This is a genomic window from Halomicrococcus gelatinilyticus, from assembly GCA_024227995.1.
GTDB lineage: Archaea > Halobacteriota > Halobacteria > Halobacteriales > Haladaptataceae > Halomicrococcus > Halomicrococcus gelatinilyticus.
Map to the genome: position 1 here is coordinate 604,025 of CP100465.1, position 53,661 is coordinate 657,685.

Below are 53,661 nucleotides of genomic sequence, written 5' to 3' on the forward strand. Positions count from 1 at the left end.
CTCCCCGGCATCAACCTCCTGCACGGGCTGAAGGGCGAACGCGAGGAGACGTTCGCACACAACAAGCGGTTCCTCGAACGCGTCTACGACGAGGGGCTGATGCTGCGCCGGGTGAACATCCGGCAGGTGATGGCGTTCGACGGGACCGAGATGAGCGACGTCGGCGCGGACATCGCGAAGGACCACAAGAAGCTGTTCAAGCAGTACAAGAGCGAGGTCCGCGAGGAGATAGACAACCCGATGCTCCAGCGGGTCGCCCCCGCCGGGACCGTCCTCCCGGACGTCCACCTGGAGTACCACAGGGACGGCCGGACCTTCGGCCGGCAACTCGGCACCTACCCGCTGCTGGTCGCCGTGCCTGGCGAACGCGAACTCAGGCGCACCATCGACGTCGCCGTCGTCGACCACGGCTACCGGTCGGTGACCGGCGTCCCCTATCCGCTGGACGTGAACACGGCCTCGATGGACGAACTGATGGCGCTCCCGGGGATGGGGAGACAGCGCGCCGGCAACGTCGTGGTCGACCGGCCGTACGAGTCGCCGGCCGAACTCGCGGACGCCGTCGACGTCGACCTGTCCGCGTTCGCACGGGCAGACGTCAGTGCGAGCGGCGAGGAGAAATCCGAGAGCGCTGACTGACCGGTCGACCGGCGAGAAAGTGATGAAGTCTCGCGAACGGCGCTAGAACTCTTCTTCGATGATCTCGCCGACGGCGAAGTTGGACTTGACTTCGGTAATCTCGACTTTCACGCGCTCCCCGATCTCGGCACCGGGGACGATGATGACGTAGCCGCGCTCGACGCGGGCGATGCCGTCGCCCTGCTTGCCGATGTCCTCGATCTCGACGTACCGGACCTCGCCGGATTCGACCGGAGGCTGTGGCTCGGACGAGACGGTCTCCTCGTTGCTGCTGGTTTCGGTCTCGGTCGACTCGGTCTCCGCCTCGCGGGAGATGAGTGCAACACGGTAGGTTTCGCCCGGTTCGACCGACCCGGTGTCGATCTCGCGACGAGGGATCGAGACGACGTACTCGTCGCCTTTCAGAGTAACGTCAGCGCTGAACAGACACAGGAGTTTGTCAGAGATTTCCAATGGTCGTAGACCTCCACTGAAAACCAAGTAGTCAACCATTAAAGAAGTATCGACACTTCAACCGCGAGCAAGGGCTGGAGCGGTGGATCGGCGGTTCGTGACCTTCGTCCCGACCACGCTCCGGAGACGAACCGAAGGCGTGCCCGGTCGCCGTGGCGGGCCACCGTCGAGTGGCGAGCGTGCCCGGGCACCTCCAGTAGCCCTAAATCGTTCGACCGTCAATCCGTGTTCGATGGAGGAAACGACGACTGCGGACGGAGAGACGCTGTATCTCAGTCGACGGAACGGCGAGCGCGGGTCGAAAGGTCCGTTCTTCGTCGTCTACCGGTCGCCGGAGCGCGAGCGGCGGTACGGCTACTACTGCGGACACTGCGAGTCGCTCGACACGGCGATGGACACGATGGGACGCATCAAGTGCAACCGATGCGATAACCTCCGGAAACCGACAGAGTGGGACGCGGCCCACGAGTGAGGACGTCGTGGCGGGGGTTCTTTCGGAACGAGTTCCGCCCCGCAAGAACATTTATTACGTGGCGTGTGGTATCGACAGTCGAATGGCCCCTGTTAACACGCCCCTGATTGACGAGGCCAGGTCGATATTCAGCGACCTCGGGTACGAGGTGCTCGAGGACGGCGACGAATTCCGGGCCAAGCGGAAGTGGCGAGAAGTGCACGTGACTGCGCTCACCGAGACGACGGACGCCCCCGACCGTGGGGACCTTCGATGCTTCGTAACGTGGAAGGAGGACGTGACGAAGCTCCGCGAGGGCTTGCGAGAGATGAACCTCGAGTACGAGTGGGCGATAATCGGCGTCCGCGAGAGCGGCGATTACGAGGTCGCACGGGCACCACCGTCCTCCGTCGCGGTCTGACTCCGTTCGACCGGACGGACCTCGTTTTCGACGGACACCGACGACGGCTACCAGACCGGTCCAGGGCGTGGGCTGGCGGTCGGGGACAAGCCCCAGGTGACCGGGGAGCCAAGGTGACTGCATGGACGACCACACCAGCGACCCGACCGTGGCACCGCCGCCGGACGGCCGCCAACCGACCGGCTGGCGGGCCGCCGACGGACTGTGGGAGCACGCGACGCTGCGGCGGGCCACGCGCCACGGCGTCCGCCTGTTCAACGCCAGCGAGTTCCACGAGAGCCACGACTGCTTCGAGGACGAGTGGTACAACTACGGACAGGGGAGCGTCGAGAGCCAGTTCCTCCACGGGATGGTCCAGGTCGCCGCCGGTGCGTACAAGCACTTCGACTTCGAGGACGACGGCGGCATGCGGTCGCTGTTCCGGACGGCGCTGCAGTACCTCCACGGCGTCCCGAACGACTTCTACGGCGTCGACGTGCTCGGCGTCCGGACGACCATCACGGACGCCCGGGAGGACCCGACCGTCCTCCACGGCTGGCGGATCGAACTCGACGGCACGTATCCGGTGGCGACGGAGACGGACTTCGCGTACGCCGACGGACTGGAGTGACCGCGCGCCAGGGAACAGGCACGACCGAAGCGCTGCCCGCTCTCGGGCAGTGGCGGTCGCAACGCACCTCCGGCCCGGTCAGGGTCGCCCTGCCCCGTATCGCCACGAGCGCGCCGCCGCGGACGGTCAGTCCCCAGCCTGGTCGTCTACGAGTTCGAGCAGTGGTCGGATTTCCTCGAACTGCGGCCCCTTGCTGACCTCGTTCGTCTCTTCGTCCCAGGTGACGAACCCGTATTCGTCGAGCATGGGAAGATGATTGTGATGCATGGCTGCCTGTCGCCGGCGGTACTCCAGCGATTCCGTGTCCCCACCGGCGACGGCCGGGTCGCCCGGAGACTGGGGATTGTGTTCGAGGAGCGCAGCCAGTAGCGTTCGACGGCGGCCGTCTGCCAGCGCTTTGAAACAGTAATCGTTCATGATTGTCGGGGAGATTCACCACGCAGGATGGTCGATTCCCCGGTTGGCCACCCTGTAGGTGACTGGGGCCCACACGCGTATAACGCTGTTGTGAACGTAGACGTTTAGCTTCGAGTTTTCGCAGTTCTCAGGACTAGAATCTGTTGTTTCTGAATCGTGGTGTGGAGTTTTCGGGATTCATTCATTACCTGTTGTGGGAAACCACAGACCTATCGGGAACAGTTCAGCTGGTCGGTTCGTCGTCGTTCGGGTCCGCTTCGTGCGCGTCCGTCTCCTCCGTCCCCTGCAGGAAGAAGTGGTTGAACGGCTGGACGTGGCGGCGACGCAGCATCTCAGAACTCTCGATCTCGACGCCGATGTCGTGGATAGCGTCGGTGATCCGGGTGATTTCGGACGTACTCGTTCCGACGACGTCTACGTGGATGTTCCGTCTGCCGGTGAGCATCTCCCGAACGTCGATGACGCCCTGGATTCCCCGGATCTGCTTCGAGAACTCTGGGAGCTCGGTGGGCGGCGCGGTGACGACGAACGTCACCTGTAGCGGGAGGTTCGCCGCCTCGTAGTCGATCTCCGGGTGGTAGCCCTGGATGATGCCGTCTGCTTCGAGCTGGTCGATGCGGTTGCGAACGGTGCTGGCCGAGACGCCCGCCATGTCGGCCATCTCCTGTGCTGTCACGTTGCGGGCGTCCCGCTGGAGCAGGTAGAGGATGCTTCGGTCGACGTCGTCCAGGTCCCGGCCCATGCCGACTAGCTACGGCGTGGAGGTTCCTAACGCATTCTATAACGAAGATGGCACTCTCGCGTTCGAGCCTCGATGTCGGCGTCGACTGGGGACGACGCCGTGGATGGAGCAGCGACGCCTCGCTCCGACCTCACGGGAGTGGCGACTCTCGGTAACGGTGCTTCAAAAACTGTTTTACAGACCGAGCAGAAACCCCGCGTATGTTCAGGCGGTTTTCGATTCCGACGCCGTTCGCGGTCGGACCGGTGAACGCCTACCTCGCCGGGCGGACGCTGGTCGACCCGGGGCCGGGGAGCGAAGAAGCATGGTCGGCGCTGCTCGACGCGCTCGAGGAGCAGGGCCTCGCGGCGTCCGACATCGAGCAGGTGTTCGTCACCCACCCGCATCCGGACCACTTCGGCCTCGCCAGACGCCTCCGCGGGGAGGGCGCGCGCGTCGTCGCAAGCCCCGGAACGGCCGGCGTCATCCGCGACTTCGCCACCCGACTCGAGTACGAGCAGGAGTTCTTCGTCGACTTCTTCGAGCGCCACGGCATGGCCCGCTCGACCGCCGAGACGGTGGCCGACCTCCCCGAAGCGTACCTCTCGGTCGCCCCGGCCGTCGAGACCGACCTCGAACTCGCGGACGGCGACGCCGTCGAGGTCGACGGCACGACGGTGACCGCGGAGGCGGTCGACGGACACGCCACCGGCGAGACCATCTTCACCTACGAGGACGGGGAGGCGTCGGAAGCCATCGTCGGCGACCACGTCCTGCCGCACATCACGCCGAACCCGCTGCTGCAACCGCCGAGCGAGGAAGGCGAGATGCGCCCGCGCGTGCTCCCGGCGTTCAACCGGTCGCTGGCGGAACTGCGCGAACGGGAGTTCGACCGCCTGCTGCCGGGACACGGCGAGGTCGTCGACGCTCCGAGCGAGCGCATCGACGAGATACTGGCGGCCCACGAGGAGCGCACCGCGAACGTGGTGGAACTGCTGGACGGGCCGACCACCGCCTTCGACGTGATGGAGGGACTGTTCGGCGACCTGCCCGCGACGGAGCAGTTCCCGGGCATGAGCGAGGCCGTCGGCCACCTCGACGTGCTGGAGGAGCGCGACCGCGTCGCCCACAGCGAGCGCGGGGGCGTCCGCGTGTACGAGGAGGTGGAGGCGTGAACGACCTCCAGCCCGTCGCGCTCGGCGACGAACCCGCGGACCTCGTGGTGAAGGGCGGTCGCGTCCTGTTGCCGGAACTCGGCGAGTTCCAGGCCCGCGACGTCGCCGTCAAGAACAACCGCGTCGCGGCGCTGCCGGAGGACGCCTCGGACGTCGTCGGCGAGCAGACGCGCGTCATCAACGCCAGCGACCGCGTCGTCGCACCCGGATTCGTCGACGCCCACACGCACCTCGACCTCCACCAGACGTTCGAGAACGCCTACCACTACGCGCTGGAGAGCGGGACGACGACCGTCGTCTCCGAGGTGACCGGGTTCGGTCCGGCGTTCGGTGCGGAGGGCGTCCAGGAGTTCCTCGCCGCGACGTCCTACCTCCCCATCCGCGTCGCGGCGACGGTGCCGCCCCAACCGGTCCTCGACACGTTCGAACCCGCGCACGAGGACCCCGACGAACTCGCCAACCTCGTCGAGGACTCCCGGGTCGTCGGCGTCGGCGAGACGGACTGGATCCACGCCGTCGGCCGCGACACGCCCGCCGAGGAGCTGTACCGGGCCGCGACGCTTGCGAACAAGACCATCACCGGCCACGGCGCGGGCTGTACCGGCGAGAAGCTACAGGCGTTCGCCTCCATCGTCGACGACGACCACGAGGCCATCTCCGGCGACGAGATGGTCGAGCGCGTCGAGAACGGCGTACACGCCGTCGGCCGCTACGGTTCCATCCGGGACGACATGGCGGCCGTCGGCGACGCGTACGCGGAGGTCGGCGCGTCCGAGATATCGCTGTCGACCGACGGGATGTGGCCCCGGGAACTCATCGGCGAGGGCTACATGGACGTCGTCGTCCGCCGCGCCATCGAGGAGGGCGTCCCGCCGGCCGACGCGCTGCGGATGGCGACGCTCAACCCGGCCCGTCACTTCGGCCTCTCCGACCGCGGGACGCTCGCGCCCGGCAATCTCGCGGACATCGTCGTCATCGACGACCTCGAAGCGGTCAACGTCACGACGGTGGTCGCTGACGGCGAGGTCGTCTACCACAACCACGAGACGAAGGTCGCGCCGCGGTCCTACGAGTACCCCGACCACTTCTACGACAGCGTCGACGTCAGCACCGACCCCGACGAGTTCCGGGTGCCCGCCAGCGCGGCCGTCGACGGCGCGGTCCGCGCCATCGAACACGACCACGGGCTCATCTCGCTGTCGACGACGGTCGAACCGCCGGTCGAGGGCGGCGAACTCGTCGCCGCGCCGGAGGACGGCCTGCTGACGGCGACCCTGCTCGACCGTCACCCCGACGGCGACGGCACCGGCTTCACCGGATTCCTCACGGGCTACGGCGCGTTCGAGGGCGCGGTGGCGACGAGCATCGTCTGGGAGCGCCCCGGCGTGCTCGCCGTCGGTAGCGGCGACGACGTCCGGACGGCGGTCGCCCACCTCAACGAGATGGGCGGCGGCTGGGCGGTCGTCGACGACGGCGACGTCATCGCGGAACTGCCGGCGCGCGTCGCCGGCGTCTGCTCGGACCTCGAGGTCGAGGAGACGGCGAAGCTCTACGACGCCGTCGAGAGCGCACTGCGGCAACTCGGCGCGGACGCCGACCGGCCGATGCTGGCGCTCCAGACGCTGACCTTCCCGGGAGTGCCGGCGCTGAAGCTGTCGTTCTCGGGCTACGCCGACGTGTTCGCCCGCGAGACGGTCGGCCTGGCGCCCGAGTAGCGTTCTATCGCTCGCTCTCGTCGGTGGTGTCTCCGCCCGCCGTTCGCTCGCCACCGGCGGGGTTGCTCCGCTCCTGGACCATCAGCACCTGCTCGTAGGGCAAGAAGTCGCGGCCATCCTCGCGGTGGACCCAGAGGCCGGTGTCGTAGAAGTCGAGTTTTGACCCCTCGAGGGGCGACTCGGCCACGTTCTCCACGTCGGACTTGAGGTGGACGTAGTACGTGTCTTCTCGCATGGCGGAGGGGATACGCCGCCTGCCTGCAAAAGCGTCACGCCGATTCCGGGGCGTGCGATGGGACCGTCGCGTCGACGAAACGACTTTTCCGGTCGCCGCCGAACGGCCGGACGTGACGGACCGAACGAGGGCACACGTCTACGTCTCCGGCACGGTACAGGGCGTCTACTACCGAGCGAACACCCGCGACGCGGCGACCGAACGGGACGTCGACGGCTGGGTGCAGAACCTCGCCGACGGTCGCGTCGAGGCCGTCTTCGAGGGGCCGGAGGACGCCGTCGAGGAGATGGTCGAGTGGTGTCACACCGGCAGTCCCGCCGCCGACGTGAGCGACGTCGCGGTCGAGTACGACGACCCCGAGGGCGAGGACGGCTTCCGCATCCGCCGGTGAGGCGCTGCGACTCCGGTTCCGCTCACGTCACTCGAACGGGTCGGTGTACTCGCGGCGCGGGAGGTCGTTCCCGCCGCCCGAGTGGCGGGCGAACTGCAGGCCGCCGCCGACGGCGAGGGCGACGACGAACCACAGCGGCGTGAACGCGAGGGCGTCCGCACCCAGCAGTTCGCCGGTCCGGTACCAGTGCGTCCACAGCGGGGCGACGTAGGCGAGCACCGTCGCGCCCACCACGTTCGCGACCACCGCCGCGATGAGGACGTAGTACCGCCAGGCGAGGACGAGGGTGACGCCGCCCGCGACGGCCGCCACCACCGCGAACTGCGTCGACCGCCCTCCGCTCAGGAGCGCCTCGTTCTGGACCGCCTCGACCAGTACCGCTAGCTGGAGCGCCGCCGACGGGTCGGCGACGGCCGTCGGGTCGACGACCCGCCGACCGGCGGCGAGGGCGTACGCCGGTATCGCCGTGACGACGAACCCGACGACACCCGTCACGACCCGGGTCAGGAACGGGAACAGCGAGTAGCCCAGGACGCTGCCGGCGAAGGCGAGCGCGGCCGCGAGCAGCAGTTGCGTCTCGACGGTGACGGCGTAGTCCGCCAGCGCCGGCCCGAACCAGCCGACCGCGCCGCCGATGGCGGCCCCGCCGAGACCGCCGCCCCAGGACAGGAGCACCTTCGCGAGGTCGTACCCCAGCAGCGACCCCACGAGGCCGACCGTCGTCGCAGCGAGCAACGGGAGCATCGGTTCGATGCTAGCGAAAGACATGGTTTGCTGGTTGGATAATACCATCGCAATTACTTATAGGTGGAGCATCACGACAGTATCCGAACGGAAGCCACAGCCTTCGGACGACGTTCAACGATGGCGCGACGCGGCCGGGACGTTTCGATCGATCACCCGGGCGTCAGTTCCGCAGGTAGTGGAACACGTACGTCTGGGCGTAGCCGGCGTACTCGCCGCCGAACGCCTCGCGGATGGCGCGAGAGGTCTCCGCGTACGAGCCCCGTTCGCAGTCCGGGTAGTGCTCCTCGATGGCGGTCCGTATCCAGGTGTCCAGCGGGACCGCCTCCAGGTATCCCAGCGAGAACAGCAGGACGCAGTCGGCCACCTTGTCCCCGACGCCGACGAACGTCGTGAGCGCCTCGCGTGCCTCCTCGTACGGCAGGCCCCGCACGTCGTCGGCCGTCATCTCGCCCGTGGCGACCAGTTCGGCCGTCCGCTGGACGTACGGTGCGCGGTAGCCGAGGCCGAGGTCGCGGAGTTCGTCCTCCGTGGCGTCGGCGAGACGCTCCGGCGTCGGGAACGCGTGGTAGGTGTCGCCGTCGAAGGCGATCGTCTCGCCGTACTCGCGGGCGAGCGCGGTCTGCATGTCGTAGATGCGTTTCACGCGCATCTGGGCCGAGCAGATGAACGACACGAGACAGGCGAAGAAGGGGTCGCGGACGAGACGCATCCCGGCGTAGGCGTCGTAGGCCGACTCGACGAGCGGGTCGTCGGGCGAGGCGTCGACGATGGCGTCGAGGTCGTCGTCGAGGCGGAGGAGGTCGACGAGTAGCGGGTCGGCGTCCGTCGTCGCCTCCCACTCCAGCACGCCGCCCGCCGTTCCGGTCGCGTTCGCGTCGTCGCCAGCACGCTGTCGGACGCGCACCACCTCGCCGTCGACGACCGTGTAGTACCACGCCGAACCGCCGTACGCGCCCGTCCGTTCGTACGTCCGACCGTCGGCGCGGTGCCAGCAGTAGCTCTGGCCGCTCTCGACGGTCGACTGGAGGTCGAACCCGCCCGGAAGGTCTGCCACGGGGATCGAACCGGTTAGCATCGCTCCCGACGAGGCACCGGAGCGGAGCAAGTCTTTCGCTTCTGCCCCGGCAGACCGACGACTCCACGCGATTTGTTGACGTGGGGTGCCGGCAACTGGCAGTATCGGGTGTGAGAAGCGCGTTCTCGCTCAGCACCTCCGCGAGAGGGCCAAACTTCATACTGTTGGCGATACAACAACCGGTGGGACAATGAACTGTAGAGTCGTCGTCGAGGCCGCGATTCCGGTGTACGACGTGGAGACGCCGGACGAGGCAGTACGGATCGCCATCTCGAAGACGGGTGAGTTGCTGAACCCGGACCTCAACTACGTCGAGATAAACATGGGCGAACGCACGTCGCCGTCGGGCGAAGAGTTGCCGCCGGCGTTCATCGCCGCGGACGAGGCGCTCGTCGCGCTCGAGCTGGAGATGACGGTGTTCAACGTCGAACGCGAGGAGCACGCCTCGCGCATCGCCCGGAAGGAGATCGGTCAACGCCTCGAGAACATCCCGCTCTCGGTCCTCGAAGTCGAGGTCATCGAGGACGACGAACTCGACGACGAGGAGGACGACACCGAGGACGTCGAGGAAGCCGGCGACGCGTCCGACGAGGACGATTCCGACGACGTCCTCCCCGAGTTCGAGGACCTCATCGAGTAATCGACGGGACGAAGCGGCGTCGACGGGACGAAGCGGCGTCGACCGGGGAGAGGGGTTTCCGTCTCTACAGTTCCTCGTGGGTCGACCCACACGTGATTTTATCCCGCTGGCCGTCGACCCGGTAGTGCATGAGCGTCAGTTTCGACTTCAGCGACGACGTCGCGCTCGTGACGGGAGCGAGCGGTGCGCTCGGAAGTTCGGTCTGCGAAGCCTTCGCCGAGGCGGGGGCGACGGTCTGCGCGACCGACGTGGTCGAACCGGACGACGAGGCGTCGGCGCTCGACCCGAACGCGGTCGAGTTCTACGGCGGCGACCTCACCGACGAGGCGGCGGCCGAGTCGCTCGTCGCGTCTGTCGTCGACGACTACGGCGGCATCGACGCGCTGGCGAACGTCGCGGGCACGTGGCAGGGCGGCGACCCAATCGAGGAGACCGACGTGGGAACCTTCGACCTGCTCTTCGACGTGAACCTGAAGACGGCGTTCCTCGCGAGCAAGCACGCCCTCCCCTACCTCCAGGAGCGCGAGGGGGCCATCGTCTCCGTCAGCGCCCGCGCCTCGCTCGAGGGCGGTGAGGGCGACGGCCTCTACCGCGCGTCGAAGGCCGGCGTGCGACTGCTCACGGAGAGCATCGCGGCGGAGAACGAGGGGACCGTCCGGGCGAACGCCGTCATGCCGAGCGTCATCGACACGCCGGCGAACCGGGAGATGATGCCCGACGCCGACCACGAGCGGTGGGTCGACCCGCGCGACATCGCCGACGTCATGCTCTTCCTCTGCAGTGACGCCGCGAGCGTCACCAGCGGAGCGGCAGTGCCGGTGTACGGTGAAGCGTGAACTGGGGCCTCGGTGGCCGGGGAACCGACCGGCGGTCGCGCGCCGTCCGTTCAGTCACCGAGGGACCGACACCATTGTTTTTAATGAGGGTTAGATAATCGATAGTGTACGATTCCCGTGGTTGATAGACATCGCTTTGTTTATAACCATCAGTTAGTAATGGCAGCCACACACAAGCATGTCTGACAGAGAGACGTGGGCGACCAGGGTGGGGTTCATCCTGGCCGCCGTCGGGAGTGCAGTGGGTCTCGGAAACATCTGGCAGTTCCCGTTCAAGACGTCGACGAACGGCGGAGCTGCGTTCGTGTTCGTCTACCTGCTCGCGGCGTTCCTCATCGGTCTCCCCGCGATCCTCGGGGAGTTCGTGGTCGGGCGCCGCGCGAAGCGGAACGCCATCGAGGCGTTCGAACGGATCGACCATCCGGCGTGGACGGTCATCGGAGCGCTCGGCCTGTTCACCGGGATGTGGATCCTGTCGTACTACAGCGTCGTCGGTGGCTGGGTGCTGCGGTACGTCCTCGGCAGCGCGACGGGCGCGTACTTCGGTAATCCGGGCGACTACTTCGCGTCGGTGTCCGTCGGCGCCGACGCCGTCGCGTTCCACGCCGTCTTCATGGCGCTGACCGCTGGCATCGTCGCGTTCGGCATCGAGGACGGCATCGAGAAGGCGACGAAGGTGATGGTGCCGTCCGTGCTCGCCATCCTGGCCGGCCTCGCCGTCTACGCATTCACGCTCGACGGCGCGAGCGCGGCGTACGGCTACTACCTCAGTCCCGACTTCGGGTACCTGCTCGACAACCTCGGGAACATCGTCCCGTTCGCCGTGAGTCAGGCGTTCTTCTCGCTCTCGCTCGGGATGGGCGCGATGATAACCTACTCCTCGTACATCGACGAGGACCAGAGCCTGCCCGCCGACGGGTCGACCATCGTCGTCCTGAACACCTTCGTCGGGCTGCTCGCCGGTCTCGTCGTCCTTCCGCTCCTGTTCGTCCAGTTCGGCAGCGTCCCGGAGGGTGCCTCCGGCGGCGGTCCGGGTGCCCTGTTCGTCTCCGTGGCGACGGCGTTCGGGAACCTCGGCATGGCCGGCCGTGTCGTCGGCCTCGTGTTCTTCTTCGTGGTGCTCATCGCGGCGCTCTCCTCCGCCATCAGCCTGCTGGAGGTCGTCACCTCCTACGTCGTGGACAAGTACGGGTACGATCGGAAGGTCGCCGCCTTCGGCTTCGGCGGCGTGCTCTTCCTCGTCGGCACGCTCGCCGCGGGCGACACGGCGTGGCTCGGCTGGTTCGACACCATCGCCTACAAGTTCCTCCTGCCGGTCTCGGTGCTACTCGCCGTCTACTTCGTCGGCTGGGTGCTCGGACCGGTCGCGCTCGACGAACTCGAGAAGGGGACGGACGACATCTCGACGTTCGCGCCCGCCTGGCTCTGGATGATCCGGACGTTCGTCTTGGCCGCCGTGCTGGCCACCCTCCTGCTGGGCGTGAACACGCTCTACGAGATGCCGGCGCTCCCCTCCTTCTAGAGACCGTCACCGTCACCCCCGTCTGGAGCAGAACCTGACGATCGAACGACCGCGTCGGGTCCAGAGCTGCTACTAAAGACCAGTTGAACATCGTCGGCGTCTCGCTCTGGCGACCGGTTCGGTCCGCTGTCAGGTCGCCGTAGACCACCGTGCTGGCCCCCGATATAGTCACCGCCGCGGAACGACCGACGTTCTCTAGCCACACCACCCTCGTTCGACGTCGAACGTTCAGAAATTTTCAAGTACAAGAGCCGCACACATACATATCCTCGGTTTGACGGTTCCAATCCCGAAACCCTCTTATCCGAGCGGTGAGCCACTGCGTGACATGGTACGTGAATCGTGGGGGACACGCATCGGGTTCATCTTCGCCGCCGTTGGGAGCGCCGTCGGCCTCGGCAACCTCTGGCGGTTCCCATGGATGACCGCCGAGAACGGCGGAAGCGCGTTCCTCGTCGTCTATCTCGCCATCGTTCTGATCGTCGGCGTGCCCGGCCTCCTCGCGGAGTTCGTCATCGGGCGGCGCTCGAAACGGAATCCGGCCGGTGCACTCCGCCGACTCGCCGGGGGTTCGGACTCCTGGGGACTCGTCGGACTCCTCGGCGTGTTCACCGCGCTCGTGCTGTTGTCGTTCTACAGCGTCGTCGGCGGCTGGATCCTCCGGTACGTCGGCGCGAGCGCCACGGGGGCGTACTTCGGGAACCCCGGCACCTACTTCGGCAGCGTCGACTTCGGCGTCGAGGCGGCGGCGTTCCACGTGGGCTTCCTCGCGCTCACGGCGCTTGTCGTCGCCGGCGGCGTCCGGAGCGGTATCGAGAAGGCGACGAAGGTGATGACGCCGGTCATCGTCGTGCTGCTCGTCGCGCTGGCAGGCTGGGCCGTCAGCCAGCCGGGCGCGGGGGCCGGGCTCTCGTTCTACCTCGACTTCGACCCCTCTTACCTCGAGTCCCACCCCGTCTCCGTCCTCCAGGCCGCCGCCGGCCAGGCCCTGTTCACCCTCTCGCTGGGCGTCGGCACGATGATAACGTACGCCTCCTACCTCGGCGAGGACAACAGCCTCGCCTTCGACGGAAGCGTCATCGCGCTGCTGAACACCGGCGTCGGCTTCCTCGCTGGCCTGGTCGTCTTCCCCCTGCTGTTCGCACTGCAGGGCGGCCTCTCGGAGACGACCGCCGGCGGTGGACCCGGCGCGCTGTTCGTCGGCGTCGCGGGCGCGTTCAACCAGATCCCGTTCGGTCGCGTGCTGGCCGTGGCGTTCTTCGGCGTCGTCCTGCTCGCCGCCCTGTCCAGTTCCATCAGCATGCTCGAGATCCCCGTCGCCTACCTCGTCGACGAACACGACGTCCCGCGTCGGGCGGCGACGCTCGGCCTCGGGGGCCTCGTCCTCGTCACGGGGACGATCTGTGCGCTCAATCCCGGCCTGTTCACGACGGTCTCCGGACCGGTGGTCGACACCCTGCTCACCGCCGGTCTCGCCGGATTCCTCGTGTTCACCGGCTGGGTGCTCGGGAAGGACGCCCTCGCGGAGTACGGTACCGGCTCGGGGGCGCTCGCCCGGTCGCTCGGCGTCCCGTGGCTCTGGAGCGTCCGGACGGTCCTGCCGCTGTTCCTCGTCTGGACGCTCGCGCTGAGCTTCCTCTAGAGCGTTCGTCACCGTCGTCGCGTTCGCTCGGACGACGGTCGAACCGAGAAGCGACGGAGTCGACGAACGGGTCGGCGGTGCTACAGTTCGACCGCCATCATCACCTCGTCGACGTACTCGCCGTCGATCTTGTAGTGGTCCTCGCGGACGGCCTCGATCTCCCAGCCGTGCTCCTTGAGGAACTCGATGGCGTACTCGTTGGTCGACGGCGCGCTCTGGTACACCTTCTCGTAGCCGTTCGAGGCCGCCCACTCCAGGCCGCGCTCCAGCAGATGGCTTCCGATGCCGTGGCCCTGGTACTCGTCGAGGACGCCCACGGTCAGCTCCGCGGTGTGGCCCAGTTTGCTGAGTTCGGGCGCGTTGAGATGCACCCAGCCCACCACGTCCTCGCCGACGGTCGCGACGAAGAACATCCGGGATTCGAGTTCGTTGTACCGCAGCAGCGTCTCCTGGTGGTCGATCTCGTCGGCGACGCTCTCGGCGACGATGTAGGTCCCGTCCTCGGCGACCTGTCGAATGGCACCCACGATGCCGGCGAGGTCATCCTGGCGAGCAGGCCTGATGACGAACTCCACGTCGTCGACGTCGTACTCCTCCTCCGCGCCGGTCTCCAGCGCCACCGAGAGCACGCCGTCGTCCTCCGTGAGGTACCCGTCGCGCCGGAGGATGGCGACGTGGTGGCGGAAGCCGCCGGGGTCGACGTGTAGCGCTTCCTGGGCCTCGTCGGCGTCGACGGTCCCGTTCCGCTCGACGTACTCGTAGATCCGTCGTCGGTCTTCGTGACCGAACTCTAGCTTCTCGGAGAACTGCATGAAACGTGTTACCATCCAACAATACTTATCTTTATCGTCGAATGGAGTCGGTGAGCCGCCGGACCCGCCCCGGTGTACTCCGGGCAGCCGAGAACGTAGTTTTATCAACGGATGGTCGTGATATCGAACGACATGGGACACGAGACCGATACGAACGGGGACGACGTCAGGACGGCGCTCGTCGCCGCGTTCTCGGAGTTCGGCGGCGACTCCCTCCGCGACGTCTGGCTGTTCGACGAGTCGGACTTCGAACCGCTGTACCTCCGCGACGACGTCGAGGAGAAGCTGGCGTCGGTCGACGTGTCGAAGTTCATCGACAACGAGCGGTACGGCTTCGTCACGCGGGAGACGTACGACCAGCTCTACTACGCTTCGTATCGTTACACAGTCCGCGGGTTCGACGACTTCGAGCAGTTCAGGACGTTCGTCGAGGACGACGACGCCCACGTCGGCGTGTTCGCCAGCCTCGACCAGCGGTCTGGCGGCTACGAGTACGCTACACTCGACGCACACGTCCAGGACATCGTCTCGGGATACGAGCTGGCGACGCTCTCTCCGAGCGAGTGACCCGGAACGGACCGTCGACCCGTTCCCCGTTTCGGACGGCTGGCTCGAGCCGTGAAATTTCGGGGCTGGCCGGGAACTATTTAGAGTACCTATGAGGCCGTTTCACACTGTTCCGGACACCATGACTACCACCGCATCATTGAGCATATATCTAGGAATTATAAGGGTACTTAGCCTTGATGCGGCTTTCCTCAGTTGATGGCGTCCGACAATCAGCAGTCCGACAACGTATCGCGCCGGAAGTTCCTGCTCGCGTCTGGTGCGGGTGCGACCGCAGCGCTCGCCGGGTGTACCGGCGGCGGGGACGACGACACCACGACTGACGGTGGCGATTCGGACAACAACAACGACGACAACGACAACAGCAACGACAACAGCAACGACGACTCCTCCAGCGAGGCGTCGCTGCTCACCGCCGAGGGGTCCTCGACGGTCTACCCCATCTCGAACAAGGGTGCCTCCTACTGGGTGTCGAACGCGCCGCCGAGCGACGGCGAGTACTGGGGTTCGAACGACGAGGGCCAGGTCCCCGGCTGGGACAAGATAGACACCGACATGAAGATTGCCGACTACTGGGCCAGCAAGTACGGCTTCGAGCCGACCGACAAGCGCTCGAAGCCCCCGTTCGTCGTGAACGTCGGCCTGAGCCACTCCGGCACCGGCTGTAAGGCGGTCCGCGACGGCCTCGTCGACATCGGCAACTCCTCGGGTAACATAACGGCCGAGCTCGACATCAGCGAGGAGGAGCGCGACGAGAACTACGTCGACCACGTCGTCGGCCGCGACGGCCAGCCCGTCGTCGTCAGCAGCGACGTCTACAACAACGGCGTCCAGCAGCTCACCGGCGAGCAGGTCCGGAAGATCTACCAGGACGAGATCACCAACTGGAAGGAGGTCGGCGGCCCCGACAAGCAGATCTACGTCGTCGGTCGCGCGGAAGGCTCCGGTACGGACACCTCGTTCCGGTCCAACATGCTCGGCGACCCGGACGCGCCGATGCCGGGCGTCGACACCCGCCAGGGCCAGAACCACGGCGTCCGGAAGGTCGTCCAGCAGAACGAGGGCGCCATCGGCTACATGGCACTCGCGTTCACCAACGACAACGTGCTCCCGATCGCGATCGACTTCGACGGGACCACGTACAAGCCCGACAAGGACGCCGAGAACACCATCTTCGACAGCTCCTACCCGCTCAACCGCGACCTCCACATGTACACGACGAAGACCGAGGACACCCCGAACGGGACGGACAAGCGGGAGGCGGCGTTCATCAACATGTTCCTCTCCGAGTTCGGACAGAAGGTGTTCGTCGAGGCGAACAACTACATCCCGCTCCCGAGCAAGGACATCGAGAAGGAGAAGGGCAAGCTGCCGGACCAGGCGTAACGCCGCTCGACCGCAGTGGATACGCGGGTACGACCGCCGTTGTTCTTTGGCAGTGAGACGATAAACGAACCTCAATGATACCTGACCTAACGAACCAATGTCGAATACAAGCAACGTAACTCGGTGGCGAAACGGCGCGCGGGAGCGATTCGTCGCCGCGCGCGAGTTCGTCGCGACGACCGAGACGGACGCGCTCGTGACGGCCACCGTCGGAATCCTGGGGCTGGTGGGAGCATTCGTCGGGTTCGTCCTGACCTCCCCGTACACGTCGGTCGCCGTGGGCGTGTTCCTCGTCTCGGTCGTCTACGGCTGGCTCCGTCACCAGGAACTGACCGCCCGCTGGGTGACGCTCGCGATGACGGTGTCGACGAGCCTGATACTGGCGCTGATACTGGTGTTCATCGTCCTGGAGGCGTGGCCCGCACTCCAGTACGAGAGCGCCGAGGTGTTCGGAATCTCCGTCCCCGGCCTGCGAGCGTTCACCGACCCGAACTGGCGGCCGGCGTCCAATCCGAAACGGTTCTCGATGCTCCCGATGATCCACGGGACGGTCCTCGTGACGGTCATCGCGACGCTGGTCGCGGGACCGCTCGGCGTGGCGGCCGCGCTGTTCCTCAGCGAGATCGCCCCGCCCGTCGTGCGCGAGTTCGTCAAACCCGGCGTCGAGATCCTCGCCGGCATCCCGTCGATCGTCTACGGGTTCCTCGGCTTCGTCGTTCTCGGCCCGTGGGTCAGCGACCGATTCGACATCGTCGGGCAGGGGACGTACCTCTTCGTCGGAATCGTCGTCGGCCTGATGGCGCTCCCGACGGTGGTCTCGGTCGCCGAGGACGCCATCAACAGCGTTCCGGAGTCGATGAAGAGCGGATCGCTCGCGATGGGGACGACCGACTGGCAGACGATGACGGCGATCACCATCCCGGCCGCCTTCTCGGGCATCTCCGCCGCCGTCCTGCTCGGCGTCGGCCGCGCGATCGGCGAGACGATGGCCGCGACGGTGATGCTCCGCAACCAGCCGGAGATCGCCGAGCCCCTGTACAACGTCTTCTATGGGTTCGAGACGCTCACGTCGGTCATCGCGAACAAGTACGGTTCGGCGACCGGAACGCAGGAGAGTTCGCTGTTCGTCGCCGGCATCATCCTGTTCGTGTCGGTTCTACTGTTGAGCATCGGTTCCCAGATGATCGAGGCGCACATGCACAGGAAACTGGGAGGGAACGAGTGATGTCGGGCAGTACCGACACCGGCGTCGTCCGCGAGGACGCGACTGCAGTGGAGTCGGCCGCGGCGGCGATGGTCGGCCTCTCGGCCGTGCTGTTCGTGCTCGCGCTGGCGGCCCAGTTCGACGTCGTCTCGGTCACCGGCGAACTGGCCGGGTTCTCGACGATCGCGGTGCTCGGCGGTCTCCTGCTGGCGATCGGCCTGGCGGTCGTCGCGTTCGGCGTCGGGTCGCGACTCGGTTACGTCGCGACCGACCCGAGCCCGTCCGCCGGACTCGTCGCCGCGACGCTGTTCACCGGCATCTGGTTCGTCGTCGGCGGACTGGTGGCCTCCCAGGCGTTCGGCCTGGGAACCGTCGGCTGGCTCGTCGTGGCGATCCTCGCCGGGGCAGCCGCGTTCGTGACGACAGCCGTCCCGCGAGAGGACGTCGGCTCGACGGTTCCCGCCGGCACGCTCGCGAGCTTCTTCGGCCTCGTGATGCTGACCGGCGCCATCGGCCCGAACTGGTCGTGGACGCCCGCCAACTTCCCGGCATCGCAGTCGGTGACCCTGTTCCCGCGGGTCGTCGTCCCCCTCATCGTCATGTTCTGTGCGCTCGTTGTCGGCTGGGCCGCCGCGAAGGCGTACGGCGGCTTCGGTGCGCGCGGCCGCCACCTCGGAGCGCACCTGCTCATCTACCTGAACGCGATGTCCATCATCGCGGTCCTGTTCGTCCTCGTCATCTTCGTCTTCGTCAAGGGGATCGGCCCCGTGACGAAGGGGTTCGAGGTCGGTCTCGGCGTCGGTCCGGCGACGACGGTCGAGCTGTTCGGCATCGGGTACACGATCGTCTGGCCGGTGTCGTGGCCGTTCCTCATGAAGGGCGCGTACATCCTGAACGACGTGAACGGGGTCCTGCCGGCGATCGTCGGCACCGTCTGGCTGGTCGTCGGAGCCACGGTACTGGCCGTCCCCCTGGGCGTCGGTTCGGCGATATTCCTCACCGAGTACGCCGAACGCGGCTGGTTCACGCGGGTCGTCGAGGTCACGACGAACGCGCTCTGGAGCACGCCGAGCATCGTCTTCGGGCTGTTCGGTGCCGCGTTCCTGGTGCCGCGGTTCACCCCGGACCCGCAGAAGTCGTTGCTCGCAGGCATGATCACGCTCGGGTTCATGCTGCTCCCGCTCGTCCTCATCACGGCCCGCGAGGCGATGCTCTCGGTGCCCGACGAGTACCGCGACGCGAGCGCCGCGCTCGGGGTCTCGAAGTGGGACACCGTCCGGAGCGTCGTCCTGCCGGCCGCGATGCCCGGAATCGTGACCGGCGTCATCCTCGGCGTCGGCCGCATCGCGGGCGAGACCGCACCCCTCCTGCTCACGATGGGCGGCGGTTCGTTCGTCTCGGCATCGCAACGCGCCCAGGTCCTCGGCGGCTTCCAGTTCACCGCTGCCCCACCGTTCGTGACCAACCCGGAGCTCACGCAGGCCACGACGGCGCTGCCGTACCAGCTCTATCAGGTCATCCTGACCGGTACCGGGGCGACGGCGGGAGTGAAGAACATCCAGGCGTTCGGATGGGGCACCGCGCTGGTCCTGCTCGTGGTGGTCCTCTCCTTCTACGCGATCGGAATCGCCACACGACAGTACTTCCGGAGGAAGCTACAGTATGAGTGAAACGAAAGTGAAGAACGAAGCGTACGACAGTACCGACCAGCCACTCGAAACGACAAGCGGCGAGAGCGCGGAGGAGATCCGCGAGGAGTGGACCGACTACGCGTTCGCGGGCGAGCCGAAGATCTCCGTCGAAGACCTCGACGTCCACTACGGCGACGACCACGCGCTCCAGAGCGTCTCGATGGACATCCCCGAGGAGAGCGTCACCGCGCTCATCGGGCCGTCCGGCTGCGGGAAGTCGACGTACCTGCGGTGTCTCAACCGGATGAACGACCGGATCAAGAGCGCGCGCGTCGACGGGTCGGTGGAGATCGACGGCGAGGAGATTTACCAGGAGAACGCCAACCTCGTCGAGTTGCGCAAGCGCGTCGGCATGGTGTTCCAGTCGCCGAACCCGTTCCCGAAGTCGATCCGCGACAACATCACCTACGGCCCGCGCAAGCACGGCGACCTCGACAGCGGGCTGTTGGCGTCGCTGCTCGGCCGCAGCACCGACGAGAAGGAAGACGAACTGGTCGAGCGGTCGCTGAAGCAGGCGGCGCTCTGGGAGGAGGTCAACGACCGCCTCGACGACAACGCACTCGGGCTGTCGGGCGGCCAGCAACAGCGGCTCTGCATCGGCCGCTGTCTCGCCGTCGACCCCGAGGTCATCCTCATGGACGAGCCCGCGAGCGCGCTCGACCCCATCGCCACCGCCAAGATCGAAGACCTGATTGAACAGTTGGCCGAGGACTACACGGTGGTCGTCGTCACGCACAACATGCAGCAGGCCGCCCGCATCAGCGACCAGACCGCCGTCTTCCTCACCGGCGGCGAACTCGCGGAGTACGGCGAGACCGAACAGATCTTCGAGGACCCCAACAGCCAGCGCGTCGAGGACTACATCACCGGCAAGTTCGGGTGAGCACGATGAGTAGGTCGCTATCCGACGACGAGGTCTCCCGGAAGGTCCAGTCGGTCGGCGGGTCGTCGTTCACGGTGTCGCTCCCGAAAGACTGGGCGACCGATCACGGGCTCGAAGCCGGCAACGAGGTGTACCTCTACCCCCACGAGGACGGGACGCTGATACTCCGGACTGCGGAGCGGGGAGAGGGCGGGGACGACGCCGACCTCCGGGTGGACGACCTGTCGAGGGAGAGGCTCCCGACGGTGGTGGACGCCCTCTACGTCGCGGGGAAGGACCGCTTCACGCTCCGGACGGACGACCGCTTCACGTCGGCCCAGCGACGAGCCATCACCACCGCCGGCAACGAACTCATCGGGATGGAGGTCGCCGACGAGGCCACCGACAGCGTCACGTTCAGGAGCATGCGACGCTCGGGACAGCTGTCGATCGGACAGACGGTGCTGAACCTGCGGTACGTCGCGCTCTCGATGCATCGGAACGCGATGAGCGCGTTGCTCGACGCCGACCCGGACGCGGCCCGTGAAGTCATCGCACACACCGACGACGTGGACCGACAGTTCGCGCTCGTGAGCCGGTGCGTCGAACGTCGGATCGGTCTGCCGCGCGGGCCGAACCGGCCGGACGTGGACCGCCGGACCGCGCTGGACTACTACGCCATCGCGCGCGAACTCGAGGGGATCGCCGCCCGCGCCGAGCGCGTCGCGGTCGTCGCGCTGGAACTCGACGAGTCGCCGACTGGACCGGTCGAGTCGGAACTCGACGACCACGCTCGTCGCTCCCGGACCGTGGTCGAGCGTGCGGTCGAGGCGACCATCAACGGCCGTGCGCCGGCGACCGCCTACGACGCCATCGACGAGCACGAGGCGCTCACTGCGGACGTCGACCTGCTGGACGGACTCTCGTCCGGGCCGGGCGACGTGAACCCCTACTACCTCGCACTGGTGCTCGACGCGCTGATCGGAACCGCGGACCACGGTCGTCGGATCGCGGAGCGTGCCCTCAAGATGGGGCTTCGCGCCGAGTCACCGCTTCACTGAGCCGACTCGACGATCGACTGCGGACTCCTTCGACTCGTTCTCGGAATCTGCATCGTCGCGTTCGAACCGAATCGGGGACGCGAGGCTGTCGAGGAACGGACGCGGCGAAAGAAAGTTGTGAACTCGGCCTACTCGAACGTCGAGGCGACGTCGTCGTAGTTCTCGGCGACCGTGTCCCAGTCGACGACCTGGAAGAAGGCGTCGATGAAACTGCCGCGGTCCGGTCCGTAGTCGTAGTAGTAGGAGTGCTCCCAGACGTCGAGCGCCATGATGGGGTGGCTCCCCCAGAGCGCGCCCTGGTCGTGCTTGTCGACCGCGACGTTGCGAAGCTGCTTGGCGACGGGGTCGTAGACGAGGAGCGCCCAGCCGCCGGCCGCGCTCGCGGCGGCCTCGAACTCGCCCTTCCAGCCCTCGTAGGAGCCGAAGTCCTCCTCGATGCGGTCGCGGAGGTCGCCCTCCGGTTCACCGCCGCCGTTCTCGTCCATGTTCTCCCAGAACAGCGTGTGGAGGTAGTGGCCACAGCCGTTGTGGGTGACGTCGCCGAGCGCGCCGGCCGTCGAGGAGTAGTCCCCGGACTCGCGGTTCTCCGCGAGCGTCTCCTCGGCGCTGTTGAGGCCGTTGACGTAGCCCTGGTGGTGGGTGTCGTGGTGCCACGTGAGCACCTGCTCGCTGACGTGCGGCTCCAGCGCGTCGTAGTCGTACGGCAGTGGCGGCAGTTCGGCGTCGGATTTTTCTGGCATGATGTAACCTCCACGATTTACATCGTTCCTCTCGCTGTTAAACCTTGAGGAACTATTTGATACCATACAACACGCGGAATCAGAAATTCGTTTCGTGGACGCTCCGACGTGGGGGCACGTCGACTGCCTTCCGTGAGCCGACGCAGTCGAGGGACGAAGGCCGGAACGTACGAAGACGTTTTGTTCGTCGCTGTCGAACGGTATCGAACCACCATGGGCGACGCTACTGGTCGACGCCGACTGCTCGCTGCAGGCGCGAGCGCAGCGTTCGCTGGCTTCGCCGGGTGTCTTTCGGTCCTCGGCGGCGACTCCCGCGTCCCGGTCGAACTGAGCGTGCTGAACGAGACGGAGGAGAACCTGCGCGTCCAGGCGACGGTCGACGGGGTCGAAGACGACGTCGGCCACCAGTTCGGCGACGTCTACTCCATGTACCCGGTACGACGGAGGTCGTCCAGGGAGACGTCCGCCCGGGGCGGTACACGCTCCGCGCCGCTACCGGCTTCGACGACGACCCGTCCATCGACCGCGAGGTCCGCTGGACGGTGACCGACCGGGACTGCATCCACCGCGCCTGGGCCGTGTTCACGCAGGTCGACGGGAGGATACGGCTGTCGCTCTCGGTGCAGACCTGCGAGGGCGATTGAAGCGAACGGCCGAGTCGCCGGCGCTTACATCTGGCCGCCGGCCTGGTCGTAGCGCTCGGCCACGTCGTCCCAGTCCACCACGTCCCAGAAGTTGTCGACGTACTCCCCGCGGTCGTTCTCGTACTGGAGGTAGTACGCGTGCTCCCAGACGTCGAGCACGAGCAGCGGGGTCGACCCCTGGACCGCGCGGTTGTTGTGGTTCTCCGCCTGGATGACCATGAGCTGGTCGGCGACCGGGTCGTGGACGAGCAGCCCCCAGCCGGAGCCCTCGACGCCCTTCGCCGCCGCCGCGAAGTCGTCCTTGAACCCGTCGAACGAGCCGAAGTCGGACTCGATGGCGTCGGCGAGTTCACCGCCGGGTTCGCCGCCGCCGTCCGGCGACATGTTCTCCCAGAAGACAGTGTGGTTGACGTGCCCGGACAGGTTGAAGGAGAGGTCGCGCTTGACCGCCTTCACGTCGCCGAAGTCGCCGGACTCGCGCATGTTCTCCAGCTTCTCCAGCGCTGCGTTCGCACCGTCGACGTACCCCTGGTGGTGCTTGTCGTGGTGCAGTTCCATGATCCGCTCGTCGATGGTCGGTTCGAGTGCGTCGTAGTCGTACGGTAGCTCAGGTAGTTCGTAGGTCGCCATGGTAACCCCCGTGTACGCGTCAACGGTCGTCGAGTTAAGCGTTAAGGCGACGCTAACGGAGAGCGCGAGGGTGCCCCGAAGCGGGCGAGCGTGGCGGCGGTTACGCCTCTTTCATCTTCCGGATTGCCTTCTCGAACAGGGGGTAGGGCTGTGCACCGACCAGCTTGCCCGAGACGTCCGACGACGGGTTGTAGAAGATGAACGCCGGCGTCCCCCTGATGCCGCTCTGGGAGGCGGCCGTCACGTCGTCGTCGACGCTCTCTTTCACGGCCGTCGCGTTCTCGCTGAGACACGTCTCGACGGCGTCGGCGTCGACGCCCTCGACGCCCGCCGTGATGTCGAGGAGGTTCGCCTTCTTCGCCCACCCCGAGTTCTTCTCTCCCTGTTCGTCGAACACCGCCGAGTGCCAGCGACTGTACGCGTCAGGGGTCTCGGCCTTGACCTGCCGCCAGACGCACTTCGACATCCTGGCCGCGGTTCGCGATGCTTCGCCGAAATACGGGTTCTCCATCACGACCATCCGGAGTTCTCCCGGTCTGACGTAGTTCTTCACGAGTTTCGGCAGCGTCTCCTCCTCGAACCGCGCGCAGAAGGGACACTGGTAGTCGGTCCAGTAGTAGACGTCGACGGGCGCGTCGGCCGACCCCATGATGGGGTTCCCCGACAGGTCGATACCGTACCCCGTCTTCGCGTCGCTCGCGTAGAGCAGCGAGTCCGCGCCGCCGGACGTGGTCGTCCCACCGCCGTTCGGCGAGCCGTCCCCGCCGGACTGGAAGCTACTCGTACAGCCGGCCAGCGCGGCGAACGACCCCGCCGTTCCGGCGAGGAACGCCCGCCGGCTACTCGATCCGTCGCTTTCGTACATGGCGATCTATGTGTCGAAGCAGGCACTCGCGACGTATATCCCTCTCGTCCGTTTTCAGCGGCCGAAGTCGCCGCCGTCGTTTAAGTGTCGGTGTCGTGGCCCGGCCGTCAGGCGTCGAGCCGACATTGCCGGGGGTCGCCGGTGCGGACGAGGAACCCGAGCAGGAGGAGGATGCCACCGACGCGGAGCAGGTCGCCGTGGAACGGCATGGCGGCCAGCGCGCCGGCGAACCCGAGGAAGCCGAGCAACCCTGCGCCGCAACTCGCACACCCCGACGCGAGAAGTCCGGGCAGGACGCCCGCGAGGTCCGAGACGCTGGAGATGCCCGTCACGCTCACCTGCGCCGCGACGTCGACGACGGCGACGCCCGTCAGCACCGCGTAGGACAGGATGAGCCCGAGGCCGAACCAGCCGTTCGTCGCCAGCACGTTCTCCGTCAACAGGACGAGCGTCTCGTCGAACCACTGCAGTCCGGCGCCGAGCATCTGCATCGACATCCCCGGGAACGTCGAGAGGATGAGCAGGACGTACGTCAACACCGCGACGACGACGCTCGCGGCGACGCGTCCGACGGACGTCGTGGGGTACGCGAGCGCGCTCGCCAGGTCGCTCCCCCAGCGCCGGACTCGGGAGGTCCCGGTCATGAGTTCACCCTCTCGATGACGGACTCGAATCGCGGATACGGCTGTGCCCCCTTGATCATGGGCGCCAGGTCGTCCGACGTCGGGTCGTCGAAGATGAACGACGGCGTCGCGCTGACACCCTTGTCGTCGCCCGCCTGACTGTCGGCGGCGACGCTCTCTTTGACGGCCTTCGCGTTCTCGCTGAGGCACGTCTCGACGGCGTCGGCGTCGACGCCCTCGACGCTCTCCGTGATGTCGAGGAGATTCGCCTTCTTCGCCCACCCCGAGTTCGGTTTCCCCTGTTCGTCGAACATCGTCGCGTGCCAGCGTTTGAACGCCGACGGGTCGTCGTCTTTGACCTGCCGCCAGACGCACTTGGCCATCTTCGCGGCCGTCTTCGACCTCGCCCCGATGTTGGGATACTCCAGGACGACGATGCGGACGACCCCGGAGCGGACGTGGTTCTTCAGCAGTTTCGGGAGCGTGTTCTGCTCGAACCGTCGACAGAACGGACACTGGTAGTCGGTCCAGTAGTACATGTCGACGGGCGCGTCGGCCGACCCGAAGAGCGGGTTGCCCGCCAGATCGATGCCGTAGTCCGTCGTCTCGTCGCTCGCGCGGACCAGCGGGCCCGATATGGGGGTCGTGGTGGTCCCGTCGTCCGTCCCCCCACCGTCACTGGTCGGCCCGCCGCCACCGGTCGTCGATCCGCCACCGCCGCTGGGCGCGCCGTCGTCGGAGGACTGGAGGATGCCTGTACAGCCGGCGAGTGCGGCGAACGACCCCGCGGTACCGGCGAGGAACGCACGTCGACCCGGCCTGCCGTCGCTGTCGAACGTGACCATCGGTCGTATCGACGGACGAGGTCGAGAAACATAGCCCCCTCGTCCGTTTTCAGCGGTCGAAGTCGACCGGCACGTTTTAAAAGTCGAGGGTCAGTTAACGACGTGTGAGTGGGGAGCCGAGTCCAGCCGAGCTGTTCCGCCTGCTGGACGACGACTGTGCGCGCGCCATCCTCACGAAAACGAGCGTACGACCGATGTCAGCCCAGACACTCAGCACCGAATGCGACGCGTCGCTCCCGACGATATACCGGCGGCTGAACGAACTCGAGGAGTGTGGTTTCGTCGAGAAACGGACGCGACCGAATCCGGACGGCAACCACCGCGCCGAGTACGAGGCCACCGTCGAGCACGTCGGCATCGACATCGTCGACGGCGACCTGAGCGTGACGGTGACCGAACGCGACGCCGCGGACCGGTTCACACAGGTCTGGACGGACATGCGAGGTGACTGAGATGCGGGTCGACCTCCTCGCCGGGAAACTGCTCGTGATGGCGCTCGGGCTCCTCATCGCCTACCAGGGGTTCCGCGGGTACCGCCGCAACCACAGCGAGCCGATGCTGTTCGTCGCCGTCGGCTTCGTCTTCCTCACCGCCGGCGGGACGATGGGCTGTTCGCTCATCAAGACGCTCGGCGTCTCGCCCGCGGCGCTCGGCGTCGCCCAGACCGCGCTCGTCGCGGTCGGCATGGGGTTCGTCCTCTACTCGCTGTACGGCTGACGCACGGTCGCTTCTGCGGTCATCCGTCGCCGCGCGCCGCCTCGAACGTCGCCAGCGCGCGCTCACGGCGCTCGGCGTGGTCGACGATGGGATGCGGATAGTCCGGCGCGAGCGCCTCGCGCTCGGCGTCGTCCAGGGTCGGCCACGCGTGGATCTTCGCCGGCGGGACGTCGCGCAGTTCGGGGACGTACGTCCTGACGTACTCGCCGTCCGGGTCGTGGCGTTCACACTGGGTCGCGGGGTTGAAGATGCGGAAGTACGGCTGGGCGTCGGTGCCCGTGGAGGCCGCCCACTGCCAGCCACCGACGTCGTTGGCGGTGTCGTGGTCGACGAGCTTCCGGCGGTACCAGTCGTACCCCTCGCGCCAGTCGAGCAGGAGGTCCTTCGTGAAGAAGGAGGCGACGATCATCCGCACGCGGTTGTTGACCCAGCCCTCGGCGCGCAACTGCCGCATGCCGGCGTCGACGATGGGGTAGCCCGTCTCGCCGTCCTTCCACGCCTGCAACTCGGCCTCGTCGTCGCGCCACGCGACGTCGTGCTCGTACTCGCGGTAGTTCTCCGTCACCACGTCCGGACGTGCGTCGAGCACGTGCGCGTAGAACTCCCGCCAGGCGAGCTGGCGCTGGAACGCGACGACCGAGTCGCGCTCGGACTCGTCGCTCGCGTCGGCGTGCGCCGCGTCGGTCGCCGCCCAGACCCGCCGGATACCCACGGTGCCGAACTTCAGGTGCGGGGACAGCCGGGAGGTCCCCTCTCGCGCCGGGTAGTCCCGGTCGTCGGCGTAGCGGTAGACGTCGTCCGCACAGAACTCCTCGAGCAGGTCGACGGCGACCTCGTGGCCCGCCGGCGGGAGGTCCGCCTCCGGTCGGTCGAAGCCGAGGTCGGCGAGCGACGGCAGCGACCCGGAATCGGTCGAGGAGGTGAGCACCCCGGGGTCGTCGAACGCATCCCGGGGGTCGACCACGTCGCCCGCTTCGGGAGCGTCGTACGGCGCGGGCTTGTCCCGGTCGCGCCACTTCTTCCAGAAGTACGAGAAGACGGAGTAGTGGTTGCCCTGGTTCGTCGTGATGCTACCTGGCGGGTGGAAGATGGCGTCGTTGGCGCTCGCGTGGTCGACGCCGGCGTCGTCGAGCGCGTCCCGGACCGCCGCGTCGCGGTCGGCCGCCAGCCCCGAGTAGTCGCGGTTCCAGACGACGCGGTCCGCGCCGCACGACCGGGCGACCCGCGGCAGTTCCTCGGCGGGGTCGCCGCGGACGACCAGGAGGTCGCCGCCGCGCTCGCGGTACCACGACCGCAGCGAGTCGAGCGCGTCGAGCATGAACGCCACCCGTGGCGGCGACGCGTGTGCGAGTATCGCGTCGTCGAGGACGAACACGGGGAGCGCGCGCCCGGTGTCGGAGAGCGCGCGATTGTCGGTGGCCCGGAGGTCGCGCCGGTGCCAGTGGAGGTCCATGCCCGGAGCCACGCCCAGCACCCTCGTTAAACCACGGCCTAACGACGTTCGGGCGGTGCCGTCCCGGCGACTGGAGAAGGTGACACGACAGTGAGGCGGTACGCCGGTGGCTGCCGGTTCCCCGCCGTCGACGTCGTCGGTCACCGACACGTATCGGCGACCTGGGACGACACCTGTCCTTGCGAGAGAAGTTCGCGGTGTCCGAGATGTGTCGGGTCCGGTCGGACGCGTTCGAACGTCACGGGACTCGCCGACCGGGATTCGACACGCGATGCCGACTGCGAGCGGCGGCGATGGTGAAAATCCGCTACGCGTCCGGGAGTTCCATCGCAGCGACGTGTTCGGCGTACTCTTCCAGGACCGGCTGGCCCCAGTATCGTATCGATTCGCTGCGCGCGTCGTAGTCGACGATGTTCGCGTCGTCGAGGCGGGGCAGGTGCGTGTGGTGGAGCGAAGTCTTGACGCGCTGACCGAAGTCCTCGGGGACGTCGTCGGCGGCAGTGTCGGTTTCCCAGGCGGCGACCGTCTCCGTGAGGTCGTCGAGCGTCGCCACGCCGTCCGTCGTCTGCTGGAGGTAGTAGATGGCGTACCGGCGGCGGGCGCTCGACAGAAGGTCGAAGATGTCGTCGAACGACGGCCTGCTGACGCTGGGGTCCGCTCGCAGCACGTGCGGCGGATGTGCCGACTCCCGCTTTCCCGACTCGTTCCGATATGGTGACTCGTTGCTCATGGTCCCGTGCCCAGTAGCCGTTCACTGTCGTCCGTAAAGAATGGTGATTCTAGATACCTAGAAAGCTACCAGCGGACGTGAACGAGAGGGTTCAACGAACGATAATTTGGCCTTTTCCAACACTACGACAACTGTCCATCTGCAGCAAATACACCATCTCCGACCGTTTATCGAGGGGCGAAGACAGCATCGACGCTGCAAGACGACTCAGAAGCGCGACGGAACGGGAGAACAGCGGTCCCCTTGAGGAGAAGGACGGGTCGCAGATTACGCCAGGGTGGCTTCGAGGCGGTCGACGAGTTCCTCGTTCCCGAGGTGGACCGGGACGCGCTGGTGGAGCCCCGTCGGTTCGACGTCGAGCAGGGACTGCCCACCGTCGGAGGAGCGTCCGCCGGCGCTCTCGACGATGTACGCCATGGGGTTGCCCTCGAACTGGAGTCGCAGTTTGCCCTCCGGCCGCGACTGCAGTCCCGGATAGGCGAACACGCCGCCGTAGGTCATCACCTGGTTCACGTCGCCGATCATGGCACCGCCGTAGCGAAGCTTCAGTTCCGACTCGACCTCGCGGGCGTACTCGGTGAACCCGTCGGTCCAGTCCGGGACGCGTCCGCCGAAGCCGTAGACGACCGGGTCCCCGGGAAGGGTGAGGTCCTCGCCCACCGCTCGTCGGACGTCGTCGCCCGGTTCGCTGTCCGCGTCGCCCTCGACGACGTACTCGGTCACCTCGCCGTCGCGGGCGACCATCATCGTCGTGATGGGTCCGAACAGGACGTACGCCGCCGCGACGAGGTCACGACCCGACGCCGGCAGGGGTTCGTCGTAGACGCCGACGATGGTACCCATCGAGTTGTTCGACTCGACGTTCGACGAGCCGTCGAGCGGGTCGATGGCGACCGAGAGGCCCGTGCCGCAGTCGCGGACGGCCTCGCGTTCCTCGCTGGCGAACTCGCCGACGCCCTCGATGGCTGTCAACCGCTCCTCCAGGTACTCGTCGGCCCACACGTCGGCGGCGAGTTGCGTCTCGCCGCTCGGGTTCTCCTCGTCCGCCTTCCGGCGGCGGCCCGCCAGCCCGTCGCGGATAGTCGGCGCTGCGGCCGCGACGGTCTCGACGATGCGGTCGACGGCGTCCATCATTCGAGCGCTTCGTCGGCGGTGGCGTCCTCGAAGATGACCTTCTCCAGCGCGTCGAGGATGCGCTCGGGGTCGTCGCGCTGCCAGACGTTGCGGCCGACCGCGAGGCCAGCGCCACCGGCGTCCATCACGGCCTCGACGCTGGAGAGGAAGTCGTAGTCGCTGACCTTCGAACCACCGCTCATGACGACCTTCGTGTCGGCGGCGGACTCGACGGCCCACTCCATCGACTCGCGGCTACCGGGGTACTTCACCTTCGCGATGTCGGCGCCGAGTTCGTGAGCGATGCGGGAGCCGTAGGCGATGACGCTCTCCTTCGTGTCGTTCTTCAGCCCCTGCCCGCGCGGGTACGACCACATGACGACCGGCATGTCGTGGTCGCGGTGGGCCGTCTCCTGGACCTCGCGGAAGTCCTCGTACATCTGCGGTTCGTGGTTCGAGCCGGAGTAGACGGTGTAGCCGACGGCGTCCGCGCCGAGTTCGGCGGCGTAATCCACCGTCCAGTTCTTCGGAGAGTAGGGCTCGCCCATCCAGAGGTTGCTCGTGCCGTTCAGCTTCGCGAGCAGTGAGACGTCGTCCTCGTAGGACGGGTAGTACGTCTCCGCGACTCCCTTCTGGACCGCCAGGGAGGTGACCGCGTCGTGAGTGGCGATGTCGAAGATCTTCTGCGGGTTCAGCGTCTCCGGAACCGAACTGAAGTCGGCCGACGGGCCGTGTTCGAGGCCGTGGTCCATCGCGAGGATCAGCACCTTGCCGTCACGCGTTACTGGCGAGTCAGTCAGCGGAATCATCGGTCGAAACTGCGGCGACGTAATATATGAAAGTAGTGGTCCCCGACGACGCGAGCTACCGGTTTTCGAACCCGTCAGCTGCCCTATGCGGCATTTTATGAACTACTGGAGTAGTAAACTTACCGGAGTTCGCGGGCGGCGTCCCGCCACTCCGTGACGACCTCGCGGTCGAGCGTGAGCGAGTCGGCGACGCGTTCCGGGTCGGCGACGGCGAGGCTCCGGACGGACGTGATGCCGGCCTCCGCGAGTTCGGCCGCCACCGCGTCGTCGACGCCGGGAACGTCCGTCACCGGGTCCGGCTTGCTCCGCTCGCGCCACGCCGCCTCCGCCTGCTGGGCGTCGCCGCTACCGTCCGCCGTGGCCGCACCCACGTCGCCCCAGTCGCCGGTGCTGGCCGCGACCCACTCCTCCTCGTCGTCCTCGTCGTCCGACGTCGAGACCTCCGCGTTCTCCCAGTCGCCGGAACTGGCCGCGACCCACGCGCGCTCCTCGTCGCGGAGGCCGCGTACCTGGTCCGAGCGGTCCGCGAGGTCCCCCTTGCCGCCGCCCTCGAACGACCACGCCAGCGAGTGCTCGCGCCGGAGACGGGCCGCGACGCCGGGGTTCACGCCGGCCTCGGTCAGCATCGCGTAGGAGACCGCGCGCGCCGGGATGGCCGCGGCGTCGAACGGCGCTTCCGCTATGACCGTGGCCGTGGCCGGCCCGACGAACTTCACGTCGGTCGGGTCGCTAACGGACGTGTTCTCCTCCCCAGTAGTATCGTTTTCCGTCACGGCCCCTCAGTGACTCGTTTTTCACTCACACTGTCCACTCTTGAATGTTTCGGCGGCCCCGGTCGTTCTTCGTCGTCCATCTGCAAGCCCGCGTCCGACCGACCGTAACCGTGTCGACGACGAACGTCCTGCCCCGTCCGCGCTCGACGCCGGCCGCAGGACAGTTCAGGTCCGCTACCCGTCCTGGCTCCTGTCGCATCTGTAACTGGTACGGCGGGCGAGCGGCGAAGCCGCGGCCGTGGCCTCCGACGCCTCCGGCGGAGTCGGACCCGGAGCCTCGCCACGTCGGTAGACCCGGCGTTCGTTCGCGGTTCGCTCGCTCGCGCACCGTTCCGCTATCCTTACAACCGTGCCGGGAGCAGTTCCATCCATGCACGACCTCGAAGACATCGACACCATCGGCGTGGTCGGCGCGGGAACCATGGGCAGCGGCATCGCCCAGGTGGCCGCGACGAACGGGTACGACGTCGTCATGCGCGACGTCGAGACCGAGTACGTCGAGAACGGCTTCGACACCATCGACGACAGCCTCGACCGCTTCGTCTCCAAGGAGAAGCTGAGCGAGTCGGCGGCCGAGGCGACCCTCGACCGCATCACGGGGACGACGGCCCTCGACGACCTCGCGGACTGCGACGTCGTCGTCGAGGCGGCCGTCGAGAACATGGACGTCAAGCAGGACATCTTCGCCGACCTCGACGCGGTCGTCCCGGACGACGTCGTCCTGGCGACGAACACGAGCACGCTCTCCATCACGACCATCGCGAGCGCGACCGACCGCGAGGACGAGGTCGTCGGCCTCCACTTCATGAACCCCGTCCCCGTGATGAAGGGCGTCGAGGTCGTCGTCGGCGAGAAGACGACCGACGAGGTCGTCGCGTTCGCCCACGACCTCGCGGAGGACCTCGGCAAGGAGACCTGGGAGTCCGACGACAAGCCCGGCTTCGTCACCAACCGCATCCTGATGCCCTGGATCAACGAGGGCATCCGCGCCTACGACGAGGGCGTCGCCAGCAAGGAGGACATCGACACCGGCATGAAACTCGGCACGAACGTCCCGATGGGCCCGCTCGAACTCGCCGACCACATCGGCCTCGACATCTGCCTCGACGCCAGCCGGACGCTCCACGAGGAGCTCGGCGACCGGTACAAGCCCGCCTACCTCCTCAAGCGCAAGGTCGACGCGGGCGACCTCGGCAAGAAGACCGGCGAGGGCTTCTATACGTACTAGGGTTCGACGACCAGCTTCCCGAGGAAGCTCTCCGCTACCACCGCGCGCTGTGCCTCGTCGACCGCGTCCAGTCCGTACGAGTCCGCGACGACGGGGACCACGTCACCGTCCCCCGCCAGCCGCCCGAGGCGCTCCAGGACCGCCGCCACGTCCGGCGTGTTGAACATGCTCATCAGCGTCAGCGTCATCTCTTTCGAGCGCGCGGCGGGGACGTTCTCGAACCCGGCCGTCACGTCCTCGTTGCCGATGCCGACGACGCGCCCGCCCTGCGCGACCACGTCCGCGTCGAACTGCAGGTAGTCGTCCAGCCGGTGGTCGAGGACGGCGTCCGGCGCGCCCGCGTCCCGGACCGCGTCGGCGAGGTCGTCGCGGCCGTAGTCGAGGACGACGTCCGCCCCGAGCTCCGCCAGGTCGTCGTGGTAGGGCTCCCGGGCAGTCGTGACGACGCGCGCGCCGACCGCCGCCGCGAGCTGGACCGCGACGTGGCCGACGCCGCCGTTTCCGCCGTGGACGAGGCAGTACTCCGCGGGTTCGAGGCCGGCGTGGTCGACGAGTGCGCGCCAGGCCGTCACGCCGGCGAGCGCGAGCGCCGCCCCTTCGTCGAAGTCGACCGTCGACGGCAGATGTGCCACGCGGTCGGTCGGCGCGGCGACGAACTCCGCGCACGTTCCCGGGCGGTCGTTGCCCAGCGCGGTACCGTAGATCCGGTCACCCTCGGCGAAGCCGTCGACCGCGTCGCCGACCCCCGCGACGACGCCGGCGACGTCCGACCCGGGGATCCACGGGAGGTCGCCCGGTTCGTAGCTGCCCTCCCGGAAGTAGGTATCGACGGGGTTGACCGCCGCCGCGCGGACCTCGACCAGGAGTTCGTCGTCGGCGGGGGTCGGCCGCTCGACCTCGTCGACCGTCAGTACGTCCGGACCGCCGTGTTCGTGATATCGCGTCGCACGCATACCGACACCGACGGCGGCCGAGAAAATAAGTTCGCTGAAGGAGAGCACCGGGTATGCCGACCTGCCCCGACTGCGACGTATCGATGGAACCGGTCGACCACCAGACCTCCTACGGCGGCGACGGCGTGCGCATCGAGACCTCCGGCGGCGTCCTCGGCGCGCTCGACCTGAAGGGCACGCACCTCGACGCCTACCTCTGTCCCGAGTGTAACCTGGTGCGATTCTATGCCGACTGAACTACAGGCTCACCGCGGGTTCGCCGGCGAGCATCCCGAGAACACCCTGCGCGCCGTCCGCGAGGCGGCGGACCGCGCGGACCGGATCGAGGTCGACGTCCACCGCTGCGGGTCGGGCGAACTCGTCGTCTTCCACGACGAGACGCTCTCGCGGCTCACCGACGCCCACGGACCGGTCGCGGAGACGCCGTGGCCGGAGCTTCGGGACCTCGAAGTGCTCGGCTCGGGAGAGACCATCCCCCGCCTCGACGACGTCGTCGACGCCGTCCCTGACGGCGTGGGGCTCAACGTCGAACTCAAACACGCCGGCATCGCCGACCCGGTGCTGGCCGCGACCACTGACGTCGACGACGTCCTGTTTTCGTCGTTCCACCGACGCGCGCTCGCCGAACTCCGTGACCGCGACCCCGACGCGACGCTGGCGTACGTCAGCGACCGCGGGCCGAACTGCGTCGACACCGCCGTCGACCTCGGCTGCTCGTTCGTCCATCCCGCGAAGGAACTCTGCGACGAGACCTTGGTCGACCGCGCACACGTTGCCGGACTGGGCGTGAACGCCTGGACCGTGACGACGCGCGAAGAGGCGGCGACGCTGCAGGCGGCCGGCGTGGATGGCGTCATCGCCGACAGCCCGGCCGTGCTCTGACGGACCGGTCAGTCACCAAGGACGCCGACGCGCTCGCCGGTGTAGCCGAAGATGTCCTCGTACCCGTAGGCCGACATGAGGATGGGGACGAACGGCTCGTCGGCGACCAGCTTCTCGCCCTCGACGGCGGCGAACGACTCGCCCGCGCGCACCCCTTCGAAGTTGTCGACGAGCACCTCGTACTCCGTCGCCTCGTCCTTCGGGACCGGCTGCAGCATCCGGTACACCGTCACGTCGCCACGACCGGTCGCCTCGTCCAGTCCAGCGTCCGGGAGCGCACCCGTGGCGTCGAGGAACCCGCGGACGAGTCGGTAGGCGTTCTCCGCCGCCCGGTCGGTCCCCTGCAACCCGCACTCGACCTCGATCGTGCGCGGGTGGGTGATGAGCCGGCCGCTCGCGAACTGGTCCGTCTCGACCACCTCGGTGACCGGCAGGGCCGAGCACACTGCGCGCGTGGCGTCGTCGACCCGGTCGACGAGCGCGAACGGTTCGGCGTACGACTGCGTCGAGTGGAGCGACAGCGTGGTGCAGCCGCGCAGTTCCGAGAGCAACTCGTGTGCGACGCGCTGTTCGTAGGTGGCTCCCTCGGGGTCGCCGGGGAACGCCCGGTTGAGGTCCTCGTTCACGTAGCGGACGCCGCGTTCGAGCGCGCGCTCGTTTGCGACGACGAGCTTCACCGGTCGTTCGACGGCGGGCTCCTCGTCGAGGAGTCGGTCGACCGCTCGCGGTCCGCAGGGCTCGTCGCCGTGGATGCCGGCGACGACGGCGATCTCCGCCGTCCCGTCGCCGAGCTGCTCGACACGCATTTGGTGCGTGCCTTGGGACGGAGCCACAAAGTGCTTACCACTCTGGCCGACACACCACCACCCTGGCGGCCGTCGTCCGACAGCCGTCGAACAGTCGCTCTCCCGCGTACAGTGCAGAGGCGCGTCGACGACGGCGTTCGGGACACAACGGATATATCTGTCCTCGTCGTAGGGACATGATGGTAGGAACGACATGAACAAGCACTTCGAAGACGCGTGGTACTACCTTCGCCGTGCCGGGACGCACCTGACCGCGGGCGTCCGCGAGGAACTCGCTCCCGCCGAGCGCCGCGCTCGACGGTGGGTCGGTCGCGAGACGGAACCGGGCAGAGGCGAGAAGGTGCGCCGGAACGTCCGCGACGGCAGGAAGAAAGCCCGGGAACGGGCGAAACACGCCGTCCGCGACGTCCAGGAACGCCTGGAGACCACGTCGCGGTAGTCACAGGAGCAGAGCGACGACTGTCCGCCGGTAGTGCTGCGTCTGCGCCACCGCGAACGCCGTCCGACAGCGGCCGGTCAGCGTCGACGGGTCCCGCGTCAGCCCGATGCGGCGACCGTCGATTTTCGAAAGCAAGCCTTAAGTCGGGCAGGGGAAAACCATGAACTGCGAGGGTCGGTAGTCTAGCCCGGTTATGACAGCTCCTTCACACGGAGCAGGTCGGCGGTTCGAATCCGCCCCGACCCATCCTGCGACGAACGGACGTGAGGAGCGGATGGTCCCGGCGGTTCGAGCCCAGAGGACGAGCGGAGCGAAGTCCTCGCGGTTCGAATCCGCCCCGACCCACCCGCTCACCTGCCGACTCTCGAGGAATCGACAGCGACTGGTCCCCCGAAGGGACGAGCGACGCGACCGCGTCGACGTTCCCGGGAACTGAAATCGGCCGCAGAAGGTTATACCGCTTCGGCAGGAACGAGGCGTATGGAAACCAGCGTCGGTCCCGCAACGGACGCTAAACGGAGCGGCCCGCTTCGGTTCGTCGCCATCTACGTCGGCTGGGCGTGGTTCTTCTGGGGGCTCGTGGTGGTCTCGGGGGACAGCGTCTGGTCGTTCCCGAACGCGGCGCTGTTCTACCTGGGGTCGCTCAGCCCGGTGCTCGCCGGCGTCGCGTTGATCTGGCGCGAGGAGGGTCGCGAGGGACTCAGCGAGCTGTGGGACCGCATCGTGAACGTGCACCGCATCGACGGTCGGTGGTACGCCGTCGTCGTCCTCCTCTATCCTGCCATCACGCTCGTGGCCGCCGGTATCGCAGTACTGGTCGGCGCGACGACGTCGCCGCTGGACCCCGGAGCGGCGGTCGAGCGGCTGACGCACCCGTCAAGTCTGCTCGTCTTCGTAGGGTTCACCCTCGGCGCTGGCGTCGTCGAGGAGACGGGGTTGACGGGCTACCTGGTCGACCGACTGCTGGCGACGGGGAGCACCCTCCGGGCCGGCGTCGTCAGCGGCGTCGTCTGGGCGGGCTGGCACGTGCCGCTGTTCCTGATGGAGGGGTACTTCGGCGCGTCGGCCTACTCGCCGGTAGTGTGGCGGTTCTTCGCCAGCTTCCTGTTCCTGCAGGTCCTCTACACGTGGATCTACGACAACACGCGGCGGAGCGTCCTCGCGGCGGTCCTGTTCCACCTGATGAGCAACCTCACCGGCGAACTGCTCGCCCCCGCGCCGGCCGTCCGCCGGTACAGTTTCTACCTGACGGCGCTCGTGACCGTGCTGGTGGTGGTCCGCTGGAGGCGGGGGGCGTCCGCACACGCCGGGCGGACGACGCGGTGACGCGACGCCGGACGCATCCGGTCCAGTGTCCTGCGCCCTCGATGCAGTGCTGCGGAGGTCCAGCGGCGGCAAAGAGGGTCGAAGCGTGGAGCGCAGCGTCGCCACTACTTAGTGTCGGGAGATTGTACCGTCCCCCACCCATGGATGAAGTCCTCGAAGTCGCGGACGTAATCGCGGAGTCGGGACTCGAAGGTGCCCTCACCTGGCTGCTGCGCGTCGTCGCGCTGATGGTCATCCTGGCGGGGGTCGGCCTGTGGCTGTTCACCGACATGGGCCTGCTCGTCCTCCCCGCGGCGCTGATGGCCGTCGGCGTGGTGGTCATGGTCGCGCCAGAGGTGCTGTTCACGCTCGCCGAACTCGCTGGATAGCGGAACGCCACTGGTTTTCGCGGTACCTCGGCGTGCGGACGCCGATAGCGACCGGACCCACCTACTCGTCACCGAATGGCCGACGGCGCAGTCCCGCCAGCAGCGCACCGAGGCCGGCGACGACCACCGCGGCCGTCAGCAGCGAGTCGGTCCAGCGCTTCCGGTTCGCCGTCTGGCAGAACCCGTCCCCGTCGGAGACGCAGGTTCCGCCGTCGCCGACGTCCCGCCGCGTGGCGTCGCGGAGGATGGCGTAGTACTCACCGTCGACCTCGACGAGATGATTGGCGTGCTCCAGTTGCCGATAGGTGAGCATCGACCCCGAGCGGATGACGCGCCGCTCGTCCGCCGAGAGGCGAGCGCCCGATACGGCGACTGCGCCGAACACGTTCTCCGCCGGGACGCGTTCGTGGGTCATGAACGTCCCGTTCGCCCGTTCGACGTACGTCGGTTCGTAGAAGTGCCCGTCGAGATAGACGTACTGGTACCGGGAGTTGTCGACGGGACTCGTCCGGGTTTCTATCTCGCCCTCGAACAGGGCGTACTCGAGTTCGCACTGGCGCGACGGGATCGACCCGAGACAGAGGAGGTTCTGGTCGATGTCGCTGAGGGGCGCGTCCGCCCCGGTCTCGACGTAGTGGGCGGTCACGCCCGCGCCGTCGTGGCTGACCTCGACCGCCTCGTACCGGTACACGTCGTCGTCGAGGTGCCACCCCGGGAGGACGAACGTGCTCGCGAGCAACGCGACGCCGGCGAGGACGTAGAGGACGGCCCGACCCGGTCTGTTCACGGGCACGCCACTCCGTCGCGATCGGTCATCGATTCGACCTACTGACGGCCGGTAGAAAAACCCCGTGTCTCGTCGCAGCGACGGCGCCGGCGAGGGCGGACGGTCGGTGCGGGGACGACCCCTCCGTCACTCCACACCGTCGAGGGGGTTCCCCCGCGTCGTCACGGGCGGTTTCATGACCCGTCCCGGAGATGAGAGCGTATGGGCACGTACGTCGGCGTCGACTGGGCGGCGGGCGACTGGATAGCGTTCGCGCTCGACGGTGCTGCGACGGAGGAGGACGGGTGGACGGTCGGTACGTACCCCTCCGTGCTGAACGTCTGGCACGAGTACCGACGGGCGGACCATATCCTCGTGGACGTCCCCATCGGACTGCCGGAGGAAGACGTCCGCGAGTGCGACGAGCGGGCGAAAGAGGAACTCGGCGATCGCAGGAGCAGCGTCTTCGAGACGCCCTGTCGTGCCGCGGTCGAGGCCGACGCGTACGACGAGGCGCGGCGGCTGAACGAGGACGCCCTCGGGCGCGGCATCTCGGCGCAGGCGTGGGGTATCGTACCACGGATACGCGAGGTCGACGTCTTCCTCGCCGAACACGGCGCGGCCGACGGGACGGTCCGGGAATCCCACCCCGAACTCTGCTTCCGGGGACTGGATACGGCGGGGGTGATCGACGCATCGAAACACGACGAGGACGGACTGGAACAGCGACGGACCGTGCTTGCCGGAGTCGACGCCGAGATGGGGCGCATCTACGAACGCATCGTGGACGAGTACGTCGAGGTCGACCCCGCGTTCGCACGGCCGATCAGCACGAACGCCCGGGACGACGTGCTGGACGCCATGGCGCTCGCCCTGACGGCCAGAGAAGCGGGCGACGACCTCGAGACGCTGCCCGAGTCACCGCCGCGAGACGCCGAGAGACGACGGATGGAGATAGCGTATCACGCCCGCTGATCACTCGTCGGACGCGTCGACGTCCACGTCGTCTGGCTGGTCGACGTCGACGTCGGGCACGTCGACGTCCTCGCCGGCGTCCCCGGCACCCACGTCGAGGGGAGCGTCGGTCTCCACGGCGTCGAGTCCGTCCAGTTCACAGAGCGACGCCACCGCTTCCTCGGGGACGTCGACGCGCAGCGTCTCGAACGCGAGGTCAGCGGTGACCGCCCCGCCGCACTCGTCGACGGTTGCGCGCACTGCGTCCGGGTCTGCGTCGCCGAGCCTGAGCAGGAGCGTCGCGGACTCGCCGGGCGTCGGGTCGTCGCGGATCGCCCGGACGGGTCGGGAGACGTACATGGTCAGTCGAGGGTCGCGAGCACGTCGGCGGCGTGTCCCTCGGGCGTGACGTCTTCGAAGGCAGCGGCGATAGTCACTCCCGGGTCGACGACGTACGTGTTCCGGAACACGCCGTCGAACGTGTTGCCGAACAGCTGCTTCTCGCCGTACGAGTCGTAGGCGGACGCGACCTCGCCCGACTCGTCGCTGAGGAGTTCGAACGGCAGATCGTGCTTCTCGCGGAACGCCGCGAGGTCGTCGACGGAGTCGTCGCTGACGCCGAGAACGGCGACGTCGCGCTCCGCGAACGCGTCCCACGCGTCGCGGAACCCACACGCTTCGGTCGTGCAACCGGGCGTGTCGGCGCGGGGGTAGAAGTAGACGACGACGTGCTGTCCCTCGTGGTCGGAGAGGGAGACCGGTTCACCGGCGTGGTTCGGGAGTTCGAACGAAGGTGCCTGCTGGCCGACCGATAGCATGTGTGCGCGTTCCAGGCGGGACGGCAATTGCGTTGCGGACTACGGTGCGGCGACCAGAAGCGTCCGTCCGCCCTTGCGTTCGAGGTACACCTCGCGGTCCTCGGACGCCCGGGCGTACGCTGCGACCTCGCTGGTCGCCATCTCCGACACGTCCACCACCGTCCGGTTCGTGGGCAGGCTCGGTTCGTCCGCCGATCGCTCCCGTGACGCTGCGACCGTCGTTCGTCCGTTCATGTCCGCGAGTTGTCCTATGAGATATTATAGATAATCCGTCCGGAGTGAAAGTGAAAGTGCGGGAAAGCGATACGTTGGTACGCCGTAGCACGCGTTCTCGGGGATTGCAGATCCGGAAGTGTGGGATTCGGCCGCCGCCGCAGTTCACGGCACCGCCGGTCGAGAGCCACTGCAGTCACGCACGAGGCGAACTGCTACGTGGCCACCATCTTTTTGCCGCCTGGATTGCTCCGAGTTGCTATGGATGGAATGCTGTCCGAGGAAGAACGTCGACGCATCGAAGAGTTCGCAGCGACGCCGCGTCACGAGCGAACGCCGGACCAGCTCTGTCCTGCCGACGGCGAGGGCGACGACTGACGGCGGGCACGTCCTGCGCTGGCTCTCACCTGACGACTGCGATCTCGTGGCCCCGCTTCTCGACGAGTCCGCGCTCCCGTAGCGTGCGGACGATCGTGAACAGCGCCATCTTCGGGAGGTCGAGGCCGGCCTGTAACTCGTCGACGGTCGCGCCGCTCGTCGTGGTGAGATAGAGGTAGACGAGTTTCGCGCGGGGTGAACCGAGTTCCTCTGGCAGCGATGCGTCCTGCAGCGAACCTGCACTGTGAGCGTTCACGAGTATCGGAACGACTGTGTTCGACGATAATAAATCTACTCTACGTCAATCGTCGATAAACGCCGGCCAATTGCCCGGAGATTTTATGTGATTTCCAGTAGAAGCTTTGATTCATGCCCCCGGCGCGGGACGACCACACGGCGAGAGACGGCGACTCGGGGAAGGTACTGTCACCGGACGAGCTCGACATCGAGCAGAGCGAGAGCGTGGTGTCGATCGACGAGGACCGCTACGTCATCGGGGCCGGCGGTCGACCCTCCGTCCCCGATGGAGCGGCCGAACTACCGAGTGCGGACGCGAGTCAGCCAGCGAGCACGGAGACGACGGACGACGGCGCTACCGGCGGGCCGACCGCCGGTGGAACGGGGAGATCGGCACCTGCCCCCTCGAACGAGGGAGGCTCTATCGATGCGGGTGACGTTCGTCGGTGGCTGGAGGACGACCTCGGCGACGTGTCGTCGCGGTACGGCTTCCACATCACGGCGAAGTCTGAGGACCATATCAGCCACCAGCAGATGTTCTCGGACGACGTCGGCACCGTCTTCGACGGCCTGCTGATGTGGTACGCCCAGCAGGTCGACCGCAACACTCCCGTCGAGGACGTCCTCGGCATCCTCCTGACGGAGTCGAACCTTCGCGTCCGGTACTCCCACAGCAGCATCCGCGGCGTGCTCGATTCTCACGACCTCTCGCCGGAGGATAGCATCGCCGACCTGTTCGACGCGCTCGGCGACTCCAACGGCATCGTGTTCCCGCCCGAAGGAGCGACCCGGAAGCGGTAGATATTCTTCGATTCCGATACTTTTCGTCGGGCGTCGCCGCCTATCCTCGCCAGGGACGTCGAACGTCGACAACCCGGTTGTAGTATCAGTTCTGATACGTAGGGACAGGCTTTATGTTCTACCATCCGATGGTTCGGGCAACTGACCATGAGTGTCCAGGAGCAGTCGGCCCAGGAGGAGCGCACCGGCGACGAGACGCAGGTCGTTGAGTTCCTGCTCGGCGAGGACGTCTGCGCTATCGACATCGACCAGGTCGACAGCATCGTCGAGGTGAAGAAGGTGACGCGGATCCCCCGGACGCCGGACTCGATAGAGGGCGTCATGGACCTCCGCGGCGAGACGACGGCCATCATCGACCCCAAGGAGTTCCTGAGCGTCTCCGCCACCAGTCGTGGTGAGAACGTCCTCGTGCTCGACCGGCCCGACGACAAGCAGAAGATCGGCATCCGCGTCGACGAGGTCCTTGACGTGGCGACCTACACGCCCGAGAAGATCGACCGCGACGACGACCTCGACAATCTCGACACGCAGGGCATCCGCGACGAGGTGGCCCACGGCATCATCCGCAAGCCCAACGGCGAGGGACTCGACCTCGTCGTCTGGCTAGACGTCGACAAGATTATTGATAAGCTGAATTAACGTCCCCGGCGGATACTCAACAGTGATAATTCAAGGGTAGCATTTATTTTACCGCCTTTCAAATACCCCGTTGGTGAAAAGTGAATGGCGAATGACGTGCTAATTGTCGACGACTCGGAATTTATGCGGAATCTGCTGCGGGAGATTCTCGAGGAAGAGTTCGAGATCGTCGGCGAGGCAGAGAACGGCGTCGAGGCCGTCGAAACCTACAAAGAAGAGGACCCGGACCTGGTCATGATGGACATCGTCATGCCCATCCGGAACGGAATCGAGGCGACGGACGAGATCAAACAGTACGACGCCGACTCGCACGTCATCATGTGTACGAGTATCGGGCAGGAAGAGAAGATGAAGAAGGCAGTGAAGGCCGGTGCTGACGGGTACATCACCAAACCGTTCCAGAAACCCAGCGTGATGGAAGCCATCAACGACGTCATATCAGCATGACGCGGGCAGTCGTCGTGGACGACTCCCACTTCATGCGGACGGTCATCACCGACATCCTCGAATCGGGGGACATCGACGTGGTCGCGGAGGCGACCGACGGACGGGAGGCGGTCGACGTCGTCGCGGAGCACGAGCCGGACGTCGTCACCATGGACGTCGAGATGCCCCGGATGAACGGTATCGAGGCCGTCGAGGAGATCATGGAGTCGACGCCGACGCCCATCCTGATGCTGTCAGCGCACACCGAAGACGGTGCGGAAGCGACGTTCGAGGCGCTCGACCGCGGCGCCGTCGACGTGCTCGCCAAACCCGGCGGCGAGGTCTCGACCGGCATCTCCGCCATCAAGGACGACCTGGTCGAGACGGTCAAGTCGGTCGTGCGCGCCGACCCGTCGACCGTCGACGAGTCGACGACCGACCACGACACACCGGACGTCGACGACGCCGACGAGTTCGTCGAGAACCCGACCGTCGTCATCGGCGCGTCGACCGGCGGCCCGAGCGTCGTCGAGAACGTCCTGTCGGGACTCCCCGCGGAGGCGAACCTTCGGATACTCATCGTCCAGCACATGCCGGACAGCTTCACGAGCAGGTTCGCCAAGCGCCTCGACAGTCGAAGCGAGTACGACGTTCGGGAAGCCTCCGACGGCGACCGCATCGGCGGCGGCGAGGCGCTCGTCGCCAAGGGCGACTACCACATGGTGGTGTCGAACTACTCGAGCGGTCGGCTCCGCGTGAAACTCAACCAGGACTCCGAGCGCCACGGCGTTCGCCCCGCCATCGACACGACGATGGAGTCCGCAGCCGAGACGATATCCGACTCGCTGACCGGCGTCGTCCTCACCGGGATGGGCGCCGACGGTGCCGCGGGCATCGAGGCGATCAAGGACGCCGGCGGACAGACGATCGCACAGGACGAGGAGACGTGTTCGGTGTTCGGTATCCCGGCCAGGGCCATCGAGACCGGTTGCGTCGACGAAGTGATGCCGGAAGGACGCGTCGCACGTGGAATACTATCGACGGTTCGTAAATCGACGTGATGGGACATGGACGATTACATCAAGGACTTCATTCGTGAAAGCGAAGAGAACATAACCGAGTTGAACAACTCCCTGCTAGAACTGGAGGACGACCCGGACGACGAGGAGGCGATGGACTCCATCTTCCGGACCGCACACACCCTCAAGGGGAACTTCGCTGCGATGGGGTTCCAGGACGCGAGCGACCTGGCCCACGCTATCGAGGACCTCCTCGACGAGATCCGGCAGGGCGAGCGAGAGGTGACGCCGGAGGTCATGGACTTCGTCTTCGCGGGCGTCGACCAGATCGAGACCATCATCGGCGAGATCGAGGAGCACGGCGAGGGGAAGACCGACCCGAGCGACACCATCGAGGAGATCCGCGCCGCGCTCGGCGACGGCGACCAGGCCGCAGAGTCGACGGACGACGGCGACGACGCGGGCGACGACGACCGGACCGCCGCGGCGCTCGCCGAACTCGACGACACCGTCGACCTGACCGGCGTGGGCGACGTGTTCCACGCGGAAGTCGACGTCGGCGACTCCGAGATGAAAGGCGTCGACGGGATGTTCGTCCTCGGCGAGGTGACCGACGAACTCGACCTGCTGGGCGCGGTCCCCCCAGTCGAGGACGTCAACGAGGGCGAGTACGACGACGGCTTCGACCTGTTCGTCGCCGCAGAGAGCGCGGACGCCGTCAGCGAACTGCTCGACGACGTCGGCAAGGTCGCGGCGGCGACGGTGACCGCGGTGACCGACGAGATGGCCGCCGAGGCGGCAGCGGCGGGCGGCGGAGCGACCGGATCCGACGACGCTTCGACCGGAGCGGAAGACGCCACCGACGCCGACGACGACGAGGCCGACGAACCGGCGACCGCCGGCGAAGATTCGTCGAGTGCCGGCGAAGACGTCCAGACGAACGCCGACGACGGCGATTCGGACGCGTCGACCGGCGGCGATCCAGGCGCGTCGACCGGCGGCGATCCAGGCGCGTCGACCGGCGGCGGTGGCGACGGCGGCAAGTCGACGCCGCAGGTGGACGAGATCCAGTCGGTGCGGGTCGACGTCGACCAGCTCGACGACCTGCACGGACTGGTCGAGCAACTGGTCACGAGTCGCATCAAGCTCCGACGATCCGTCGAGCAGGAGGAGTTCGACAGCGCCACGGACAACCTGGACGAACTCGACAAGATAACGTCGAGCCTCCAGGACACCGTCATGGACATGCGGCTGGTGCCGCTGAAGAAGGTCGTCAGCAAGTTCCCCCGGCTGGTGCGAGACCTCGCCCGCGAGCAGGAGAAGAAGATCGACTTCGAGATGCAGGGACAGGACATCGAGCTCGACCGCACCATCCTGAACGAGATCAGCGACCCGCTGATGCACCTGCTGCGGAACGCCGTCGACCACGGCATCGAACCGCCCGAGGAGCGCGAGGCGAACGGGAAGCCCCGGGAAGGAAAGGTTCTGTTGCGCGCGTCGCGCTCGCGCGACCGCGTGACCATCGAGGTGGTCGACGACGGCGGCGGCATGGACGCCGACTCGCTCCGCCAGAAGGCGGTCAGCGAGGGCATCATGAGCCGCGAGAAGGCGGACTCACTGAGCGACGAGGAGGCGTACGAGCTCATCTTCCACGCAGGGTTCTCGACGAACGAGGAGGTCACGGACGTGAGCGGCCGCGGCGTGGGTATGGACGTGGTGAGCAACACCATCACGCGCCTCGACGGCGACATCAGCGTCGAGAGCGAACTCGGCGAGGGGACGACGGTCAGTCTCTCGCTGCCCGTCACCGTGGCCATCGTGAAGGTGCTGTTCGTGGAGTCGGGCGACGAGGAGTACGGCATCCCCATCAAGAACGTCGACGAGATCCGGCGGATGGGCGAAGTGCAGAACGTCGAAGGCGAGGAGGTGATCACCCACGACGACACCGTCTACCCGCTCATCCGACTCGGCGAGGCGCTGAACGTCCCCAGCGAGACGAAGAACGGGGACGGAATGTTGGTTCGGGTCAAGGAATCGGAACGCCAGGTCGCCATCCACTGCGACGCCGTGAGTCGGCAGGAGGAGGTCGTCGTCAAACCGTTCGAGGGAATCCTCTCCGGAATCCCGGGACTCTCGGGCGCGGCGGTGCTCGGCGAAGGAGACGTGGTCACGATCCTCGACGTTGAGAGTCTATGACGATGCAAATCGACATCCGGAAGCTGAGTATACTAAACCAGATGGCGAAGCAGGGCGCGAACACTGTTGCGAACCACCTGAACCAGATGACCGGGATGCAGGCGGAGATGGAGATCACGAAGATCAACTTCCTCGAGATCTCCGACATCCGGACCCACATCGGGCACGAGAAGCAGGTGGGCATCCACATCGAACTCGTCGAACAGCCGTACGGCTACATCCTCTTCCTGTTCACTGCCAAGAGCGCCAAACAGCTCGCACACGGCATGATGGGCGGGATGGGCGAACGGTCCAAGAACGGGTTCTCCGACATGGAGAAGAGCGCCGTCCAGGAGATCGGCAACATCATGACCAGCGGGTTCATCGACGGCTGGGCGAACGTGCTCCAGACGACGATCGACTTCTCGACCCCCGAGTTCACGTACGGGCCCGGCAGCAAGATCGTCGACTCGCTCGTCAACACCCAGGACGACGTCGCGATGGTGGTCGACTCGCGGGTCCACGTGCCGGAGGAGGACGTCGAACTGAAGGTGTACTCGTTCCCGAAGCTGGAGGAGCTCGTCGGGCTGATGCGCCAGATAGAGATCTGAGATGCAGGTCGACATCCGCTCACTGGGACGGTTCAACCGGATGGCACACGAGGGGGCCGAACAGGCCGCCGAACACCTCTCCGCGCTCGCAGACGTCGAAGCGTTCGTCGACGTGACGAAGACGAACGTGACGACGGCGGCGGGGCTCGGCGGCACGGACCACCGGGTCGGCGTCGTCGTCGAACTCGACGGCGGACTTCGCGGACGGACGGTGTTCACGTTCCCGCTCGAGAGCGCGGAGCGGCTGGCGAGCGTCCTCGTCCCCGACTCGGACGGGGTCGACGAGAGCGCCATCCGTGAGGTGGGCAACGTCATGGCCGGCGGGTTCATCGACGGGTGGGCCGACTACCTCGAGACGAGCATCGACATCGCGCCGCCGGAGTACGTCGAAGGGGAGCGCGCCTCCTTGCTGCGTGACTCGGTCGACGACGACGCGCTGGTGTTCGCCAGCCAGGTCGAGGCCGTCGCGCCGGACCTCGACTTCGACATCCACCTGTTCCCCGAGCGGGCGTCGTTGCGAGAGGCGTTCGACAACGCCCCGCGCGACGAGATGAACGAACTCATGTCCAGTCGGACGGTCAACCAGGACGACGACGTCACGGTCTCGATCGACAAGCTCGCCGTCTTCGGCGGGATGGTGCGCCAGGGAGCGACCAGCGTCTCGAAGAACCTCACCGCGATGACGGGGATCGAGACGGCGGTCGACGTGACGACGCTGAGCTTCGTCCCGGTAGAGGAGCTGCCGGACGACCTGCGCGCCCGGACCTACGTCGGGGTCGTCCTGGAGTTCGACGGTCCGCCGAGCGGCTACGTCATGATACTGTTCGACGAGGGGTCCGCACGGGACGTGGCGACGGCGCTGGTCCCGGAAGGGCGCGAGCGAGCGGACGAGGACGCGCCCGAGACGTTCGGGGAGATGGATCGCAGCGCCATCCGCGAGGTGGGCAACGTCATGGCCAGCAGCTTCGTCGACGGGTGGGCGAACGCGCTCGACACGACGATCGACATCTCGCCGCCGGAGTTCGTCCACGACATGGGCGGCGCCATCGTCGACCCGGTCGCGGTCAGTCTCGGTCAGCGCCAGCAGTTCGCGTTCGTCTCCGACGCGACCATCCGCGCCGACGACCGCGCGTTCGACTGTAGCCTCTACGCCCTCCCCGACGAGACGGAACTTCGCGACGTGCTCGACGCGCTCGACGCGGACGCGACCGCCGAACGGCAGACGAGAGCGGGAGAGCTATGAAGCTGTACGAGAGCGACACCCCGGATCCGGACGGTCCGATACGGGTCGGCGTTGCGGACTACGTGGTCACGAGTGCGGACACGCGCCTGACGACGACCGGCCTCGGGTCGTGCGTCGGCGTCGCGCTCGTCGACACGGAGGCGGGACTCGCCGGCCTGGCCCACGTGATGCTACCGTCGGCGGACGGCAGCGGAGAGGAGGCGAAGTTCGCCGACACCGCGATAGAGGCGATGCTCGAGGAGCTGTACGATATGGGAGCAACACACGTCGAAGCGAAGATAGCTGGCGGGAGCAACATGCTCGACCTCTCCGGCGTCGGCAAGGAGGTCGGCAGTCGGAACGTCGCCGCGACGCGCGACGCGCTGGACGAACACGACGTCCCGCTCGTCGGGGCGGACACCGGCGGGAGCCACGGCCGGTCGCTGGAGCTCCACACGGACAGCGGGACGCTCGTCGTCAGAAGCGCACACGAGGAGGTGACCCGCCTGTGACCGCGTTCGACGACGTGCTGACCTACGTCGAGGAGGAACTGGGATTCGCAACGAGCCACTACGACTCGTCGTACCTCGATCGGCGCGTCTCCTCGCGGATGCGACGGACGGACGTCACCGAGCACGAGGAGTACCTCGACCTGCTCAGGGACGACGTGGGCGAGCGCGAGCGACTGCTCGACGCGCTCTCGGTCAACGTGACGAGCTTCTTCCGGAATCCGGACGTGTGGAAGGAGCTTCGCGGCGTGCTCGACGCGCTCGCCGAGGACGGGTCGATGAAGCTCTGGAGCGCGGCGTGCTCGGACGGCCGCGAACCCTACTCGATGGCGATGCTCGCCCTCGACCAGGGCCTCTCTCCGCGGGACTTCGAGGTGATCGCCACCGACATCGACGAGGAGGTGCTCGAGGTGGCCCGCGAAGGAGTCTACCACAGCACCCGGACGACCGACATCGGCGAACAGCTCGGTCCCATCGACGACTACGAGCGGTTCGTCGAGCAGGAGGAGGACCGGTTCGTCGTCGCCGACCAGGTTCGCGACCGGGTCGAGTTCGAACAGCACGACCTCATCAACGACGCGCCGAAGCAGGACGTCGACCTCGTCTCCTGTCGCAACCTCTTCATCTACATCAACGCCGAGCACAAGCTACCGATGCTGCGGACCATCACCCGGTCGCTGCGCATCGGCGGGTACCTCGTCATCGGCAAGACCGAGACGCTCCCGGAGGAGCTGAAGGCGGAGTACCAGGCAGTCGACAAGCGACTCCGAATATACAAGAAATGTGAGTGAAGCGGCCCAGCGCCCGTCCGGAGACAGCCAGAGACGCCGCCACTCAGCGTTCTCCCGCACAATGCCCCCCATTCACATAAACCATCCCCATAGTATCAGTTCTGATAACTCAGGCAGAAGATTAATGTGGTGAAAGTTCGCTGTTGTCGGTAATGAAACTTATAAATCTCGACCCTACTGCCGTCTGGCTCTTCGCGTCGACGACGGCCATGGGCGCGATGGGAATCATGGACTTCATGGAAGAGGAAGAGGGCGAAGACGGGGAGAGCTCGGGAGGCGGTGGTGGCGGTGGCGACGACCTCTTCGACGACGACATGGACGACGGATTCGGTGGCATGGACGGCGGCGGCGGTGGTGGCATGGACGACGGCATGGGCGACTGGGCCGACGGCGGCGACGACGACGGGTTCGGCGACATGGGCGGTGGCGCTGCGACCCAGGAGCTGGAGAACCGCGTCGAGGACCTCGAGAACGAGGTCGGCGACATCTCCTCGACGATGAGCACGGTCCGCTCCGAGAACGAGCAGATCAGCGAGAAGGTCGACGACGTCGAGGAGAACGTCCGGAAGCTGCTCGAGATCTACGAGATGGTCACGCGCGGGGTCAATCCCTTCGTCGACGACGTCCAGGGCGGCGGTCCCGGCGGTGACGCGTTCCCTGGCGGCGGGGACCAGGGCGGCAGCGACTTCGGGCTGTTCGACGACGACGAAGAGGAAGAGTCCAGCGAAGAGGACCTCGAAGGGGACGTCGCCGACGCCGAGGCCGAGAGCTTCTTCGAAGAGGACTTCGACGACATGGAGGGCGACGAAGAGGACGAGTTCGACGACTTCGGTGACGAAGACGAGTTCGACGACCTCGACGACGGCGGAGACGACGCGATGGAGGACGGCGACGACGACTCCGGTCAGGCGGGGGGCTCGACGTTCCAGGAACTCAAAGACGAGTACGAGTCCGGAGAGGCCGAATGGGCGGACGACGCCGAGGGGAGCCCGGACCCCGAACAAGAGGAGAGCGTCGACGCCGGGGCGGAGATGGAGATCGACCCCGAGCCAGAGATGGACGTCGACTCCGACCCGGTCGCCGCCGAACCGGCGGACGAGGCGACCGGGGACGCCGAGGACGAGAGCGAGTTCGAGTTCCAGGAACCCGAGGAGACCGCCGAACCGGAGATGGACGCCCGGCAGGGCGTCGCGAAACCGTACCTCACCGACCTACCGTCCGGATACGTCGTCGACCTCGTCGTCATGGAGTGGGTGGAGTTCCTCGTGGACGAGTTCGGTCCCGAGGAAGCGCTCCACACCATCTCCTACTACGAGGACATCGACTGGATCAGCGAATCGGTCGAGGAGGATCTCCTGACGTTCGTCGACGGCATCGTCGACGTGGCGGACGTGGAAGCGGACGGTGCCGCTCCCGCGACGCTCGGGGTGGAAGACCACATCCAGAGTCTGACCTTCATGACCCAGCTCACCGGCGACGCGATCGAGCAGAAAGTCGTCGACCACTGCGTCCAGCTTCGGGGAGAGGGCCATGGGCTTCAGCGTTAGCGGGTCCACGGCGATCCTCTTCATCGCGATGTTCGTCAGCTTCGGGGTCATGTACACGGCCTCGTACAACGGCTTCGAACGCGTCTCGGACGCAAAGGGCGAGGAAATGGACCAGATGCTCACCCAACGCAACACGGAACTAAACATCACAGACACAAGCTACTCCGGTGGGAATCTCACGGTCACCGTGAACAACACCGGCTCGACCAGCCTGGACATCGAGGACACGGACGTCCTCGTCAACGGCAGTTACGTGACCGACTCGGACATCGAGGCCCGCGACGTCGACGGCGACGTCAACACGACGCTGTGGCTGCCCGGCGAGACGCTCACCGTGAAGGTGAACGTTGCCTCGCCGGCTCGCGTGAAGATCGTCACGACGGCCGGCGTCGCAGACACGGAGGTGCTGTAGATGGCGAGCGTCTCTACCTCTCACCTCATCCTGTTCATCGCCAGTCTCATCATCGCGGCCAGCGTCGCCGGCACCTTCATGAGCGGCGTCGAACGCCTCTCGGGCGCACTGGGCGACCGAAGCATCGACGTGAGCGGCGACATCGAGACCGACGTAGAGATAATCAGCGACCCGGGGAGCGGTGCGGTGTACAACTCGTCGGGGAACGACAACGTGACCGTCCTCGTCAAGAACACCGGCTCGACTGATTTACAGGCGACCAAGGACCAGATTGAAGTACTATTAGACGGAAAGTATCAATCCGACGTTTCAATGAAAGTCGTCGACGGCCCCGCATGGAGTGTCGGAAATGTCGCACGAGTTAACATCTCCACCGGCGGGATCTCGGACGGTGACCACCGCGTGAAACTCACCGTCAACGGCGACGAGGAGGTGCTTGAATTTAGAACATGAGCTCTAACAATCTGTACTCGCTCGGCCTCGAAGACCACGACCGCCTGAACAACGAACTCGGTGGCGGCATCCCCCGTGGGTCCATCGTGCTCTGCGAGGGTGACTACGGGGCGGGCAAGAGTGCGATGAGCCAGCGGTTCGCCTACGGACTCTGCGACACCGACCACAGCGTGACGCTCCTCTCGACGGAGCTCACCGTGCGCGGGTTCATCGACCAGATGCACTCGCTGTCGTACAACGTCGAGGAGCACCTCCTGAACGAGCGTCTGCTGTTCCTCCACGCGGACGTGGACACGGGACAGAAGCTCAGCGCACCAAACAACGACGACGACGACGATAGCCAGCGCAACGAGTTGCTGAACCGGCTGATGAACGCCGAGGAGATGTGGGAGGCCGACGTGATCATCATCGACACGTTCGACGCCATCCTCCGCAACGACCCGACCTTCGAGGCGCTGGTCCGTCAGAACGAGGAGCGCCAGGCGGCGCTCGAGATCATCTCGTTCTTCCGCGACCTCGTGTCACAGGGGAAGGTCGTGATGCTCACCGTCGACCCGTCGACTGTCGACGAGGAGGCGATCGGGCCGTTCCGCGCCATCGCCGACGTGTTCATGGAGTTGCAGATGGTCGAGGTCGGGAACGACGTGCGGCGTAACATCTCCGTCAAGCGGTTCGCAGGCATGGGCGAGCAGGTCGGTGACACTATCGGGTTCTCGGTGCGTGCCGACGCCGGCATCGTCATCGAGAGCCGTAGCGTGGCGTAGGGACCATGACTGAACACGGGAGCACCGCGATCGGGGACGACCTGCGGGAGGTAGCGATGCGTCGGCCCCACCTCCGAGACTACCTGAAGCGGTTCAAGCAGTTCACGGGCGAGTTCCCGAAACTGATCGAGGAACCGGCCAGCGAGTGGGAGGCCGAGAAGCCCAACGTCATCTACCCGGCGGGCGGTCCGATCTACTGCCACGTCTACGGTGACGTCGGGCAGGACACGAAGTACTACGCCGTCGAACCGGAGCTGTCCGACACGGAACAGGAGCTGTTCTGGGAGGTCCGCGGCAAGATCCTGGAGAAGAGCGTCACCAAGCCGGCGCCACAGAGCGAGTCCGAATACGACGACCGCATCGAAGAGTTGCTCCAGGAGACGGTCCGCATCGAGAACGGCGACGGCAGTGGCGGGCTCGTCGACCGCATCAACAGCCTCTCCCCGGCGAACTTCCGCAACCGCGTCTCCAACCTCGATCCGCAGACGGTCGCGCGCCGCCTCAGCAGCATCACGTACGAGGACGTGCGCGCGGGCGTGCAGATGTTGCGCGAGAACGACGTGGTGGAAGAGCTGAAGACGCTCTCCACCCTCAACCAGTACGAGGTCACCGAACAGACCTACGAGAACATCCGCTATCGCCTCAACCGCGACATCGTCGGGTTCGGACCGCTGGAACCGATCATGCGCGACTCGGCGAACGAGGACATTCACGTCATCGGCCCCCACGAGACGTACGTGGACCACGGGACGTACGGGATGCTCGCGACGACCGTCGACTTCGGCACGAACGAGCACTTCGACAACTGGCTGCGAAACATGGGCGAACGGATCGGCGACCCTGTCTCCGACTCCGACCCCATCGTCGACTCGACGCTCCCGGACGGGTCGCGTATCAACATCATCTACAGCGACGACGTGAGCCTCAAGGGGCCCAGCCTCACCATCCGTCAGGGCGAGGGGACGCCGCTGTCGGTCGCCCAGATCACCAAATGGGGGACGCTGTCGCCGAAGCTGGCGGCGTACCTCTGGCTCTGCCTGGAGAACGAACAGACGGTGTTCGTCGTCGGCGAGACGGCGTCCGGGAAGACGACGACGCTGAACTGCATCATGTCGTTCATCCCCCGGGACAGCAAGATCTACACCGCCGAGGACACTGCGGAGGTGCTCCCGCCACACAACACCTGGCAGCAACTGCTCACCCGCGAGGGACAGGGCGAGGGCAGCACCGACGTCGACATGTTCGACCTCGTCGCGGCGGCGCTGCGTTCCCGTCCCGACTACATCATCGTCGGGGAGGTCCGTGGCGAGGAGGGTCGGATGGCGTTCCAGGCCGCCCAGACGGGCCACCCCGTGATGCTGACCTTCCACGCGAGCGACATCGTCTCGATGATCCAGCGTTTCACCGGCGAACCGATCAACGTCCCGGAGACGTTCATGGACAACGCCGACGTGGCGCTGTTCCAGAACCGCGTCAAGCAGGGCGACGACGTGCTGCGCCGCGTGACCAGCGTTCAGGAGATCGAGGGGTACTCGAAGGACATGGGCGGCGTCGTCACCCGGCAGGCGTTCTACTGGGACCCGGTCGACGACGAGATCGTCTTCCAGGGGATGAACAACTCCTACGTGCTCGAAGAACAGATCGCGACGCTGCTGGGGTACGAGAACACGCGTGACATCTACAACGAACTGGAGTTCCGCGCCGAGATC

The 53,661-nt window shown here is 66.7% G+C and carries 64 protein-coding genes, 1 tRNA gene and 2 pseudogenes (2 of these 67 only partly in view); 43 read left to right on the top strand and 24 right to left on the bottom strand.

Translation table 11 applies throughout. The annotated features are described in order from the left end of the window. On the top strand, positions 1–639 hold the 3' portion of the coding sequence (locus NKT36_RS03240; RefSeq protein ID WP_327052513.1) for a radical SAM protein. Its footprint begins 1,110 nt before the window's first position; only the last 639 of its 1,749 coding nucleotides appear in the window; the start codon falls outside the window, past its left edge; the stop codon is at positions 637–639. A 42-nt stretch (positions 640–681) separates the two neighbouring features. Here NKT36_RS03240 and NKT36_RS03245 read toward each other — a convergent pair whose 3' ends face one another. Next, the gene (locus NKT36_RS03245; protein ID WP_327052514.1) at positions 682–1,092 is read right to left on the bottom strand and encodes a TRAM domain-containing protein; all 411 of its coding nucleotides are present in this window, start codon (positions 1,090–1,092) and stop codon (positions 682–684) included. A 232-nt stretch (positions 1,093–1,324) separates the two neighbouring features. Between NKT36_RS03245 and NKT36_RS03250 the strand changes: the two genes are divergently transcribed. The 3 genes from NKT36_RS03250 to NKT36_RS03260 all read left to right on the top strand — a co-directional run bounded on the left by NKT36_RS03250 (position 1,325) and on the right by NKT36_RS03260 (position 2,574). Continuing rightward, positions 1,325–1,564 (top strand): DUF5816 domain-containing protein, encoded by a 240-nt coding sequence (locus tag NKT36_RS03250; RefSeq protein WP_327052515.1) that lies wholly within the window; start codon positions 1,325–1,327, stop codon positions 1,562–1,564. A gap of 82 nt (positions 1,565–1,646) precedes the next feature. After that, positions 1,647–1,964, top strand: a complete 318-nt coding sequence (locus tag NKT36_RS03255) for a DUF7116 family protein (protein ID WP_327052516.1) — start codon at positions 1,647–1,649, stop codon at positions 1,962–1,964. Positions 1,965–2,085: 121 nt separating this feature from the next. Beyond that, positions 2,086–2,574, top strand: coding sequence for a DUF309 domain-containing protein (locus NKT36_RS03260; RefSeq protein ID WP_327052517.1), 489 nt, complete (start codon positions 2,086–2,088; stop codon positions 2,572–2,574). Positions 2,575–2,700: 126 nt separating this feature from the next. On the opposite strand, the gene NKT36_RS03265 is transcribed toward NKT36_RS03260, so the two are convergent. Both NKT36_RS03265 and NKT36_RS03270 read right to left on the bottom strand, forming a co-directional pair. Next, positions 2,701–2,991, bottom strand: coding sequence for a DUF7344 domain-containing protein (locus tag NKT36_RS03265; protein ID WP_327052518.1), 291 nt, complete (start codon positions 2,989–2,991; stop codon positions 2,701–2,703). A gap of 223 nt (positions 2,992–3,214) precedes the next feature. Further along, complete coding sequence (locus NKT36_RS03270) at positions 3,215–3,733, bottom strand: Lrp/AsnC family transcriptional regulator (protein WP_327052519.1); 519 nt, start codon at positions 3,731–3,733, stop codon at positions 3,215–3,217. 200 nt (positions 3,734–3,933) lie between these two features. Here NKT36_RS03270 and NKT36_RS03275 point away from each other — a divergent pair, with 200 nt between their 5' ends. Together NKT36_RS03275 and NKT36_RS03280 are read left to right on the top strand one after the other, a co-directional pair. Beyond that, positions 3,934–4,887 carry an MBL fold metallo-hydrolase gene (locus NKT36_RS03275; RefSeq protein WP_327052520.1) on the top strand — a complete coding sequence of 318 codons (954 nt, stop codon included), beginning with the start codon at positions 3,934–3,936 and terminating at the stop codon, positions 4,885–4,887. After that, complete coding sequence (locus NKT36_RS03280) at positions 4,884–6,602, top strand: adenine deaminase C-terminal domain-containing protein (RefSeq protein WP_327052521.1); 1,719 nt, start codon at positions 4,884–4,886, stop codon at positions 6,600–6,602. The genes NKT36_RS03275 and NKT36_RS03280 overlap by 4 nt, the downstream gene beginning before the upstream one ends. Before the next feature lie 4 nt (positions 6,603–6,606). On the opposite strand, the gene NKT36_RS03285 is transcribed toward NKT36_RS03280, so the two are convergent. After that, positions 6,607–6,837: a hypothetical protein gene (locus NKT36_RS03285; protein ID WP_327052522.1), complete on the bottom strand. Its 231-nt coding sequence runs from the start codon at positions 6,835–6,837 to the stop codon at positions 6,607–6,609. Between the two features lie 112 nt (positions 6,838–6,949). Here NKT36_RS03285 and NKT36_RS03290 point away from each other — a divergent pair, with 112 nt between their 5' ends. Further along, complete coding sequence (locus tag NKT36_RS03290; RefSeq protein WP_327052523.1) at positions 6,950–7,228, top strand: acylphosphatase; 279 nt, start codon at positions 6,950–6,952, stop codon at positions 7,226–7,228. 27 nt (positions 7,229–7,255) lie between these two features. Here the strand turns inward: NKT36_RS03290 and NKT36_RS03295 are convergent, their stop codons facing one another. Further along, on the bottom strand, positions 7,256–7,996 hold the full coding sequence (locus tag NKT36_RS03295) for a hypothetical protein (protein ID WP_327052524.1): 741 nt from the start codon (positions 7,994–7,996) through the stop codon (positions 7,256–7,258). Between the two features lie 139 nt (positions 7,997–8,135). Further along, positions 8,136–9,050: a DNA-3-methyladenine glycosylase family protein gene (locus tag NKT36_RS03300; protein ID WP_327052525.1), complete on the bottom strand. Its 915-nt coding sequence runs from the start codon at positions 9,048–9,050 to the stop codon at positions 8,136–8,138. A 190-nt stretch (positions 9,051–9,240) separates the two neighbouring features. Between NKT36_RS03300 and NKT36_RS03305 the strand changes: the two genes are divergently transcribed. The 4 genes from NKT36_RS03305 to NKT36_RS03320 all read left to right on the top strand — a co-directional run bounded on the left by NKT36_RS03305 (position 9,241) and on the right by NKT36_RS03320 (position 13,690). Beyond that, complete coding sequence (locus NKT36_RS03305; RefSeq protein WP_327052526.1) at positions 9,241–9,690, top strand: DUF555 domain-containing protein; 450 nt, start codon at positions 9,241–9,243, stop codon at positions 9,688–9,690. Between the two features lie 128 nt (positions 9,691–9,818). After that, the gene (locus NKT36_RS03310) at positions 9,819–10,526 is read left to right on the top strand and encodes an SDR family oxidoreductase (protein WP_327052527.1); all 708 of its coding nucleotides are present in this window, start codon (positions 9,819–9,821) and stop codon (positions 10,524–10,526) included. Positions 10,527–10,704: 178 nt separating this feature from the next. Beyond that, positions 10,705–12,048 carry a sodium-dependent transporter gene (locus NKT36_RS03315; RefSeq protein ID WP_327052528.1) on the top strand — a complete coding sequence of 448 codons (1,344 nt, stop codon included), beginning with the start codon at positions 10,705–10,707 and terminating at the stop codon, positions 12,046–12,048. 328 nt (positions 12,049–12,376) lie between these two features. After that, positions 12,377–13,690, top strand: coding sequence for a sodium-dependent transporter (locus NKT36_RS03320; RefSeq protein WP_327052529.1), 1,314 nt, complete (start codon positions 12,377–12,379; stop codon positions 13,688–13,690). Between the two features lie 80 nt (positions 13,691–13,770). On the opposite strand, the gene NKT36_RS03325 is transcribed toward NKT36_RS03320, so the two are convergent. After that, positions 13,771–14,502 (bottom strand): bifunctional helix-turn-helix transcriptional regulator/GNAT family N-acetyltransferase, encoded by a 732-nt coding sequence (locus tag NKT36_RS03325; RefSeq protein WP_327052530.1) that lies wholly within the window; start codon positions 14,500–14,502, stop codon positions 13,771–13,773. A 132-nt stretch (positions 14,503–14,634) separates the two neighbouring features. Between NKT36_RS03325 and NKT36_RS03330 the strand changes: the two genes are divergently transcribed. From NKT36_RS03330 to NKT36_RS03355, 6 genes are all read left to right on the top strand, one after another. Beyond that, a complete protein-coding gene (locus NKT36_RS03330; protein ID WP_327052531.1) occupies positions 14,635–15,069 on the top strand; it encodes a DUF7522 family protein in 435 nt (144 codons plus the stop codon). A gap of 198 nt (positions 15,070–15,267) precedes the next feature. Beyond that, the gene (locus tag NKT36_RS03335; RefSeq protein ID WP_327052532.1) at positions 15,268–16,455 is read left to right on the top strand and encodes a PstS family phosphate ABC transporter substrate-binding protein; all 1,188 of its coding nucleotides are present in this window, start codon (positions 15,268–15,270) and stop codon (positions 16,453–16,455) included. Positions 16,456–16,552: 97 nt separating this feature from the next. Next, complete coding sequence (gene pstC, locus NKT36_RS03340; RefSeq protein WP_327052533.1) at positions 16,553–17,680, top strand: phosphate ABC transporter permease subunit PstC; 1,128 nt, start codon at positions 16,553–16,555, stop codon at positions 17,678–17,680. Beyond that, positions 17,680–19,329 (top strand): phosphate ABC transporter permease PstA, encoded by a 1,650-nt coding sequence (gene pstA, locus NKT36_RS03345; protein ID WP_327052534.1) that lies wholly within the window; start codon positions 17,680–17,682, stop codon positions 19,327–19,329. Before pstC ends, pstA begins: the two co-directional genes overlap by 1 nt. Beyond that, positions 19,322–20,233, top strand: a complete 912-nt coding sequence (pstB, locus tag NKT36_RS03350) for a phosphate ABC transporter ATP-binding protein PstB (RefSeq protein ID WP_327052535.1) — start codon at positions 19,322–19,324, stop codon at positions 20,231–20,233. Before pstA ends, pstB begins: the two co-directional genes overlap by 8 nt. A 5-nt stretch (positions 20,234–20,238) precedes the next feature. Beyond that, a complete protein-coding gene (locus NKT36_RS03355; protein ID WP_327052536.1) occupies positions 20,239–21,273 on the top strand; it encodes a phosphate uptake regulator PhoU in 1,035 nt (344 codons plus the stop codon). Positions 21,274–21,401: 128 nt separating this feature from the next. Here NKT36_RS03355 and sod read toward each other — a convergent pair whose 3' ends face one another. Then, on the bottom strand, positions 21,402–22,013 hold the full coding sequence (gene sod, locus NKT36_RS03360; protein WP_327052537.1) for a superoxide dismutase: 612 nt from the start codon (positions 22,011–22,013) through the stop codon (positions 21,402–21,404). 213 nt (positions 22,014–22,226) lie between these two features. On the opposite strand from sod, the gene NKT36_RS03365 reads away from it, so the two are divergent. Next, positions 22,227–22,559, top strand: coding sequence for a hypothetical protein (locus NKT36_RS03365; RefSeq protein WP_327052538.1), 333 nt, complete (start codon positions 22,227–22,229; stop codon positions 22,557–22,559). A 122-nt stretch (positions 22,560–22,681) separates the two neighbouring features. Here NKT36_RS03365 and NKT36_RS03370 read toward each other — a convergent pair whose 3' ends face one another. From NKT36_RS03370 to NKT36_RS03385, 4 genes are all read right to left on the bottom strand, one after another. Further along, entirely contained in the window at positions 22,682–23,287 is a 606-nt protein-coding gene (locus NKT36_RS03370) for a superoxide dismutase (RefSeq protein ID WP_327052539.1), read from the bottom strand. A gap of 100 nt (positions 23,288–23,387) precedes the next feature. After that, positions 23,388–24,152, bottom strand: coding sequence for a DsbA family protein (locus NKT36_RS03375; protein ID WP_327052540.1), 765 nt, complete (start codon positions 24,150–24,152; stop codon positions 23,388–23,390). Between the two features lie 107 nt (positions 24,153–24,259). Further along, positions 24,260–24,796 (bottom strand): hypothetical protein, encoded by a 537-nt coding sequence (locus NKT36_RS03380; RefSeq protein ID WP_327052541.1) that lies wholly within the window; start codon positions 24,794–24,796, stop codon positions 24,260–24,262. Next, complete coding sequence (locus NKT36_RS03385) at positions 24,793–25,620, bottom strand: DsbA family protein (protein WP_327052542.1); 828 nt, start codon at positions 25,618–25,620, stop codon at positions 24,793–24,795. Before NKT36_RS03385 ends, NKT36_RS03380 begins: the two co-directional genes overlap by 4 nt. A gap of 104 nt (positions 25,621–25,724) precedes the next feature. On the opposite strand from NKT36_RS03385, the gene NKT36_RS03390 reads away from it, so the two are divergent. Next, positions 25,725–26,072, top strand: coding sequence for a winged helix-turn-helix domain-containing protein (locus NKT36_RS03390; RefSeq protein WP_327052543.1), 348 nt, complete (start codon positions 25,725–25,727; stop codon positions 26,070–26,072). 1 nt (position 26,073) lies between these two features. Beyond that, positions 26,074–26,337, top strand: a complete 264-nt coding sequence (locus tag NKT36_RS03395; protein WP_327052544.1) for a DUF7521 family protein — start codon at positions 26,074–26,076, stop codon at positions 26,335–26,337. A gap of 19 nt (positions 26,338–26,356) precedes the next feature. Here NKT36_RS03395 and NKT36_RS03400 read toward each other — a convergent pair whose 3' ends face one another. The 5 genes from NKT36_RS03400 to NKT36_RS03420 all read right to left on the bottom strand — a co-directional run bounded on the left by NKT36_RS03400 (position 26,357) and on the right by NKT36_RS03420 (position 31,215). Then, positions 26,357–27,790, bottom strand: a complete 1,434-nt coding sequence (locus NKT36_RS03400; protein WP_327052545.1) for a cryptochrome/photolyase family protein — start codon at positions 27,788–27,790, stop codon at positions 26,357–26,359. A gap of 307 nt (positions 27,791–28,097) precedes the next feature. Beyond that, on the bottom strand, positions 28,098–28,520 hold the full coding sequence (locus NKT36_RS03405) for a DUF7344 domain-containing protein (RefSeq protein WP_327052546.1): 423 nt from the start codon (positions 28,518–28,520) through the stop codon (positions 28,098–28,100). 267 nt (positions 28,521–28,787) lie between these two features. Continuing rightward, on the bottom strand, positions 28,788–29,651 hold the full coding sequence (locus tag NKT36_RS03410) for a class 1 fructose-bisphosphatase (protein WP_327053419.1): 864 nt from the start codon (positions 29,649–29,651) through the stop codon (positions 28,788–28,790). After that, the gene (locus NKT36_RS03415) at positions 29,651–30,442 is read right to left on the bottom strand and encodes a class I fructose-bisphosphate aldolase (protein ID WP_327052547.1); all 792 of its coding nucleotides are present in this window, start codon (positions 30,440–30,442) and stop codon (positions 29,651–29,653) included. Before NKT36_RS03415 ends, NKT36_RS03410 begins: the two co-directional genes overlap by 1 nt. Before the next feature lie 119 nt (positions 30,443–30,561). Further along, positions 30,562–31,215, bottom strand: coding sequence for a DUF7409 domain-containing protein (locus NKT36_RS03420; RefSeq protein ID WP_327052548.1), 654 nt, complete (start codon positions 31,213–31,215; stop codon positions 30,562–30,564). A 370-nt stretch (positions 31,216–31,585) separates the two neighbouring features. On the opposite strand from NKT36_RS03420, the gene NKT36_RS03425 reads away from it, so the two are divergent. Next, positions 31,586–32,443, top strand: a complete 858-nt coding sequence (locus NKT36_RS03425) for a 3-hydroxyacyl-CoA dehydrogenase family protein (RefSeq protein ID WP_327052549.1) — start codon at positions 31,586–31,588, stop codon at positions 32,441–32,443. On the opposite strand, the gene NKT36_RS03430 is transcribed toward NKT36_RS03425, so the two are convergent. After that, positions 32,440–33,396 carry an NADPH:quinone reductase gene (locus tag NKT36_RS03430; RefSeq protein ID WP_327052550.1) on the bottom strand — a complete coding sequence of 319 codons (957 nt, stop codon included), beginning with the start codon at positions 33,394–33,396 and terminating at the stop codon, positions 32,440–32,442. The genes NKT36_RS03425 and NKT36_RS03430 overlap by 4 nt on opposite strands. A 53-nt stretch (positions 33,397–33,449) precedes the next feature. Between NKT36_RS03430 and NKT36_RS03435 the strand changes: the two genes are divergently transcribed. Continuing rightward, the gene (locus NKT36_RS03435; RefSeq protein ID WP_327052551.1) at positions 33,450–33,632 is read left to right on the top strand and encodes a hypothetical protein; all 183 of its coding nucleotides are present in this window, start codon (positions 33,450–33,452) and stop codon (positions 33,630–33,632) included. Further along, positions 33,622–34,278: a glycerophosphodiester phosphodiesterase gene (locus NKT36_RS03440; protein ID WP_327052552.1), complete on the top strand. Its 657-nt coding sequence runs from the start codon at positions 33,622–33,624 to the stop codon at positions 34,276–34,278. Before NKT36_RS03435 ends, NKT36_RS03440 begins: the two co-directional genes overlap by 11 nt. An 8-nt stretch (positions 34,279–34,286) precedes the next feature. Here the strand turns inward: NKT36_RS03440 and NKT36_RS03445 are convergent, their stop codons facing one another. Beyond that, a complete protein-coding gene (locus tag NKT36_RS03445; RefSeq protein WP_327052553.1) occupies positions 34,287–35,084 on the bottom strand; it encodes a M14 family metallopeptidase in 798 nt (265 codons plus the stop codon). 193 nt (positions 35,085–35,277) lie between these two features. On the opposite strand from NKT36_RS03445, the gene NKT36_RS03450 reads away from it, so the two are divergent. From NKT36_RS03450 to NKT36_RS03465, 4 genes are all read left to right on the top strand, one after another. Further along, entirely contained in the window at positions 35,278–35,523 is a 246-nt protein-coding gene (locus NKT36_RS03450) for a DUF7553 family protein (protein ID WP_327052554.1), read from the top strand. 171 nt (positions 35,524–35,694) lie between these two features. Further along, a tRNA-Val gene (locus tag NKT36_RS03455) sits at positions 35,695–35,769 on the top strand. A 234-nt stretch (positions 35,770–36,003) separates the two neighbouring features. Next, complete coding sequence (locus NKT36_RS03460) at positions 36,004–36,849, top strand: CPBP family intramembrane glutamic endopeptidase (protein WP_327052555.1); 846 nt, start codon at positions 36,004–36,006, stop codon at positions 36,847–36,849. 140 nt (positions 36,850–36,989) lie between these two features. Further along, a complete protein-coding gene (locus NKT36_RS03465; protein WP_327052556.1) occupies positions 36,990–37,217 on the top strand; it encodes a hypothetical protein in 228 nt (75 codons plus the stop codon). Positions 37,218–37,278: 61 nt separating this feature from the next. Here the strand turns inward: NKT36_RS03465 and NKT36_RS03470 are convergent, their stop codons facing one another. Then, on the bottom strand, positions 37,279–38,004 hold the full coding sequence (locus NKT36_RS03470) for a hypothetical protein (protein WP_327052557.1): 726 nt from the start codon (positions 38,002–38,004) through the stop codon (positions 37,279–37,281). Between the two features lie 201 nt (positions 38,005–38,205). Here NKT36_RS03470 and NKT36_RS03475 point away from each other — a divergent pair, with 201 nt between their 5' ends. Further along, positions 38,206–38,958, top strand: a complete 753-nt coding sequence (locus NKT36_RS03475; protein ID WP_327052558.1) for a DUF429 domain-containing protein — start codon at positions 38,206–38,208, stop codon at positions 38,956–38,958. Here the strand turns inward: NKT36_RS03475 and NKT36_RS03480 are convergent, their stop codons facing one another. The 4 genes from NKT36_RS03480 to NKT36_RS03495 all read right to left on the bottom strand — a co-directional run bounded on the left by NKT36_RS03480 (position 38,959) and on the right by NKT36_RS03495 (position 40,602). Beyond that, positions 38,959–39,297 carry a hypothetical protein gene (locus NKT36_RS03480; protein WP_327052559.1) on the bottom strand — a complete coding sequence of 113 codons (339 nt, stop codon included), beginning with the start codon at positions 39,295–39,297 and terminating at the stop codon, positions 38,959–38,961. It lies immediately after the preceding gene. Positions 39,298–39,299: 2 nt separating this feature from the next. Then, complete coding sequence (gene bcp / locus NKT36_RS03485) at positions 39,300–39,755, bottom strand: thioredoxin-dependent thiol peroxidase (RefSeq protein WP_327052560.1); 456 nt, start codon at positions 39,753–39,755, stop codon at positions 39,300–39,302. A gap of 39 nt (positions 39,756–39,794) precedes the next feature. Continuing rightward, positions 39,795–39,989 carry a hypothetical protein gene (locus NKT36_RS03490; RefSeq protein ID WP_327052561.1) on the bottom strand — a complete coding sequence of 65 codons (195 nt, stop codon included), beginning with the start codon at positions 39,987–39,989 and terminating at the stop codon, positions 39,795–39,797. Between the two features lie 382 nt (positions 39,990–40,371). Further along, on the bottom strand, positions 40,372–40,602 hold the full coding sequence (locus NKT36_RS03495; RefSeq protein ID WP_327052562.1) for a TrmB family transcriptional regulator: 231 nt from the start codon (positions 40,600–40,602) through the stop codon (positions 40,372–40,374). 113 nt (positions 40,603–40,715) lie between these two features. Between NKT36_RS03495 and NKT36_RS03500 the strand changes: the two genes are divergently transcribed. The 15 genes and pseudogenes from NKT36_RS03500 to NKT36_RS03565 all read left to right on the top strand — a co-directional run. Then, the gene (locus NKT36_RS03500) at positions 40,716–41,384 is read left to right on the top strand and encodes a DUF7500 family protein (protein ID WP_327052563.1); all 669 of its coding nucleotides are present in this window, start codon (positions 40,716–40,718) and stop codon (positions 41,382–41,384) included. Positions 41,385–41,531: 147 nt separating this feature from the next. Next, positions 41,532–42,023, top strand: a complete 492-nt coding sequence (locus tag NKT36_RS03505; protein WP_327052564.1) for a chemotaxis protein CheW — start codon at positions 41,532–41,534, stop codon at positions 42,021–42,023. Between the two features lie 84 nt (positions 42,024–42,107). After that, the gene (gene cheY / locus NKT36_RS03510; RefSeq protein WP_327052565.1) at positions 42,108–42,470 is read left to right on the top strand and encodes a chemotaxis protein CheY; all 363 of its coding nucleotides are present in this window, start codon (positions 42,108–42,110) and stop codon (positions 42,468–42,470) included. Beyond that, positions 42,467–43,510, top strand: coding sequence for a protein-glutamate methylesterase/protein-glutamine glutaminase (locus tag NKT36_RS03515; protein WP_327052566.1), 1,044 nt, complete (start codon positions 42,467–42,469; stop codon positions 43,508–43,510). Before cheY ends, NKT36_RS03515 begins: the two co-directional genes overlap by 4 nt. 6 nt (positions 43,511–43,516) lie before the next feature. Next, the gene (locus NKT36_RS03520; protein ID WP_327052567.1) at positions 43,517–45,664 is read left to right on the top strand and encodes a chemotaxis protein CheA; all 2,148 of its coding nucleotides are present in this window, start codon (positions 43,517–43,519) and stop codon (positions 45,662–45,664) included. Then, the gene (locus tag NKT36_RS03525; RefSeq protein WP_327052568.1) at positions 45,661–46,254 is read left to right on the top strand and encodes a chemotaxis protein CheC; all 594 of its coding nucleotides are present in this window, start codon (positions 45,661–45,663) and stop codon (positions 46,252–46,254) included. The genes NKT36_RS03520 and NKT36_RS03525 overlap by 4 nt, the downstream gene beginning before the upstream one ends. A gap of 1 nt (position 46,255) precedes the next feature. Next, the gene (locus tag NKT36_RS03530) at positions 46,256–47,497 is read left to right on the top strand and encodes a chemotaxis protein CheC (RefSeq protein ID WP_327052569.1); all 1,242 of its coding nucleotides are present in this window, start codon (positions 46,256–46,258) and stop codon (positions 47,495–47,497) included. Next, a complete protein-coding gene (locus tag NKT36_RS03535) occupies positions 47,494–47,988 on the top strand; it encodes a chemotaxis protein CheD (protein ID WP_327052570.1) in 495 nt (164 codons plus the stop codon). The genes NKT36_RS03530 and NKT36_RS03535 overlap by 4 nt, the downstream gene beginning before the upstream one ends. Then, positions 47,985–48,776, top strand: coding sequence for a CheR family methyltransferase (locus NKT36_RS03540; RefSeq protein ID WP_327052571.1), 792 nt, complete (start codon positions 47,985–47,987; stop codon positions 48,774–48,776). The genes NKT36_RS03535 and NKT36_RS03540 overlap by 4 nt, the downstream gene beginning before the upstream one ends. A 152-nt stretch (positions 48,777–48,928) precedes the next feature. Beyond that, a complete protein-coding gene (locus NKT36_RS03545) occupies positions 48,929–50,323 on the top strand; it encodes a FlaD/FlaE family flagellar protein (protein ID WP_327052572.1) in 1,395 nt (464 codons plus the stop codon). Beyond that, on the top strand, positions 50,307–50,735 hold the full coding sequence (locus NKT36_RS03550; RefSeq protein ID WP_327052573.1) for a fla cluster protein FlaF: 429 nt from the start codon (positions 50,307–50,309) through the stop codon (positions 50,733–50,735). The genes NKT36_RS03545 and NKT36_RS03550 overlap by 17 nt, the downstream gene beginning before the upstream one ends. After that, a complete protein-coding gene (locus tag NKT36_RS03555; protein WP_327052574.1) occupies positions 50,736–51,188 on the top strand; it encodes a flagellar protein G in 453 nt (150 codons plus the stop codon). Further along, entirely contained in the window at positions 51,185–51,952 is a 768-nt protein-coding gene (locus NKT36_RS03560) for an ATPase domain-containing protein (protein WP_327052575.1), read from the top strand. The genes NKT36_RS03555 and NKT36_RS03560 overlap by 4 nt, the downstream gene beginning before the upstream one ends. 5 nt (positions 51,953–51,957) lie before the next feature. Continuing rightward, positions 51,958–52,213, top strand: a pseudogene (locus NKT36_RS19230) (type II/IV secretion system ATPase subunit); the annotation flags it as partial. Between the two features lie 341 nt (positions 52,214–52,554). Continuing rightward, positions 52,555–53,661, top strand: a pseudogene (locus tag NKT36_RS03565) (type II/IV secretion system ATPase subunit); its annotated part runs 117 nt beyond the window's last position; the annotation flags it as partial.

Bases quoted from the DNA above. Each gene is read 5' to 3' on its own strand.
- NKT36_RS03250 (WP_327052515.1), top strand. From the start codon at position 1,325: ATGGAGGAAACGACGACTGCGGACGGAGAGACGCTGTATCTCAGTCGA.
- NKT36_RS03255 (WP_327052516.1), top strand. From the start codon at position 1,647: ATGGCCCCTGTTAACACGCCCCTGATTGACGAGGCCAGGTCGATATTC.
- NKT36_RS03260 (WP_327052517.1), top strand. From the start codon at position 2,086: ATGGACGACCACACCAGCGACCCGACCGTGGCACCGCCGCCGGACGGC.
- NKT36_RS03265 (WP_327052518.1), bottom strand. From the start codon at position 2,991: ATGAACGATTACTGTTTCAAAGCGCTGGCAGACGGCCGCCGTCGAACG.
- NKT36_RS03270 (WP_327052519.1), bottom strand. From the start codon at position 3,733: ATGGGCCGGGACCTGGACGACGTCGACCGAAGCATCCTCTACCTGCTC.
- NKT36_RS03275 (WP_327052520.1), top strand. From the start codon at position 3,934: ATGTTCAGGCGGTTTTCGATTCCGACGCCGTTCGCGGTCGGACCGGTG.
- NKT36_RS03285 (WP_327052522.1), bottom strand. From the start codon at position 6,837: ATGCGAGAAGACACGTACTACGTCCACCTCAAGTCCGACGTGGAGAAC.
- NKT36_RS03295 (WP_327052524.1), bottom strand. From the start codon at position 7,996: ATGTCTTTCGCTAGCATCGAACCGATGCTCCCGTTGCTCGCTGCGACG.
- NKT36_RS03300 (WP_327052525.1), bottom strand. From the start codon at position 9,050: ATGCTAACCGGTTCGATCCCCGTGGCAGACCTTCCGGGCGGGTTCGAC.
- NKT36_RS03305 (WP_327052526.1), top strand. From the start codon at position 9,241: ATGAACTGTAGAGTCGTCGTCGAGGCCGCGATTCCGGTGTACGACGTG.
- NKT36_RS03310 (WP_327052527.1), top strand. From the start codon at position 9,819: ATGAGCGTCAGTTTCGACTTCAGCGACGACGTCGCGCTCGTGACGGGA.
- NKT36_RS03315 (WP_327052528.1), top strand. From the start codon at position 10,705: ATGTCTGACAGAGAGACGTGGGCGACCAGGGTGGGGTTCATCCTGGCC.
- NKT36_RS03320 (WP_327052529.1), top strand. From the start codon at position 12,377: ATGGTACGTGAATCGTGGGGGACACGCATCGGGTTCATCTTCGCCGCC.
- NKT36_RS03325 (WP_327052530.1), bottom strand. From the start codon at position 14,502: ATGCAGTTCTCCGAGAAGCTAGAGTTCGGTCACGAAGACCGACGACGG.
- NKT36_RS03330 (WP_327052531.1), top strand. From the start codon at position 14,635: ATGGGACACGAGACCGATACGAACGGGGACGACGTCAGGACGGCGCTC.
- NKT36_RS03335 (WP_327052532.1), top strand. From the start codon at position 15,268: ATGGCGTCCGACAATCAGCAGTCCGACAACGTATCGCGCCGGAAGTTC.
- pstC (WP_327052533.1), top strand. From the start codon at position 16,553: ATGTCGAATACAAGCAACGTAACTCGGTGGCGAAACGGCGCGCGGGAG.
- pstA (WP_327052534.1), top strand. From the start codon at position 17,680: ATGTCGGGCAGTACCGACACCGGCGTCGTCCGCGAGGACGCGACTGCA.
- pstB (WP_327052535.1), top strand. From the start codon at position 19,322: ATGAGTGAAACGAAAGTGAAGAACGAAGCGTACGACAGTACCGACCAG.
- NKT36_RS03355 (WP_327052536.1), top strand. From the start codon at position 20,239: ATGAGTAGGTCGCTATCCGACGACGAGGTCTCCCGGAAGGTCCAGTCG.
- sod (WP_327052537.1), bottom strand. From the start codon at position 22,013: ATGCCAGAAAAATCCGACGCCGAACTGCCGCCACTGCCGTACGACTAC.
- NKT36_RS03365 (WP_327052538.1), top strand. From the start codon at position 22,227: ATGGGCGACGCTACTGGTCGACGCCGACTGCTCGCTGCAGGCGCGAGC.
- NKT36_RS03370 (WP_327052539.1), bottom strand. From the start codon at position 23,287: ATGGCGACCTACGAACTACCTGAGCTACCGTACGACTACGACGCACTC.
- NKT36_RS03375 (WP_327052540.1), bottom strand. From the start codon at position 24,152: ATGTACGAAAGCGACGGATCGAGTAGCCGGCGGGCGTTCCTCGCCGGA.
- NKT36_RS03380 (WP_327052541.1), bottom strand. From the start codon at position 24,796: ATGACCGGGACCTCCCGAGTCCGGCGCTGGGGGAGCGACCTGGCGAGC.
- NKT36_RS03385 (WP_327052542.1), bottom strand. From the start codon at position 25,620: ATGGTCACGTTCGACAGCGACGGCAGGCCGGGTCGACGTGCGTTCCTC.
- NKT36_RS03395 (WP_327052544.1), top strand. From the start codon at position 26,074: ATGCGGGTCGACCTCCTCGCCGGGAAACTGCTCGTGATGGCGCTCGGG.
- NKT36_RS03400 (WP_327052545.1), bottom strand. From the start codon at position 27,790: ATGGACCTCCACTGGCACCGGCGCGACCTCCGGGCCACCGACAATCGC.
- NKT36_RS03405 (WP_327052546.1), bottom strand. From the start codon at position 28,520: ATGAGCAACGAGTCACCATATCGGAACGAGTCGGGAAAGCGGGAGTCG.
- NKT36_RS03410 (WP_327053419.1), bottom strand. From the start codon at position 29,651: ATGGACGCCGTCGACCGCATCGTCGAGACCGTCGCGGCCGCAGCGCCG.
- NKT36_RS03415 (WP_327052547.1), bottom strand. From the start codon at position 30,442: ATGATTCCGCTGACTGACTCGCCAGTAACGCGTGACGGCAAGGTGCTG.
- NKT36_RS03425 (WP_327052549.1), top strand. From the start codon at position 31,586: ATGCACGACCTCGAAGACATCGACACCATCGGCGTGGTCGGCGCGGGA.
- NKT36_RS03430 (WP_327052550.1), bottom strand. From the start codon at position 33,396: ATGCGTGCGACGCGATATCACGAACACGGCGGTCCGGACGTACTGACG.
- NKT36_RS03435 (WP_327052551.1), top strand. From the start codon at position 33,450: ATGCCGACCTGCCCCGACTGCGACGTATCGATGGAACCGGTCGACCAC.
- NKT36_RS03440 (WP_327052552.1), top strand. From the start codon at position 33,622: ATGCCGACTGAACTACAGGCTCACCGCGGGTTCGCCGGCGAGCATCCC.
- NKT36_RS03445 (WP_327052553.1), bottom strand. From the start codon at position 35,084: ATGCGTGTCGAGCAGCTCGGCGACGGGACGGCGGAGATCGCCGTCGTC.
- NKT36_RS03450 (WP_327052554.1), top strand. From the start codon at position 35,278: ATGAACAAGCACTTCGAAGACGCGTGGTACTACCTTCGCCGTGCCGGG.
- NKT36_RS03460 (WP_327052555.1), top strand. From the start codon at position 36,004: ATGGAAACCAGCGTCGGTCCCGCAACGGACGCTAAACGGAGCGGCCCG.
- NKT36_RS03465 (WP_327052556.1), top strand. From the start codon at position 36,990: ATGGATGAAGTCCTCGAAGTCGCGGACGTAATCGCGGAGTCGGGACTC.
- NKT36_RS03475 (WP_327052558.1), top strand. From the start codon at position 38,206: ATGGGCACGTACGTCGGCGTCGACTGGGCGGCGGGCGACTGGATAGCG.
- NKT36_RS03480 (WP_327052559.1), bottom strand. From the start codon at position 39,297: ATGTACGTCTCCCGACCCGTCCGGGCGATCCGCGACGACCCGACGCCC.
- bcp (WP_327052560.1), bottom strand. From the start codon at position 39,755: ATGCTATCGGTCGGCCAGCAGGCACCTTCGTTCGAACTCCCGAACCAC.
- NKT36_RS03490 (WP_327052561.1), bottom strand. From the start codon at position 39,989: ATGAACGGACGAACGACGGTCGCAGCGTCACGGGAGCGATCGGCGGAC.
- NKT36_RS03500 (WP_327052563.1), top strand. From the start codon at position 40,716: ATGCCCCCGGCGCGGGACGACCACACGGCGAGAGACGGCGACTCGGGG.
- NKT36_RS03505 (WP_327052564.1), top strand. From the start codon at position 41,532: ATGAGTGTCCAGGAGCAGTCGGCCCAGGAGGAGCGCACCGGCGACGAG.
- cheY (WP_327052565.1), top strand. From the start codon at position 42,108: ATGGCGAATGACGTGCTAATTGTCGACGACTCGGAATTTATGCGGAAT.
- NKT36_RS03515 (WP_327052566.1), top strand. From the start codon at position 42,467: ATGACGCGGGCAGTCGTCGTGGACGACTCCCACTTCATGCGGACGGTC.
- NKT36_RS03520 (WP_327052567.1), top strand. From the start codon at position 43,517: ATGGACGATTACATCAAGGACTTCATTCGTGAAAGCGAAGAGAACATA.
- NKT36_RS03525 (WP_327052568.1), top strand. From the start codon at position 45,661: ATGACGATGCAAATCGACATCCGGAAGCTGAGTATACTAAACCAGATG.
- NKT36_RS03530 (WP_327052569.1), top strand. From the start codon at position 46,256: ATGCAGGTCGACATCCGCTCACTGGGACGGTTCAACCGGATGGCACAC.
- NKT36_RS03535 (WP_327052570.1), top strand. From the start codon at position 47,494: ATGAAGCTGTACGAGAGCGACACCCCGGATCCGGACGGTCCGATACGG.
- NKT36_RS03545 (WP_327052572.1), top strand. From the start codon at position 48,929: ATGAAACTTATAAATCTCGACCCTACTGCCGTCTGGCTCTTCGCGTCG.
- NKT36_RS03550 (WP_327052573.1), top strand. From the start codon at position 50,307: ATGGGCTTCAGCGTTAGCGGGTCCACGGCGATCCTCTTCATCGCGATG.
- NKT36_RS03555 (WP_327052574.1), top strand. From the start codon at position 50,736: ATGGCGAGCGTCTCTACCTCTCACCTCATCCTGTTCATCGCCAGTCTC.
- NKT36_RS03560 (WP_327052575.1), top strand. From the start codon at position 51,185: ATGAGCTCTAACAATCTGTACTCGCTCGGCCTCGAAGACCACGACCGC.